A 55,366-nucleotide genomic window follows, 5' to 3' on the forward strand; every position below is an offset into this window, starting at 1 on the left:
TGGGCCGGGCCTTCCCGTCAGTCCCCGTGCGGACGTCGGGACGTGACGGTGTGTTGGCGACGGTGCCGGGCACACCCGCGATCGTCGTCTCCACCCCCGGCGCGGAGCCGGTCGCCGAGGGCGGCGGCTACGCGGCGGCGCTGCTGCTCGACGCCTGGGTCCTGCTGGGCCGTCCCGACCTGCGCGCGGGCGAGGAGGCGCTCCGGCGCTGGCTCGCCGCGAGCGCGCTGGTCCGCGGCGCGGAGCAGGGCGGCACGGTGGTGGTCGTCGCGGAGCCGTCGCTCCGTCCGGTACAGGCGCTGGTCCGCTGGGACCCTGCGGGCCACGCGGCGACGGAGCTCGCGGAGCGAGCGGAACTCGGCTTCCCTCCGGTTTCCCGGATGGCCTCGGTCACCGGCTCACCGGAGGCGGTCGCCGACCTGCTGTCCCTCACCCGCCTCCCGGAAGGCACGGACCTGCTGGGCCCGGTCACCGTCCCCCCACCCCCCGGCGCGGCCCGCGCCGAGCGCGTGGACCGTGTCCTCCTCCGCGTCGCCCCGGGCAAGGGCGCTGCGCTCGCCACGGCGCTCAAGGCTGCCCAGGCAGCGAGGCTCGCCCGGGGGCGCGCGGAACCCGTGCGCGTCCGCGTGGATCCCCCGGACATCGGCTGACGCAGCTCTCAGGTTTTGAGACTGAGGGACGTTGCACTACCCAGGGGCGCGGGGAACTGCGCGAGAAACCACCCGGTGCGGATGGCCCTGCTCGTTCGGCCTGCCAGCTGCGTGGGTGGCTTGTCGCGCAGTTCCCCGCGCCCCTGGGTAGTGCAACTTCCTGTGGGAGCGAAGCCCCGGGCTTGTCGCGCCCGCGCGGCGGAGCCGCATATCAGCAGAGCCCCGCGCCCCTGAGGTGATTGCAACTTCCTGCGGGAGCGAAGCCGCAGGCTTGTCGCGTCCCGAGGCGGTGCAACTCCCCGTCTGCCCAAGGGTCAGGGCGTCAGCCCTGGTAGCGGGGGCCGCCGGATTGGAGCGCGGGGCCGCGCCTCGCGGAGGGGATGGGCGCGCGGGAGAGGCCCTGCGCAGGCAGGGGGATCTCCGCGGCGGCGGGCAGCGCTGACGGTGACTCGGCGACCACCTCGGATGGTTCGTCGTCCATGGGTGATCGTTGCGCGCCCGGCTGCAACGCCGTGCCGTCGGGTGAACCGCGGCGGACGCCGTACCTGCGGTGGACCGCCTGCTTGGTGACCCCGAGCGCGGAGCCCACCGCGTCCCAGGAGAAACCGAGCGAGCGGTCGAACTCGACCGCCGCCGCGACCAGGCCCTCCACGCTGTCGCGCAGCTCCTGCGCCAGGCGGACGGTCGGCGCGGGGGCGCGGCCGTAGACGACGAAGCCCGCGGCGGTGGTGGGGCGGCGCGGCCGGTAGACGTTGCCCAGCTGAGCGGTGAGGGTGCGCAGCGCATCCACCTGGCGGCGTACTCGTTCGATGTCCCGGACGAGCAGATGGAGACTGGCCCTGGCGCGGGCGTCGTGCGTGGCGTGGTCGACCATGACGTGTGTGTGGCCTCTCGGACGGCGGTGGGCGGACCGCGAGGGGGAGGTTCCGGCGGTCAATCTCCTTTGACCAACGGGCGAAGTGTCGAATCGGTCACGATCGGGGGCGCGTTCGAGGGCGCGCGCGGCTTGCGTCCCGGTCGTGCAACTCGGGCGTGAGCCCCCTGACGTCGACCTCTAGACTTGTGCTCCTGTGCACGACCGCGCCCCGACCGCGTCCACGACGCGAAAGGGACGGGGATCGCCCCTGCACGCCTCCACCCAGACGACGGGAGTCCGTACGTGTCCGTCCAGCCGATCCGCATCTTCGGTGATCCGGTCCTGCGCATGAAGGCGCAGCCAGTGACCACTTTCGACAAGGAACTGCGCACCCTCGTCAGTGACCTCACCGAGACGATGAAGGACGCGCCGGGATCCGGCCTGGCCGCCCCTCAGATCGGCGTCTCGCTGCGGGTGTTCACCTACCACGTGGGCGGCGAGCTGGGTCATCTGGTCAACCCCGTGCTGGACCTGACCGAGGAGCGGCAGGACGGCGACGAGGGCTGCCTCTCGCTGCCGGGGCTCACCTTCGACACCCCGCGTGCCTACGGCGTGGTGGCCAAGGGGTTCAACATGCACGGTGACCCGGTGACCATCGAGGGCACCCAGCTGCTGGCGCGCTGCATCCAGCACGAGACGGACCACCTCGACGGCATCATCTTCATCGACCGGCTCGACCGGGAGCAGCGCAAGGCGGCGCTGCGGGCGATCCGCGACGCCGAGTGGTCGGCGGAGAACGCGCCGCAGGTCCGGGTCTCGCCGCACAGCACCTTCGGCCGGGCGTTCTGACGCCGTCCGCCCCCTGCCGCCCAGCCCGCTCCGAGAAAGCGCTCCGAGAAAGGCACCACCCCATGAAGCTCGTCTTCGCAGGCACCCCCGAGGTCGCCGTCCCGTCGCTGGACGCGCTGATCGCCTCCCGGCACGAGGTCGCCGCCGTGGTGACCCGGCCGGACGCCCCCGCGGGGCGTGGGCGCAAGCTGGTGGCCAGCCCGGTCGCGCAGCGCGCCGAGGAGGCGGGGATCGAGGTGCTGCGGCCGGCCAAGCCGCGCGACCCGGAGTTCCTGGAGCGGCTGGCCGAGATCGCCCCGGACTGCTGCCCGGTGGTCGCCTACGGCGCGCTGCTGCCGCAGGTCGCCCTGGACGTTCCGGCGCGGGGCTGGGTCAACCTGCACTTCTCGCTGCTGCCCGCCTGGCGCGGCGCGGCCCCGGTGCAGCACGCGGTGCTGGCGGGCGACGAGGTGACGGGGGCGTCGACGTTCCTGATCGAGCGGGGCCTCGACTCCGGCCCCGTCTACGGGACGGTGACGGAGGAAATCCGTCTGGGTGACACCAGTGGGGATCTGCTGGGCCGGCTGTCAGTGTCGGGTGCCAAGCTGTTGGTCGCGACGATGGACGGAATCGAGGACGGTGCGCTGGAGGCGCGTCCGCAGCCTGCGGACGGCGTCACCCTGGCACCGAAGATCACGGTGGAGGACGCCAGGATCGACTGGCGGGCGCCGGCGCTGCGGGTGGACCGCGTGGTGCGGGGCTGCTCGCCCGCGCCGGGCGCGTGGACGGAGTTCCGGGGCGAGCGGCTGAAGGTCGCCTCGGTGCGGCTGGCGGCGGGGCGCTCCGAGTTGGGCCCGGGCGAGGTGCTGGTGCAGAAGAACACGGTGCGGGTCGGCACGGGCTCGTACGAGATCGAGCTGGGCGAGGTCCAGCCGCAGGGCAAGAAGCGGATGACGGCGGGCGACTGGGCGCGAGGCGCCCGGGTCGAGGCGGGCGAGCGACTGAGCTGACGCCCGGGCGAGAGCGCCTGGGCTGACGCCGCGTCAGGATGGCACGGCGTCAGGGCGACACGGCGTCAGCCGTTGCAGGCACCGTCCAGTCTGGTGCCGCTCAGGTCCTGGCAGGCGATGAAGCCGTGGCCGCGCAGGGCGGCGACCTCGGGGCCGCTGGTGAGGAAGTCGAGGAAGTCGGCGGTCAGCCCGGTGGGCGCGCCGTCGGTGAAGAGGTACTCGGTCGCGACGAACGGATAGCTGCCGTCCTTGACGGACGCGGTGCTGGGGGTGTGGCCGTCCACCCCGATGACCTGGACGGCGGGGAAGAACGGCAGCGCGTCTGCCTCGGCGTAGCCGATCGCGTAAGGGTGCGACTCGACGTATCCGAGCAGGTCCATCGTCGAGTCCTCGGTGCAGTAGCTGCCGGCCCTGCTCGGGTTCTGCACGCCGCAGGGGCGGTCGCCCGCGGGCTCGGGGTCGACGCCGCCGAAGAACGCGTGCGCGAACGCGGTCCGGGTGCCGGACACGTCGCTGCGGCCCACCGCGACGAGGGAGGGATGGCTGGGGTCGCCCGCGCCGCTGAACAGCTGCCGCAGGTCGTCCGCGCTGATGCCGTTCTGGCCGAAGAGATTGGGATAGGTGCTGATCAGCGCGGTGTTGGCGACCAGGGCGTAGGTGACCACCCCGACCGGACGCGCGGTCAGCCCCGCGTAGCTGTGCTGCGAGGCGGGCAGGCCGTCCGACATGGCGACGCTGCTGCCGCTGCCCGACTTCTCCAGGTCGGCCAGCCCCTTGCCGCTGCCGTCGGCGGTGATCAGGACGGTGGCGTTGGGGCAGAGTTGCCGGTAGCTGTTGCGGGCCTGGTTGACCACAGGTGCGAAGGCGGTGGATCCCTGGAACTCGACGGTCTCGCTCGCGCACGCCGCGCTCGGCGTCAGCGCGTCGTTGGCGAGCCGGACCCCGATCACCACGCCGGCCGCCAGCACCGCGAGCGCCACCGGCAGCGCGACGTACCAGAAGCGGGTGGGCCGCCGGTCGTGGCGGACCAGTCCGCCCTCGCGGATGCCGAAGGCGGGCTTGACCTCCATGTCCTTGGCGCGGTCACCGGAGAGCAGCAGGGTCAGCTTGAACCCGGTGCCCGGGTTGAGCGAGAACGGCGGCAGCTGGATCCGGTTCTGGGTGAGCGGGTCCACCGTGCTGTCGGCGCCCTGGGCCTTGACGTCCTCGTGGAGGCGGTCGTGGTCCCGGATCTTGTAGCCCTTGATCTTCCGGTTGGCGAAGGTGAAGGAGAGCGGCGTCTCCCAGTACTCCTTGAGGAACGACTGCCGGCTGGGGTTGCTCACGTCGAGGATCACCAGGCTGCCGTCGCTGATGTCGGTGCCCTGGTAGGTGATCTCCCACTTGTCGGCACCCTTGTTGATCTCCTCGTCGTACAGCACCGACCAGGACAGCTCGCGCGGCGGATGCCAGTTGCGCCAGAGCAGCCCCGCCGCGGTGGTGATCGCCGCGACCAGGAGCGCGCCGAGCACCGCCTTGCTGTCGATGAAGGAGTTCAGCCACCCCATGTCGTTCCCCGCCCCCGCCCGGTGCCGGCACCGCTTTTCTCTTGTGGGCACGAAGATGACAAGGGCGGGCAGCCGGAACGGGGCCGTCCGATGTCGTCAGGGTGAAGCGCGTACGACCGCTGGTGCAGGAGCGGCACAGATCTGACATTCCCTCAGCCATGTCCTGGCTCGGGGCCGAGACCCGTCATGCGGCATGATGGAACGGATTCCTCGCCCTGGTGACGTCAGCCGACGGCGCGGAACCGGATAACGACCGCAGCACTTTCAGCACCGTCACGTAAGGCCGACGCACATGAGCACCTCGCCCCGCCCCGCGAATCCTGCGAAGAAGCGCCCGTACCGCAAGCCCGCGCAGGACCCGGCCCGACGGCTGGCCTTCGACGCCCTGCGCGCCGTCGACGAGCGCGACGCCTACGCCAACCTGGTCCTCCCCGCGCTGCTGCGCAAGGCCGAGCAGGACGTGAACTTCACCCGCCGGGACGCGGCCTTCGCCACCGAGCTCGTCTACGGCACGCTCCGGATGCGCGGCAGCTACGACGCGATCATCGCCGCCTGCGTGGACCGCCCGCTCAGCCGGATCGACCCGCCGGTCCTCGACGTCATCTCGCTCGGCGCGCACCAGCTGCTCGCCACCCGGATCCCGACCCACGCCGCCGTCTCTGCCACCGTGGACCTGGCCCGGACGGTGCTGACGGACGGCCCGGCCAAGTTCGTCAACGCGGTGCTGCGCAAGATCTCCCAGCACGACCTCGACACCTGGCTGGAGCAGGTCGCCCCGCCCTACGAGGACGACGCGGAGGAGCACCTCGGCGTGCTCCACTCGCACCCGCGCTGGGTGGTCTCCGCGCTCTGGGACGCGCTCGGCGTCTGGCAGCCGGACTCCGCCGGACGCACGGCGATGGAGCAGCTGCTCGCCGCCGACAACGACCGCCCCGCCGTCACCCTGGTCGCGCGCCCCGGCCGCTCCACCGTCACCGAGCTGCGCGAGGCGCTCGACGAGGACGCGACCGAGCCCGGACGCTGGTCCCCCTACGCGGTCCGGCTGGCCGAGGGCGGCGACCCGGCCGACCTCAAGGCGGTGCGCGAGAACCGCGCCGGTGTCCAGGACGAGGGCAGCCAGCTGGTCGCGTCGGCGCTCGCGGCCGCGCCGCTGGAGGGCGGCTCGGACCGCGTCTGGCTGGACGGCTGTGCGGGCCCCGGCGGCAAGGCCGCGCTCCTCGCCGCGCTCGCTGCGGAGCGGGGCGCCGCGCTGGTCGCCTCCGAGGCCCAGCCGCACCGCGCGCGCCTGGTCGCGCGGGCGCTGGAGGGCAACCCCGGCCCGTACGCGGTGATCACCGCCGACGGCACCCGCCCGGCGTGGCAGCCCGCCAGCTTCGACCGCGTCCTGGTCGACGTCCCCTGCTCCGGCCTCGGCGCGCTGCGGCGCCGCCCGGAGTCGCGGTGGCGGCGGCGCCCGTCCGACGTCGCGAACTTCAACCCCCTGCAGCGCGCGCTGCTCCGCTCCGCGATCGACGCGACCCGGCCCGGCGGTGTGGTCGGGTACGCGACGTGCTCGCCGCATCTCGCTGAGACGCGGGTCGTGGTCAACGACGTGCTCAAGGGACGTGACGACGTGGAGTGGATCGACGCTCGCCCGCTGATGCCGGGGGTCCCGGACCTGGGGGACGGGCCGGACGTGCAGCTCTGGCCGCACCTTCATGGCACCGATGCCATGTATCTGGCGCTGCTCAGGAAGAAGTAGACGGACAGAAGTTTGCTGCTGCAGGTAGTTGCACTATTCAGGGGCGCGGGGAACTGCGCGAGTAACCACCCTGTGCGGATGGCCCTGCGCGTTCGGTGCTCTACCTCCATGGGTGGCTTGTCGCGCAGTTCCCCGCGCCCCCAGATAGTGCAACCGCCTGCGGGAGCACGCGCTCGGCTGGTCGCGTCCCTGGGGTGGTTGCAACGTCCCCTCGTCCCAGGCCATGCGGCATGATGGCCGGAGGAGATCGTCTACCGGAGAGTGCGTGAGATGCCCCAGATCTGTCCCAGCATCCTGTCCGCCGACTTCGCGCGCCTCGCGGCGGAGGCGGAGGCCGTACGCGGGGCCGACTGGCTGCACGTGGACGTCATGGACAACCACTTCGTGCCGAACCTGACCCTGGGCCTGCCCGTTGTGGAGTCCCTGCGGAAGGCCACGGACATCCCGCTCGACTGCCACCTGATGATCGAGGACCCGGACCGCTGGGCGCCGCAGTACGCGGAGGCGGGCGCGGGGTCGGTCACGTTCCACGTCGAGGCCGCCAGCGCGCCGATCCGGCTCGCGCGCGACCTGCGCGCCCTCGGTTCGCGCGCCTCGATGGCGCTGCGGCCGGCGACGCCGATCGAGCCGTACGAGGACCTGCTGCCCGAGCTGGACATGGTGCTGCTCATGACCGTCGAGCCGGGCTTCGGCGGGCAGTCCTTCCTCGACATCATGCTGCCCAAGATCCGTCGGACCCGGCAGCTGATCGACCGTCACGGGCTGCAGCTCTGGCTCCAGGTGGACGGCGGCGTCTCCGCGTCCACCATCGAGCGCTGCGCCGACGCGGGGGCGGACGTCTTCGTCGCCGGGTCCGCGGTCTACGGCGCGGACGACCCGGCGGCGGCCGTCGCCGCGCTGCGGGCGCAGGCGAAGACCGCAACGGAGAGCGCGCCCTGGGTTCGCGCGCTCTGATCGGCGTAGGCTTGTAGCTAGCTACAACCGCATATGGAGGATCCTCCAAGGCGTGTCCGATATTTCGGTCGCCGCCTTGGAGCGTTCTGCCATGAACCGGAGTTCGCAGATCCGTACGCTGGAGACATGCGGTTCTTGAATCCCGGCACGGGTGCGCTGGACGATCGTCCCTCCGTCCCCTACGACCTCACGTACGACGACGTCTTCATGGTCCCCAGCCGCTCGGCGGTCGGTTCCCGCCAGGCGGTGGACCTGTCCAGCCACGACGGGACGGGGACCACGATCCCGCTGGTCGTGGCCAACATGACCGCGGTGGCCGGTCGCCGCATGGCCGAGACCGTGGCCCGCCGCGGCGGTATCGTCGCCATCCCGCAGGACATCCCGATCGACGTCGTCTCCGACGTCATCGCCTGGGTCAAGCGGCGCCACCTGGTCCACGACACTGCCGTGACGCTCGCGCCCGGCGCGACCGTCGGCGAGGCGATGTCGCTGCTGCACAAGCGTGCCCACGGCGCGCTCGTCGTGGTCGAGGACGGCAAGCCGGTCGGTGTGGTCACCGAGGCCGACTGCAAGGGCGTGGACCGTTTCACCAGCCTCTCCGCCGTGATGACCAAGGAGCTGCTGCTCCTGGAGGAGGGCATCGACCCGCGCGACGCGTTCGAGCGCCTCTCCGGCGCCCACCGCAAGCTGGCTCCGGTCGTCGACTCCCAGGGTGACCTGGTCGGCATCCTCACCCGCAAGGGCGCGCTGCGGGCCACCCTCTACCGCCCCGCCGTCGACGCCGCAGGCAAGCTGCGGATCGCCGCCACCGTCGGCATCAACGGCGACGTGGCCGGCAAGGCCAAGTCGCTGCTGGAGGCCGGGGCCGACGTGCTGGTGGTCGACACCGCGCACGGTCACCAGGAGTCCATGATCAACGCGCTGCAGGCAGTGCGCGGTCTCGACCCGCAGGTGCCGATCGTCGCGGGCAACGTCGTCTCGGCGGCGGGCGTGCGCGACCTGGTCGAGGCGGGCGCGGACATTCTCAAGGTCGGCGTCGGCCCCGGTGCCATGTGCACCACCCGGATGATGACCGGTGTCGGTCGCCCGCAGTTCTCCGCCGTCCTGGAGTGCGCCGACGAGGCGCGCCGTCTCGGCAAGCACGTCTGGGCCGACGGCGGCGTCCGCCACCCGCGTGACGTGGCGATGGCGCTGGCCGCCGGTGCGTCCAACGTGATGATCGGCTCCTGGTTCGCGGGGACCTACGAGTCCCCGGGTGACCTGCAGACCTCGGCCGACGGTCGCCAGTACAAGGAGAGCTTCGGCATGGCCTCCGCGCGCGCCGTGCGGAACCGGACCGCCGAGGAGTCCAACTACGACCGGGCCCGCAAGGCGCTGTTCGAGGAGGGCATCTCCACTTCGCGGATGTTCCTCGACCCGGCGCGTCCGGGCGTCGAGGACCTGATCGACTCGATCATCGCGGGCGTCCGCTCGTCCTGCACCTACGCCGGTGCGGACTCGCTGGAGGACTTCCACCAGAAGGCCATCATCGGCGTCCAGAGCGCCGCCGGTTACGCGGAGGGCAAGCCGCTGCACGCCAGCTGGTGACGCCCGGTCGTTGACGACCGCAGCACCGCAGCACCGCAGCACCGCAGCGCCGCAATGCCGCAGTACCTCGGAGCCGCTGTCTGCTGACCCCCGCCAGGGGTTGAGCAGACAGCGGCTCCCTGCGCATCAGTCGTTCAGCGTGACGACCTCAGTTGCACACGCCCTGCCACTCCATCACGCCGGTGGCCTTGTCATGGATCTGGGGGCAGAGGTACTTGCCCGGGCCGTCGTCGATCCAGCCGGATCCGGCGCCGGTGGACGTCCAGATCGCGTTGTCGTTGGCGTCGTCGATGGAGAACAGGCAGTTGACGCCGGTTCCGGTCGGGAAGAACTCCATCTGGTCGTGGTACCCGCCGTTGACGTAATGCAGCTGGATCTCCTCGGTAGCGGCGCAGCCGCCCCAGTTTCCGTAGTAGGTACCCTCGTTCGCCGCGAAGGCGGGCGTGGACGCGGCGAAGGCGATCGCGGCGCTGGCACCGATGACGGCGGCGGCGGATCGCAGGGACGTACGGCGAGTCATCATCAAACGCATCCTTCGTCCGGACATGTCGGGAGAACCCTGCGTCCCGTCGGGCCGCAGCGCTGACTGCACCGCTTGGGAACGGTCCTGCGCTCCAAGCGGCACGGCCAGCCTGCTGCAGCGGGCCGAGGCAGTCCCGTTTCCCGTACGTATCCGTACAGCCGAGGCCGAGGCGGAGGCCGACGCCGACGCCGAGTGCGCGTCAGCCCAGGGGTGTGAGGAGGCAGCGGCTGGTCATGCCCGTGGTGCGGTCGAGCGCTGCCGCGGCTGCCGAGTAGGCGTCGGGCAGGTCGCGGAGTTCCCACAGCATGCGGGCGGAGGCCCAGGCGGCGTCGCGTGCGGCGTCGATGCTCCACGAGCCGAGCAGATGCAGGAGCGGGTCGGCCACGTCCAACTCGGCTGGGAGCGTGAGCAGTTCCTCCCGGACCTGGTCCTCGACGCAGGCCAGGACGTCGTTGACACGGTGGAAGTCCGCCTCCAGCGCCTGCGGCGGGATGCCGAGGCTGCGGCAGGAGTCGACGACGGACAGCGGCAGGTCGTGCTGGATATGGCTGTTGATTCCGGCCAGCGCGAACTGAACGGGCCGGATGCCGGGGTGGCGTCGCAGCTCCAGGAGCGGACGCCAGCAGGCCGGCGGTGTGTCGGCGGTGAGCGCGCCGAGGAAGCGGTCGGCGAAGAGCGTGGAGAGGCGTGCCACATCGACGGGTGAGCGGAACCAGCCCGCGTCGCCGAGGCGGTCGGTGACCGCGTCGGTCACCTGCAGGTACACCCCGCCGAACACGCCCACCCCGTCCCCGGGCGGAAGGCCGCCGGTGGCCTCGCCGATCCGGGCCGCCACGACGGTGACGGCGTCGGCGGGCGCGGTGCTCAGCGCGACGGCGTCCGTGGTTTCCGTGGTGTCGGTGGAGTCCATGGCGCAACTGTGCCAAGCAGGTGGGGCGCAGGGGATCCGCCAGGCGGGTGGTCCAGGTCATCGGCGACGACGGGCGGCTGACGACGCATCACCGCTGCGTCGCCCGAGCTCGTTCCCTCCGGGCCGGTCCAGCTGAGCCCGATGAGGGAGTGTCACAGTGCTCCGGCGTCGCGGGCGGTCCAGACGGACGGGTAGATCGGACGCCAGCCGAGCTCCTCGCGCAGCGACAGGTTGTCGGCGATCCCGTCCCACGGGTCGGTGACCGGGAGGTCCGCGTTGGCGGGCGGGAAGGTGGTGCCGTTGAGCCGGTGCAGGTCCCAGGCGGTGGTCGGGGCGTCGTCGGCGGCGTTGTAGTTGCGGCCCTCGACGCCCGGGGTGCGCAGCGCGCGGTAGAGGGCCTGGCCCACGTCGGCGTGGTGCACCATCTGCAGGAGCCGGTGGGCGGGCCAGTCCGCGATGAAGCGGCCGACGTTCTCCAGGTGCGGGTCGCCCTCGCCGTAGACGAAGGCGAGGCGGACGGTCACCAGCGGCAGTCCGTCCAGCGCGCGCAGCCCCGCCTCCGCCTCCGCCTTGGAGGTCGGGTAGACGCCCCAGGCCGCGTGGGGCGCGGGGACGTCCTCCGGGTGCGCCGGGCGGCCGTGGCCGGGGCCGTAGACCAGGTTGGTGCTCGTCTGCACGAAGCGCCGCACACCGGCGTCACGGGCCTCGCGGCCGAGGGCGATCGCGGCGTCCCGGTTCACCGCCCAGGCTTCCTCGTCGGGCACGCCGCGGAACGCCGCGGCCACGTTGACCACCTGGTCGGCCCCGGCCAGCGCCTTGGCCCGGTCGGCCTCCTCGCGCAGATCCCCCAGGACCACCTCTGCGCCCATCGCGGCGAACGCCGCGCCGCGCTGCTCGTCCCGCACCAGGACGCGCACGGTCTCCTCAGCACTCGCCCACTGCACCAGCCGTGGCACGAACCGCCGTCCGACCTGCCCCGTCGCGCCAGTCACCAGAATCGTGGTCATCGTCGTCACCTTCCCCTGTTCTTCCCTGCTCGCTTTCCGTTGCGGGTTCCAGCCTGCGACCTGCGGAACGGATGCGGGAGAGACCTGCTGATCGGGGGATCGGCGATCCCTGGTTACGTCGACGCGGAACGGCGACGATGGAGGTATGGACCGTAGAGAACGCACGGACCGGGCCGCGCTCGCCGACTTCCTGCGCCATGCGCGCACCCGGCTGGCGCCGGCCGACGTCGGTCTGCCCGACGGCGCGCGTCGGCGTACGCCCGGCCTGCGGCGCGAGGAGGTCGCCTCGCTGGCGGGGATGTCGGTCGACTACTACACGCGGCTGGAGCAGCAACGCGGTCCGCAGCCGTCCCCGCAGTTGCTCGCCTCGCTGGCCCGCGCGCTGCGGCTCAGCGACGACGAGCGGGACCACCTTTTCCACCTCGTCGGCCACGCGCCGCCGCGCACCACGACGGTCGCCGACCACGTCCGGCCGGGGCTGCTGCTGATCCTGGACCGGCTCTGGGACGTCCCGGCGGCCGTGCACTCGGCGCTCGGCGACGTGCTGGTGCAGAACCCCATGGCCAAGGCCGTCTGGGGCGACATCGACACGAACGATCCGGAGACGCGCAATCTCTTCTGGCGCTGGTTCACCGAGCCCGGCTTCCGGGACCGGAGCCCCGAGGACGAGCACGAGCGGTTGTCGCGTTCCCACGTCGCGCACCTGCGCGCGGTCGCCACCGCCCGCCCGGACGACCCGCGCGCCCAGCGGCTGGTGAGGCGGCTGCTGGCGGCCTCGCCCGAGTTCGCCCGGCTCTGGGCCGACCACGACGTGGCGGTCCGGCGGAGCGACGTCAAGACCGTCCTGCACCCGGTCGTCGGTGCGTTGGAGCTCTGCTGCGAGATCCTGGTGGACGACGGCGGCGACCAGCGCCTCCTCGTCCACACGGCGAAGCCGGGCAGCGTCACGCAAGAGCGCCTTGACCTGCTGCGCGTCATCGGCCTCCAGGACCTCAGCCGCCCGGAGCCGACGTCCGGCGGACGCGGGTAAATGCGTGGCTGCGCCGGTCTGCCGGTGCGAGACTCCCGTGGTGACAGGTGCGGTTGAGACGACGATCGAGGCGCGGATCGCGCGCATGGCGCAGCAACTGACGGAGGTTCACGGAGTCGTCGGGGTGATGCTCGGCGGCAGCCGGGCGCGTGGCGAGGAGCGGCCCGAATCGGACTGGGATCTCGGCGTCTACTACCGCGGCACGCTCGACCTGGACGCGCTGCGCGCGCTCGCGGCGGTGGCCGAGCCACGCGCGGAGGTGCCGGGCGTCGAGGTGGCCGGCCCGGGCGGCTGGGGTCCGTGGGTGAACGGCGGCGCCTGGCTGTCCGTGGACGGCGTCCCGGTGGACTGGATCCTGCGCGACGTGGACCGGGTCCGCCGGGTCTGGGACGAGTGCCGGGCAGGCCGGTACGAGGTGGGCATCCAGCCGGGCCACCCCCTCGGTTTCTGGTCGCCCTGCCACCCGGGCGAGGTCGCGCTGGGACGCGTACTGGCCGACCCCTCCGGCGAGTTGGCCGCGCTGCGGGCCGAGACCCGCGACTACCCGGAGCCCCTGCGGCAGGCCCTGCTCGACGCGGCGTGGGAGCCTGCGTTCCTCTGCGCCAACGCCCGCAAGTCCGCGGCACGTGGCGACGTGCTGCACACCTCCCTCTGCCTGAGCCGTGCGGTCGGCGTGCTGACCCAGTCGCTCTTCGCCCACGCCAGGCGCTGGTACCTCAACGAGAAGGGCGCCCTCGCGGTGGCCGCGACACTGCCCGCCGCGCCGCCGGACTTCGCGGACCGCGTCGCCCGACTGCTCGGTGCGGCGGGCACGACGGGGGAGCACCTGGCGGAGACGGTCGCAGCGGCGGAGGTTCTGGTCGCGGAGGTGCGGGAGCGGCTTGCGGCGGAAGCGGGCTGAGGGACAGAGCGGCTGAGGGACAGAGCCACTGAGGGACAGAGCCACTGAGGGACGGAGCGGCCGTACCCGCGGCAAGATGGTCCTGCTCGTCGACGCGGCCGGCGGGGAGGGTGATCAGGTCGCGAACCGCACCGCGTCGCCGACGCGGACCTGACCCGGCCGGACGACCTGCGCGTACACGCCCGCGCACGGTTCGGGGCCCATCGCGTCGAGGGGGACGACGCGGTTGTGCGCGGCGAGGACGCGCAGTGCGGAGGTGTCGCGGGGCAGGTCGCCGTGGGCGAGGGTGGGGACGGCGCAGCGAGGGGTGCGGGCGATGACGCGCAGGAGCGGGGAGTCCGGACGGTCCCCGATGCGGAGGTCGCGGCCGAGCCAGTCGTTCTCCACGAACCCGCCCGGCGCGCCGTCGGACATGGAGAGCGCCGCGGGGAGCGTCCGGAGGACCAGGTTCGGCCGGTAACGCGCGGCCTCGACCGTGCCGCGCGGGCTCAGCGCGGCGATCCGGTCCAGGGTCGCGGTGGTGATCAGGTGCAGCGGTGCGAAGTCCACGAAGGTGCGGGGCGCGCCCGGCGGCAGGCCCGCGCCGAGACGGCTGAGGTCGACCGCGACGTCGGCGTCGACGCCGCCCGTGAGGACCTCGTCCGGGCGGGCACGGTCCAGGCTCGCGTCAGCCGGGGGAGCGTCGGTCAAGGTGACCGCCCGGCCCAGGACGGTGGAGAGCCGGTCGTTCAACTCCCGTGCGGTGCTGGGCAGGTGTGAGCCGTCGGGGAAGCCGACGAGCACTCCGTCGGCGGCGGTGGACGCGGCGAGTGTCAGCGCCGCGCGCCACAGTCGCGGGTGTTTGGCGCTGACGACCTTGCCGCTCTCCCGGTCGAGCAGCGCCAGTCGGCGGTCGCCCTCCAGGCCGGACGGGGAGAGTCGCGCCTGCCGGACGGTCTCGCCGAGCAGGGACTTGACCGGATGGCGCCGGAGCTGCGCCACCGTGGCGAACACGTCGGCAGGGACGTTGGGCTGATCACGGCTCACGTACGGCAGTCTGGCGGACCAGCGAGGCCGCGACGACCGAATTGCCGTTCCGCAGGCGAAGGGCGGAGCGAGAATGGGCCCGTGGGAAAAATCTATGAGCGTATCGACGGCAGGCTGCGTGACTTCATCGAGGCGCAGCACATCTTCTTCACCGCGACCGCGCCGCTCTCCGGGGACGGCACGATCAACCTGTCGCCCAAGGGGCTGACCGGTTCGTTCACCGTGATCGACGAACGGACGGTCGCCTACCTCGACTTCGCGGGCAGCAACGCCGAGACCGTCGCGCACCTGCGCGAGAACGGCCGGATCACGCTGATGTGGTGCGCCTTCCACGGGCCGCCGAACATCGTCCGCGTCCACGGGCGCGGCGAGCCGGTCTTCCGCGACGACCCGCGCTGGGCGGAGCTGCTGGGCCACTTCCCGTCCATCGACCCGACGCGGCACGGGCTGCGCGCGATCGTCGTCGTCCACGCCGAGCTGGTCCGGGACACCTGCGGCTACGCCGTGCCGTTCATGAGCTACGACGAGGACCGGACGCTGCACGCGTCGCGCTTCGAGCGCGAGACGGACGAGAGCCTGGACGCGTACTTCCACAAGAAGGAGCACATCGAGCAGAGCATCGACGGTCTGCCGGGACTGCCGCTGCCGCTCCCGCCGCTGCCTGCGCTCCCCGGACCGGAGGCGTAGGGCCTGGCGCACGGTCGAACCCTGCGGGATAGGCTCGGCTGCGAAGAGATCCAGGAAGAGATCCAGGAAGAGATCCGGACTGATCCCGCCCGCGAACGACAGGACGAACGCCCGTGTACGCCGTGACCCTCGCCCCCGATGCCGAGCTGCGCCCGCTGGAGCCGTGGCAGGCCGAGGAGTTCCTGGCGCACATGGACCGCGCCCGCGACAACACGGACCCGTGGATCCCCTGGGCGACCCGCTCCACCGACCTGGCGTCGGCCCGCGCCACGCTCCAGAGCTACGCCGATAAGCAGGCCGCCGACAGCGGCCGGATCTACGGGATCTGGCGGGCCGGGGTGCTGGTCGGCGGCGTGATGTTCGTGCGCTTCGACGCCGCGACGGGCGTCTGCGAGATCGGCGTGTGGACCGAGCCCGCCGGACAGGGCGCCGGGCTGATCACGGCGGCGGTGCGGCATCTGCTCGCGTACGCCTTCGAGGAGCGCGGGATGCACCGCATCTGCTGGTACACCTCGCCGGAGAACCTCCGCAGCCAGGCGGTCGCGCAGCGCGTCGGCATGTCCCTGGACGGAACGCTGCGCGAGGAGTTCCTCTACAACGGCGTCCGCCACGACACCCAGGTCTGGTCGTTGCTGGCCCGGGAGTGGAAGACCGTCTGAGCGGGAGCCCGTCCGAGCGAACAGACCGCCGCGCCTTCGTGCTTGACTTCTCCATCCCCGGCCGCCACCGTACCGCCTGACGCTCCATCAGAACCCGTTGCCCGCTGACCGCACGCAGCCGAGCGCGGCCCGTCAGGAGGGGAACCGATGGAAGAGGAAGAGTCGCACGCGCCCGTCTTCAGTCGCCGGATGCTGCTCGGAGCAGGCGCCGCAGCGGCGTTGGCGACGGCGGTGCAGTGGACCCCGTTCAGCCGGATCCCGGCGGCGAGCGCGGCGACCACGATCACCGCGCCGCCGCAGTTCCCGGCCGGGATCCCGCTGTACCAGCAGACGTTCCAGAACTGGTCCGAGGAGATCACGGTCGAGAACCTCTGGACGGCGTCCCCGCGCAGCGCCGCAGACGTGCTGACCCTCGCCAACTGGGCGCACACCAACGGCTGGCGGCTGCGCGCGCGGGGCGGCGGCTACAGCTGGTCGCCGCTGGTCGCCTCACCGGGCACGCCCGCCAACGAGCTGCTCGTCGACACCACGACCTCGTTGACCGGCATCACCGTGAATTCCGGCAGCCCCGCCAGCGTCACCGTGCAGCCGGGCGCGACCATGGACAACGTCCTCGGCACGCTCAAGAACGCGGGCCTGGGCCTCACCGGCTTCCCGGTCCTCGGCGCGTGCACGGTCGGCGGCGTGCTGGCCAGCGGCGGACGCGGCACCGGCGTGCCCGCGGTGGGGGAGACACCGCCGTCCGGGCACACCTACGGGTCGGTCAGCAACCTGATCACCAGCCTGACGGCCGTGGTCTGGGACGCCGGGCAGGGCGCGTACGTGCTGAAGACCTTCCAGCGGACCGACCCGGAGATCCAGGCGCTGTTGGTCAACCTGGGACGGATCTTCGTCACCGAGGCGACGCTGCGCGTCGGGGAGGACCAACGGCTGCGCTGCCAGAGCTGGTTCAATGTCACGGCCGCCGACCTCTTCGCGCCGCCCGCCTCGGCGGGGTCGCAGTCGCTGGCCTCGTACGTCGCGCAGTCGGGGCGGGTGGTGTGCATCTGGTTCCCGTTCACCTCCTCGCCGTGGCTGCGGATCTTCACGCCGACCCCGAGCCAGCCGTGGGTCTCCCGCGCGGTGACCGGTCCGTACGACTTCACCTTCAACGACATCGTGCCGAAGAACGTCTCGGACCTGCTCTCGGAGATCGTCGCGGGCGACGCGTCGGCGACCCCGACCTTCACGGCCGCGCAGATGGACGCGATCAGCGCGGGCCTGGTCGCCACCGACACCTGGGACATCTGGGGCTGGTCCAGCGACGTCCTGCTCTACGTCCGGCCCACCACGCTGCGGATCACCTCGACCTGCTGCAACGTGGTGACCACGCGGGCCAACGTGCAGCAGGTGGTGAGCGACTTCTACGCCGAGTACAGCGCCAAGCTGGCGTCGTACGCGGCACAGGGCCTCTACCCGATGAACGCGCCGCTGGAGATCCGGGTCACCGGCCTCGACCAGGCCGCCGACTGCGGCGTCCCCGGCGCGCTCGGCGCACAGCTCTCGCCGCTGCGGACCCGGCCCGACCACCCCGAGTGGGACACGGCGGTCTGGTTCGACATGACGACGGTGCCGGTCACGCCCGGCTGCCACCAGTTCATGGGCGAGATGGAGCAGTGGTTCCGCGGCCACTTCACCGGCTCGTACGGGGCGGTCCACAACGAGTGGCCCAAGGAGTGGGCCAACACCCCCTCCGGCGCGTGGACCGACACGACCGCGATGAGCGGCGCGATCCCGGCCTCCTTCACCGACGGCCAAGCGGCAGGGGACGGTTGGGCCGCGGCGGCGGCGACCTTCGCCGCGCTGGACCCGAACGGCGTCTTCGGCGGCCCGCTGCTGGACCAGTTGTCGCTCTGAACGGGTGGGTCCAGCGCCGAGGGCGGCGCTCAGCGCTCAGCGCACGGAGACGAGGTGGGCGTCGACGACGATGTCGGAACCGGCAGAGATGCCGGAGGCGGGCGGGGTGACCAGGCGGAGTTCGGGGACGGTCGCGCTGCTGCTGCTGCCGCCGCTGCCGGCGTTCTTGGCGTAGGGCCCGACGGCGTCCACGGAGAAGGCGGCGGTGTGTCCGTCCTGGCGGAGCACCTCGATCCGGTCGCCCGGGTGCAGGGAGCTCAGCTGGGGGATGACCATCAGGGCGTTTCCGGGCTGGCCTGGTGCGACTCCGTCCTGGTACCAGCCGGCCATGCCCGCGTTCTTGGCCGTGCCCGCGTTCTTGGCCACGCCGGTGTACTTGGCGTTCGGCGCGGACAGTTCGCCGGTGCGGTCCAGCCCCAGCGGCGTGACGGGGGCGGCGAGCCCGATCGCCGGGATCGTGATCCGGGTCGGTGGGCTCCAGGCGAGCGGCAGCAGCACGGGCGCCGGCGGACGGATGGGCGCGAGCGAGGTGGACACCGGGGCGTGCCCGGCGCTGGGGGCTGCCTGAGCGGCGACCGGCGTGGGCGGATGCGGGGTGCGGGTGCCGTCCCACATCATCCACGCGCCGAGCAGGAAGGGGAGCAGCAGCGCGACCAACGTCCGGCGGCTGCGTCGGGAGCCCGCACCGGGAGCGGGGTCGGTGGGGTCGGTGGAGTCAGCGGGCTCGGCGGGTTGAAGATCGTCGTGGTCCAGCGGGTCGTCGTAGAACTTCATGGGGTGATCGCTTTCGCTGCGCGCGTGCACGGGCGTGCGGGGGCGTGCGGGGGCGTGCGGGGTTGTACAGGGACGTGCATGTGAAGGATTGTCAGATTTATCCGTCCCGAAAACGGCCGCCCGTGACACCACCCGTTCGGCTGTGCACCTCGTCGCCCCGGCTCGGGTGCCTGTGCCCCCCGCACAGCGACTGGGCCGAGGCGGCGGATGCGGCGATTAAGGTAGTCGGTGCTGCCTGCCGAGCCAGCCGTGACCAGTGGGGGCGCTCCTCGTGGATGATGTGGTGCTGCGCGGACCCAGCCGGTCCGACGCCGAGGAGACACCGCCGCAGCTGGTGAGCGTGGGGCGGGCCGAACTGCTGCTGCCCGCCCGGGCCCGGCGTCCGGAGACGCTGGTCCGGTTCGTGCTGGGCCTGCTGCTCACCGTGTTGACGCTGCTGGTGGCCGACGCGGCGCACGACACCATGGGCGGCCTCGAACTGGACGCGACCCGCGGGGCAGGACAGGCACCGCGCCTGCTGTTGGCGCTGGCCGGATCCTTCGCCAGCACCGCCGTCCTGCTGGTGCCTGCGGCGTTCGCCGTGTCGCAGCTGCTGCGGCACGGGCGTCGGCGCGTCCAGGACGGGCTGATCGCCGCCACGATCGCCTTCGGGCTCAGCATGGCGCTGAACCTCTGGTACCCGGAGCTGTTGCCGCAGGCGATCGTGTCCGTGCTGACCCCGCCCGAGGCGGCCTCGCCGTTCGACGGGCCGCTCCTCGCGCTCTCCGTCCCGGCCATCGCGTTCATGACGGCAGCCGGGGTGGCCCGCCGTCCGCAGTGGCGGATCGGCCTCGCCGTCGTGGTCGCCCTGGACGTGCTGACCGCGCTGGTCAGCGGCTACGCGGACGCGCTGTCGGTGCTGCTGTCGCTGCTGCTCGGCTGGACCACCGCGCACGGGACGGCGTACGCGGTGGGGTCGCCGAACGTCCGTCCGAACGTGGAGCTGCTCTTCCGGGCGCTGCGCCAGGTCGGATTCGCCCCCACCGCGGCGTTCCGCAGGCCGGACCAACCGCCGCAGGAACCGCAGCGCTACCTGGTACGACAGGCGGACGACGGCCCGGTTCCGCGCCAGGCCCTTGACGTGATGGTGCTGGACCGGGGGCAGTCGGCCGTCGGCTTCCTGCACCGGCTCGGACAGCGGCTGCGCCTGCGTTCCGCCCCCGAGCGCCGCAGCCTGCTCTCGCCCAGCGACGCCCTGCGACAGGAAGCGCTGCTCGCGTACGCCGCCGAGGCGGCCGGCGTCCGCACCCGGCGGCTGCTCGCCACCGCCGACCTGGGCCCCGACGCGTCGCTCGCGGTCTACGAGCCGCTTCCCGGGCGCACGCTGGACCAGCTCGACGACGCGGAACTGACCGATCCGCTGCTGCTCCGGATCTGGCAGCAGGTCCACCTCCTGCACACCCGTCGGATCGCCCACCGCGCCCTGACGGCCGACTCGGTGTGGGTGGACGAGGACGGTGACGAGGACGGTGACGCGGGCCTGGTGAACCTCCAGGACGGCGACATCGCGGCCGGTGACCTCGTGCTGCGGACGGACCTCGCACAGCTGCTCACCACGCTCTCCCTGCGGGTGGGGCCCGAGCGGGCGGTCGCCGCCGCGCTCGACGTCCTCGGTCCGGACCGGCTCGGGACGGCGGTGCCGGTGCTCCAGCCGCTCGCCCTGCCGCGCAGCACCCGGGCCCGGGTGAAGGCGCAGGAGAAGGAGCAGGCCAAGGACCAGCAGCAGGACTCGGCCCCCGAGCAGGACACGAGCCAGGGCGCGCCCCTGCTCGCGCGGATCCGTGACGAGATCACCCGCGCCATCCCCGAGGCGCCCGTCGAGGCCGTCCGGCTGGAGCGACTGCGCCCGCGCACCCTGATCGCCGTCCTGGGGCTGGCCATCGCCGGCTACCTGCTCGTCCTCCAGCTCTCCAGCAGGAACACCAACCCCTTCGACGCGCTCACCCAGGCGCGACCCGGCTGGATCGCCGTCGCGGCCGTGCTCTCGGCGGGCGGATTCGTGGCCGCGACCATGAGCTTCGTCGGCTTCGTCCCGGAGCGGCTGAACCTCTGGCGGAGTCTGCTGGCGCAGGTCGCCGGAGGGTTCGTCAACATCGTCGCGCCCAGCGGGCTGGGCGGAATGGCGCTGGGCACCCGGTTCCTGCACAAGCAGGGCCTCCCGACGCGGCAGGCGGTGGCCAGCGTCGGCGTCACCCAGGCCGTCGGACTGGTGCTGCACATCCTGCTGATCTTCATCTTCGGCTTCCTGGCCAGCGGCCAGTACCGGACGCCGTTCACCGACTCGACGGACCTCGTGGTCGCGCTGCTCGCGGCGGGCGCCCTCGCGCTGCTCGTGGCCGCCGTCCCGCCGCTGCGCCGCTGGGTGGTCTCCCGGCTGCGGCCGATGATCAGCGGCATCCTGCCGCGGATGCTCGACCTGTTGCAGCAGCCGGGCAAGGTGGCCGTCGGCGTCCTCGGCCAGCTTCTGGTCTCGCTGTTCTCGGCGGCCTGCCTCTACGCCTGCGCCCTCGCCTTCGGACAGCACCCCGGCTTCGCCGAGGTGACCATCGCCAACCTCATCGGCGGCACCCTCGGCCAGGCGGTCCCCACCCCCGGTGGGGTGGGCGGCGTGGAGGCGGTGCTCGCCTACGCCCTGCAGACGACCACCGGGATGCCCTACGACGTCGCACTGCTGCAGGTCCTGCTCTACCGGATGCTGACGCTCTGGCTGCCCGCCCTGCCGGGATGGGTCGCCTACCTGTGGCTGCAACACATCGACGCCGTCTGACGGTTGACGTCGGCGCGGCGTTCGGCAGGTCCTGCTCAGGCCCTAAGGCCGCTTCGCAGGCAGCGGCTGGAGCGCGGGCCAGCGCCGGAGCATCGACTCGCGGACGGCAGCAGCGAGTTGGCCGAATCCTCTGAGCTCGTTGCCGGTTGCGGCCAGCTCGCTGACCACGCCGAGGCGGTGGGCCAGGCGCTGGCGGGCCGTCGCCGTTCCCCAGGTCCAGTCGCGGCGCGGGAGCCGGGCCAGCTGGTCGACCGTGCCGCGCTGGGCGCGCTGGACGAGGGCGTCGCCGCGGAGCAGCCACCCGGCGCAGGCGTCGGTGAGGTCATCCGGAACCTGGCGGCCCGTCAGATCGCGCCAGGCCGTGCGGTAGGCGGCTTCCGCCGCGTCCAACACGGGCGCGGGTGGCGCGGTCGCGCACCAGCAGGTGGGGAAACCGATACGCAGATAGGCGAGTTCGACCAGGCCACTGCCGAGCGAGGCCTGTTCGAAGTCGATGAACCGCACGCCGTCGACGGTGTGCAGGTCGTTGCCGGGGCAGGGGTCGCCGTGCAGCAGGGCATGGGAGCTCGCGTGGTCCGCCGTGGTGGCGGCCAGCCGGTCCACCAAGCCCTCCAACTCGGTGCGCACACCCGGCGCGACGGGCACGCCCAACGTCCCGGCGAGCCCGAGGAAGGAGTCGATGTCACCCGTTGTCGGATCGGACCAAGACGGCAGCGCGCCGACGTCATCAGGCCCGGTCGCCGCGTGGAGGCGGGCCAGCGCGGCGGCGTAGTCGATTAGCCAGTCCTCGCGCGGCCTGCGGTGCTCCAGCAGCTCCAGGACGACGACCCGGTTCGCGGAGTCGGTGCCCAGCAGCCGTGGCACCACGGGCGGGTCGACCCGGGCGGCGAGCCGCAGCCCAGTCACCTCGCGGTCGTACCGCTCGTCGGCCTCCGGGGCGTCGACAAGGTGCTTGACCACCATCGGCGTGCCGGAGAGCTCGGCCCGCCAGACGCGCGAGCGCGGACTGCTCTCCAAGCGGTGAACCTTGCGCGCGGGGCCGAGTTCAGCCTGGAGCCGCTCCCCGAAGGGCAGTTGGTTCGGCATCCAGTCATCCTGGCACGCGTCCCCGCGCGACCACCTGCCAATATCAGCGCCCGCCCGAGCACCACGCCGCGGCCACGGCCTCGACGTGGGCGGATGCCTGGGCGAAGCCCGCGCGGGCGGCGGAGGCGCGGCGGGAGGGGTCGAGCATGTTGCGGCCGAAGGCGCGGCGTGCGGCGCGGTCCGGGGTGATCAGCGCGACCCGGGAGCCGGACGCGGTGAGGCGTTCGACCTGGGAGCGCGGGCTGGCGATCGGCCCCGCGCCGACGGGCAGGGGCGCGATGACGACGACGCTGCGGTACCCCTGCGCCAGGTCCGCGTTGGCGGAGGAGCGGATGCCGCCGTCGATCCAGGTGCGGCCCGCCGCGCGGGTTGGGGGCCAGACGCCCGGCACCGAGCAGCTCGCGGCGACCGCGTCGACCAGGCCGAGCTCGCCGTCGCGGTCGAGAGCCGCGAACTCGCCCGTCTCCGCGTCCACGGCGGTGACCACCAACCGGCGCTCCGGACCCGGCCACTCGTGGCTGAGCAGCCGTCGCTCGATGCTCGCGCGCTGCGGGGAGGGCACGGTCCCCGAGCCGGCGGACGCGGCCGCGCCCGCCATCGCCAGCGCGCCCATCCGGACGCCGAAGGACCGGGCGTCGCGCGAGCGGGCGACCTCCCAGACGAAGCGCAGCATGGCCGACCTGCCGAACGAGCCGCGCGCCTCCTCGGCCTCCACGGCCGCGATCTGGCGCTCGTACAGCTCGCGCACGTCGAGCAGACCGGAGGTGAGCTGTGCGCCGACGACGGACCCGGCGGAGGTGCCGATGATCACGTCCGTCGTCCCGGCCAGGTCGATGCCCGCCTCCGCGAGGCCGTGCAGGATCCCGCACTCCCAACCGATGCCGGTCAGTCCGCCGCCGCCCAGGACCAGCGCCTTGTCGCGCTTCGCGCGCACCGCGTCGTTCGTGTCCACCGCATCCGCGTCCACCGCGCCCCCTCCGACTGCCTCCCGGCGCACCCGAACACCGGATCGCAGCAGAAGATACCCGCTCTCCCCGCCCGGGTACGCTGCCGAGGTCGGTCGATCCGAAGACGTCAGAAGTCGGGGGAGCCATGGCAGCGTTGCTCGGCGTCGTGATCGAGGCTTCGGACGTGCCCGCGCTGCGCGCGTTCTGGGGCGAGGCGCTTGGGTGGCGGCCCTCGCCGGACGGCAGCGAGTTGTACTCGCCGCGTCCGGGCCGCCCGGTGGTGCGGTTCGTCGCGGCGGCGGGCGGGCCCAAGCGCGGCAAGAACCGGCTGCACCTCGACCTGGCGGGCGGCCCGGACGAGGTCGCGCGGGTGCGGGCCCTCGGGGCGGAGCCGGTCGACATCGGGCAGGGTGCGGTGCCCTGGGCGGTGTTGGCCGATCCCGAGGGGAACGAGTTCTGCGTGCTGCCGCACGCCTCGGCGGACGACGGGCTCGCGGCGATCGCGCTGGACGCCGCCGACCCGGTGGCCCAACTCGCCTTCTGGCAGCGGCGGACCGGGTGGGAGCTGGTCGACCGGGGCGCGTGGGGCGTCCGACTGCGTCATCCGTCCGGCAGCGGGCCGACGTTGGTCATGGGCCCGCCGGCAGCGCCGAAGTCCGCGCCGAACCGGCTGCGGCTCGCGGTGTCCGCGACAGCCGCCGCCCCGAGCCACGGGCCGGGAGCCGAACTCGTCGACCCGGAGGGCAACGAGTTCGAGCTCTGGTGAGCCGAGCTCTGGTGAGCCGAGCTTTGGTGAGTCGGGCTCTGGTGAGCCGTGGCTGACAGCGTGGGCGTCAGGCCGTCGCGAGTGAGACGTCCGTGGACTTGACCAGCGCGACGACCGAACTGCCCTGCGTCAGGCCGAGATCGGTGACGGCGTCCGTGGTGATCGCGGCGGTCAGTTCGCCGCCCTCGACGGCGACCCTGACCGAGGCCATCGCCGCGCCGACGGCGATGGCGGTGACCGTGCCGGGCAGCTGGTTGCGGATGCTGAGGCCGGAGACCGAACCCGTCGCCAGGGAGACCTCGGTCGCCTTGATCACGGCCTGGACGGCGGTGCCCTCGGCCAGCTTCAACTCGTCGGCGGCGTCCGACGTGATCGCGGCGGTGATGACCTGACCGCCGGTGAGGCGTGCCTTCACCGAGGCCATTGCCGGGCCCTTGGTGACGGAGGTGACGGTGCCGGGCAGCTGGTTGCGGATGCTCAGGGTGCTCTGGGCCATGGTGGAAACCTCGCGGGATCGGAGTGAACGGAGGTGACGACGGTTTCACCGTATCCACTCAGGGATGTCCGATTTCCTGTGCCTTTGCAGATGAGAGCCGATTGCCGTTTTTGCTCTGGCATGTCGGCCCGGATTCACACGTCCGGCGCGAATCCGGAGGGCGTGAACGGTGCACGAACGGTGCGCGAGCGCCCCCCGCGTACTACGATCAAGGTCGTCGCCCGGCATGGCATGCACACGCCGGTGCGGCGCGAAGGGGTGGCTGCCGATCGGGCTGGTCGGCTCGTTCAACGGCCCTGTTCGGGCCTCCGTCCACCGGCCGCCGCCCCTTCCTGGTTCGGTTGCTGGTTCAGTTCGTCGCTCAGCGCCTGCCGTCCAACTCCACGGCGAGCAGCGGGAGCATCCGGCCCGGGATCGATCCGGAGGGCGACTCGCCGATCCGTACCGCGCCGCGCGACAGGTAGAACGCCTCGGCGTGCGGATCCGCGTCGATGGTGAGCCGGGAGAAGCCCGCGGCGCGGGCGACCGCGCAGGCCTGGGCGAAGAGCAGCCCGCCGACGCCCTGCCCGATCGCCGACGGGTCGACGTACAGCAGGTCCAGCGCTCCCTCGGGCGGCTCGCCCTCGCCCAATGCGGCGATCCCGACGGCGTGCCCGCCGCGCTCGGCCACCATGACATGACGACGGGTCAGATCATCGGCGCTGAGCGTCAGTTCGTCGCGGCAGGCGTCGATGAAGGCCGCGTCGTAGCCCCAGTGTGCCTTGGAGCGGAGCACCATCTCCGTCAACTCCGCGGCCTCCTCCGGCCGAGGAGCACGGATCGCCAACCCGTCGGCCCCGTGCGGCTGCTTCACCACGGCATCGGCTCGACCCAGCGCAGGTGGCCGTCCACGACGGCCAGCGTGCGCCGCTCGCCGTCCGGGCCACGGAGGTTGAGCGCCGCGCCGAACCGGTCCGAGGAGCGGGGCAGTGCGGGATCCGGCGCGTCCTCCAGGGAGAGCCACCACAGCGGACCGTCCGCGCCGAGCGACTCGATCCCGGCGTCGAAGGCGTCCAGATGGTGCGCCGGGACGTGCATCCGGGTGCCCGAGTGGTAGACCACGCGCGGCTCGCCGGCCGGAAGGGACGCGGCCAGCTCCGGCAGGACCACGGCGGCGTCACCGGCCCGGATCGGCGGCGCGTCGGCGGCGATCAGCTCGGACGCGGCGCTGAACAGACGGCGCTGGTCGTGGTTCTCCGGCCAGATCAGCGCCTCCAGCCAGCGCCGGTCCTCCACGTCGCGGATGTCGATCGGGTTGAGGTCCACGCCGAGGACGCTGGCCACCTTGGGCAGCGTGTCCAGGTCCGGCAGCGGGCCGTCGCCGAGCAGCTCGGCCGCGAGCTGGACCGGCGAGTCCGGGTTGCCGAAGCGCTGGGCGCCCACGGTGTAGCCGTAGCGGTCGTAGCCGAGGTTGAGACCCGCGCTCGCGCCGACCTCGATCAGGTGGACCGGGGTGCCGTCGGTCTCGGGCAGCAGCGTGGCCAGGCCGTAGCGCAGCGCCAGCGAGCGCTGCACCTGGTTGGTCTGCACGAGCCGGGAGCTGATCAGCGAGGTCAGCTCCCACTCGTACGCGGCGCAGAACGACCGCAGCGCGGCGCCGGCCGCCTGGCCCTCGGCGGGCGCCGGGTCGGCGACGCGGGACGGGAAGAAGGCCGCGAGCGGATGGTCGACCCCGGACAGCAGCACGTGGTGCACCGCACCGAAGAAGAGGAACGTCGGGTACTGACCGGCGCGCCCGCGCGCGGCCAGGTCCAACAGGGCGTCGTCCTCGGCGACGACGCGTGCGAGCGAGCGGTAGAGCGGGGAGGTGGTGAACTCCCTGGCGTCCGCGAAGGCGTTACGGATGGACGCCCGCGGGTCGTTCGCGATCTTGTCCGTCATGGGCCGACGGTAGCCCACGGGCGACGCGGGGCGCAGCAGGTTACGGCAACGCTCGGGCCAACGGTCAGGCAAGGCTCAGGAAGAGCTTCTCCAGCTCCTCCTCGCTCATCGGCGAGGCCTCGCCGTTCGTCTCGGCGTCGGCCAGGCACTGGCGCATCCCGCTGGCGATGATCTTGAATCCGGCCCGGTCCAGCGCGCGGGACACGGCGGCCAACTGGGTCACCACGTCCTTGCAGTCGCGACCGGCTTCGATCATCGCGATCACCCCGGCCAGCTGGCCCTGGGCGCGCCGCAGCCGGTTCAGGACCGGGACGGCCGCGGATTCTTCGACCTGCATGGCGTGCTCCTCGGTGTGGCGCGGGGCGGACGGGGCTGACGTGGGGCGGATGTGAGGGGGAATGGTCGGTCGGGGTCCCATGATACCCCCGTGGGTATGGTGACGTCCGCCACCTCGGGGCCTGTCGGCGGCTTCCGCTGTACCCCAGGGGGTATTGTGGGGAGCATGAGCTACGACCGCACCGTCCGCATGGACACCGACTTCCCCGCCGCCGTCGCGGCCGTCCGCGACGCGCTCGCCGCCCAGGGCTTCGGCGTGCTGACCGAGATCGACGTCGCCGCGACCATGAAGGCCAAGCTGGGCGAGGAGATGGAGGACTACCTCATCCTCGGCGCCTGCAACCCGCCGCTGGCGCACCGCGCGCTCGCCGCCGACCGGAACATCGGTCTGCTGCTGCCGTGCAACGTCGTGGTCCGCACCGAGGGCGACCACGTCCTGGTCCAGGCTGTCGACCCCGGCCTGATGGTCACCGTCTCCGGCGTGGACGCGCTGCGCGAGGTCGCCGACGAGGCCACCGCCCGTCTCGACGCGGCGCTCGCCGCGCTGGTCGCCTGACGGGGCGGGGAGCGTCACCATGTGTCAGCGCGTCACCTGCCGCGACTGCGGCAAGTACACCTACTCCGGTTGCGGTCGCCACGTCGAGCAGGTCCTCTCTGGTGTCCCGGCCTCGCGCCGCTGCTCCTGCCCGCCGAAGCCCAAGCGCGGCTGGCGCCTCTTCGGGCGCGGCTGAACCACTGAGTCGAGTGTGCGGCCGCGCAGGCCTCACGCGTCCCGGCGGAGCAGCAGCAGGGCCAGGTCGTCGCGCTGCGTGGCGGCCGTGTCCCGGGGGCGGACCAGGCGGTCCGCCAGGCTCTCCCAGCCGGTCCGCGCGGGCGGGCGTCCGCCCTCCGCGAGGGCGGCCAGGAGCCGGTCGACCGACTCGTCGTAGGACTCCTCGCGGTCCTCGATCAGGCCGTCGGTGTAGAGCAACAGCCCCTCACCGACGCCCAGTCGGTGCTCGGCCAGCGGATACTCGGCCGCCGGGTCGACGCCCAGCGGCGGACCCCCAGGAAGGTCCAACTCCCGTGCCGCGCCGGAGGATTCGAGTCGGACCGGCAGCGGGTGACCGGCACGCGCGGCCGACAGTCGCCCGGTTGCGGGTTCCAAGGTCAGGTAGCAGCAGGTCGCGAAGAGGTCGGTGTCCAGGTCCGAGAGGAGTCGGCTGGTGCGGGCCAGCGTCCCGGCCGGGTCGTGGCCCTCGCGGGCGAACGCGCGCAGGGCGATCCGGAGTTGGCCCATCACGGCCGAGGCGCGGGCGCTGTGGCCCTGCACGTCGCCGATGACCAGCCCGACCCGGTCCCCGTCCAGCTCCAGCACCTCGTACCAGTCGCCGCCGACCTCCATCCCGGCCGTACCGGGCCGGTAGCGCACGGCCACGGTGTGGTGCGGGACGTGCGGGACGCGGCGCGGCAGCATCGCGCGTTGCAGCTCGGTGGCGCGCTGGTGCTCGGCGTCGTAGAGCAGGGCACGGCCGAGCGCGTGCGCGATGATGCCGCTGAGGGCGGTGAACAGGGAGCGCTGCGCCTCGTCGAACCGGCGAGCGCCGGGATAGCCGAAGAGGCAACTGCCGTGCCGCTGGTCGGAGGAGGCGAGCGGCAGCACCGCCCAGGTCCGCACGACGGGCCGGCGGCCGGGTGGCGGGGGAGCCGAGATGCCCTCGACGAAGACGGGTTTCTCCTGCACCAGCGCCCGCCGCATGGCGGCCGCCGCGGCCGGACGCAGCGGATGCAGCTCCTCGGGGAGCGGCTCGTGCAGCGTGACGGTGCCGATCTCGTGCGGGTCGCCGGTCGGCGTCAGCGAGACAAGCAGCGTCTCGGCGCCGAGGGACGGGCGGGCCATGTCGGTGAGCACCTGCATCACGTCGTCGGCCGTGGTCGCCCTCGACAGGGCGCGGGTGATGGTGAGCAGGAAGGCGTCCGAGGAGTCGGCGTACGGTCCGTAGCCGTGGCCGTAGCCCGACGTGGCGTCGAGGGCTGCGGTCGGCACCTCCGGGTAGCCCGGATCGGGGCCGTCGGAACTGCGGTCCAGCAGCAGGCCGAGGACGCGTTCGGGCCGTCCGTCGGCGTCGAGCAGTACCTCGCCGCGCTCCTCGATCCGGCGTATCCGCCCGTCGGGATGGACGATCCGGTAGTGGTTGCGGTAACGGCCGCCGCGCTCAAGCGCCTTGGCGGTGGCCGCCGCCAACCGGGCCGCGTCGGCGGCGTGGAGGGCGTCGAAGAAGGCGTCCGCGCGCCCGTCGAACTCCTCGGGGGCGACGCCGACCAGCGAGCAGACGAAGTCGTCCCAGTGGACCGCGCCGGAGGCGACGTCCCACGCGAACAGCCCTGCGCGGGCAGCGTCGAGGGCCTCGGGGAAGGTCACGGTCGGAGGCTCGGGGAACGTCGTACGAGCGGGCGTGGACGACGTCGTGTCCGCCGCAGCCGTGCTCGGCGATGGTCCCTCGTCCACGTTTTCGTCCCCGCTCCTGCGCCGGTCCGGCCCGGCGATCCACGCCGGGAAACCGGGGAGCCGGGGCACCGTCGATTGTCAGCACGATTATGACGACTGTGCCCCGGCCCGCAATGCGGCGCGCCGTTCGACCGGGCCGCGTGGGCCCGGTCGACATCGGATCAGTATGCGTTCAGCGTCGGTCGGTGCCGGCTCAGACGCGGTCGGCGGCGATCAGCAGATACTGGAAGCTGCCGTCCTTGTAGGCGTTCAGGAAGCTCTTCTCGATCCCGGTCACCAGGTGCGACTTGGCGCGCAGCTCCCAGTAGGGGATGGTTGCCGCGGTCAGGTCGATCACGCTGACCGGGACCAGGCGGTTGGCGGCCATCTCCTTGAAGTACGTGCTGCGCGGGTGGATGTCGCAGATGTAGTGCGCGTTGATCTCACTGACCGCGCGCGAGGGCAGCCCGTAGGTGTCGTTGTAGCAGCCGGTGATCGTGACGTACCGACCGCCGCGCCGGAGTTGCCGTGCGTGCTCGGCGAAGAGCAGGCCCAGCTCGACGTACATGGTGCTCTCGTTGTTCCAACTCGCGTCGAAGGCACCGGACTCGAAGCCGGTGTCCAGCATGTTCCGCAGGTGGAACCGGACCTTGTCGGAGACCCCGCGCAACTGCGCCTGCTCGTTGGCGAAGTCGACCTGGGTACGGGAGATCGACACGCCGTCCACCTGGCAGCCGAACCGGGCGTTGGCCACCATGCTGCCGCCGCCGCGACCGCAACCGGCGTCCAGCAGACGGCTGTCGGCCGTGATCGGCCCGAGCCGGTCGGCGAGCAGCTGCGCCTGCGCGGACTCCAGCCGGTGCAGCTCCTGCACGATCCGTTCTTCTCGGGTCGCCTCCGGGCCTTCCAGCACGGACCAGTCGGGCTCACCGATGCCGTAGTGGTGGTGGTAGAAGCCGTCGACCTCGCCGAGGCGCAGGTTGACCGGGTTGCGCTCGGCGTTCCAGTAGTCGGCGACGGAGTCCTGGTAGGGGCTGGTCCGGTCGGCGTAGGACTGGCCGTGCATGGACTGGCCCGGGATGGCGGACTTCTCGCTGAGGATCACTGATGTACTCCGGTTCTCTGATGTTCTCTGATGCTGTGCGGGTTTTTCGCACGATGAGCAGGGTGAGCACGATGAGCAGGGTGAGACCGCTCGGCCGCGCGCCACGGCCGGGCGTTGAGAGTTCAGCTGGGATCAGTGAAGTGACGAGCCGTCACCGATGGCTCAAGCAGCGGCTTCCGCGTCCTCAGAGGAGGGCGTGCCGTGGTAACGGGCGCTGGTGGCGTGCCACTCGTGGCTGCCGCCCATCCAGGCCCAGACACCGGTGAGGAAGCGCTTGAGCTCCGGCGATCCGGCCGCGCTCAGCACGGCGGACTCCGCCTCGATGGTGTGCATGATCTCGTCGTGGATGGCCGCCGCCCGGTCGACCGCCTCCTGGAGCGAGCAACCCTCCTCGGCGGCGATCAGGTTGGGCAGGTTGGTGTCGGAGGGGTCCTCCTTGGCCATCGAGTACAGGTCGTTGAGCAGGACGTTGGCAACCCCCGCGTAGAGGTACGTCCGGCGCACCCGATGGTCGGCGAACTCGTGGATCGGCAGCTCGTAGCCGCCGACCGGGTCGATCAGCACCATGCACGGGAAGAAGGCGTTCTCGTAGCGGTGCAGCAGGTACTCCCAGACGGCGGGACGCCGCCCGGAGGTACGCCACTCGGCCTCCTGGCCGTAGCCGACGAACATGACCGCCAACTCGTGCCGCAGCCGCGCCACCTGGGTCGGGTTGGCGATCGAGGACAGCCCGGCCAGCGCCGAGCGGAACGCGCGCAGCACCGGCTCCTGCCGCACCACGTCCTCGAACTGCACCCCGTACGCGCCCGGCAGCCGGACCGGGTCGACCACGGCGTGGGCCAACGCAATGCGCGGGCCGATCAGTTCGGGGCGGGCGTCGTCGCCCTCGTCCACCCAGTGGTCGTCCACCGCCCACTCCGACAGCCCGCAGCGGGCCGCGGCGAGCAGCCGGTCGGGGTCGTCGGTGTCGGGGTGGGCGAGCATGAAGAGACGGCCGAAGTTGTGCGACCGCAGCCGCTCCAACCGTCCCTTGAACAGGCCCACCTGCTCGGCCCAGGCGACCAGCCGGTCGTTGACCAGGTCGCCGAGCGCCCGGTCGTCCCGGCTCGCCTTCGGGCAGTAGAGCGGCGGAACGGTGACACTGCCCATCCGGACCGGTTTGCCCTCGCCGGGCGCCACTGCCGGTGCGGGCAGACCGGGCGCGGGAGCCGCGTCCGACGTGTCGGACGTGTCGGAGGCGTCGGACGCTTCGGTCGACGTGGGCGGCGGGCGGAAGAGTCGGATCGCCGTGGTTCCGGGCCCCTCAGGGCCGGAGAGCAGGCGGTTCAGTACGTCGGCGTCGAGGCGCAGCATGGTTCCCTCGCTTCTGGCTTCCCGCGCCTGCTAGGAGCGCGGCGCGGCGACGTCGACGTTCTCCAGGATGCCGATCGCGTCCGGGACCAGCACGGCCACCGAGTAGTAGGCGCTGACCAGGTAGGACAGGATCGCCTTCTCGTCGATGCCCATGAACCGCACGTTGAGGCTCGGGTCGACCTCGTCCGGCAGGCCGGTCTGGTGCAGGCCGATGACGCCCTGGTTGTCCTCGCCGACACGCATGGCCAGGATCGAGCTGCTGTGGCCCTCGACCGGGATCTTGCCGCACGGCAGCAGCGGCACGCCGCGCCAGGCGGGGACCTGGTGGCCGCGTCGGGTCACCGTGTCCGGGTAGATGCCGCGCTTGTTGCACTCGCGGAAGAAGGCGGCGATCGCCTTCGGGTGCGCCAGGAAGAACTCGGTGTTGCGGCGCATGCTCAGCAGCTCGTCCAGGTCGTCCGGGGTGGGCGGACCGGACCAGGTGTTGATCCGCTGGTCGTACGCGGTGTTGTGGAGCAGACCGAAGTCGCGGTTGTTGAGCAGCTCCCACTCCTCGCGCTCGCGGATCTCCTCGATCGTGAGCTTGAGCTGCTGCTCCGTCTGGTTCATCGGGCTGTTGTAGAGGTCGGCGACGCGGCTGTGGATCCGCAGCACCGTCTGAGTGACGCTCAGCTCGTACTCGCGCGGCTCGAGTTCGTAGTCGGCGAAGGTGCCCGGCAGGAGGTGCTCGCCCTCGTGGCCGGCGCTGAGCTCGATCTGCGCCTCGCCGGACCGGTTGGTGGCCCGTTGCGAGTCGGAGACGAACCCGTCGATGTGGGAGGCCAGTTGGGGCGCGCGGTCGAAGAGGTCCTGCACCCCCGACCACGGCAGCACCATGACCGTGCCGGACGTGGCCGCCTGGGCGGTGTGCAGCCAGAGCGGGTCGCTGGTCAGCACCGCCTCGTCGCCGAGGTGGTCGCCGTCGGCGACGGTGCCCAGCACGTTGGTGCTGCCGTACTTGCCGGTGCTCAGCTGGTTGATCCGGCCGTGGGCGACGATGAAGACCTCTTCGATCGGCGTCCCCTCCTCCACCAGGACCTCTCCGGCGCGGAACTCGCGCGGCCGGAACCGGGAGGCGAGCTCGGCCAGCACCGCGTCGTCCGTGAAGTCCCGCAGCGCGGGGATCTCGCGCAGCGTCTCCGGGATGATCCGGACGTCGTCCGCGCCGTTCTGCACGAAGCCGACGCGACCGCGCCCGACCGCCAGGGTCAGTCGGCGGTTCACCCGGTAGGTGCCGCCCTTGACGTCGACCCAGGGCAGCGACCGCAGCAGCCACCGGGAGCTGATGCCCTGCATCTGCGGGGTCGACTTGGTGGTGGTGGCGAGATTGCGCGCGGCCTTGGTACTGAGGCTCTGCTGGTCGGAAGCGCTGCCGTTGACGCCGGCCGAGCTCTCCGGGGCCTCGATGGACATGGTGGATTCCTCCTCTGGGGCGCGTGGGTGCGCACGGATTCCAGTAAGCGGGACCGGGGGGTGGCGTGGGGGGTGGTTCCGGGGCCGGGCATGTTGAAAGTTGGCGGGCGTTGAACGCGGTGCGATTCGAATGCCCTGTGCGGCAGGGGAGTTGAGAGTGCGGCCGAGGTGGTGTCAGAACGCGTGTCCGAGTCTGCGCGTCAGTACGCCAGGGCCGCCCGGGACGAGCGCGACATCAACGGCTCGCTGCGGGCCAGCACGGTCCGTCCGGCGACGCTGGTGCGGAAAGGGCGCAGCCGCCCGCGCAACGATCGCAGTGCACGGTCGACGCGGCCGGAGTGGAGCAGCGGGTAGTCGTCGAGGAAGTCGTGCCAGGAGGCGCACGCCTGTTCCAGGTTGCCCGCCTCCAGCAGCAGCGTGCCCAGTCGGTCGGTGGTCACGGCGCGGGTGCGGCGCTCACCGGGAGGGCGTTGTTGCAGCGACCGGCGCAGCGCGCCGATGGCGGCCCGGACGTCGCCCAACGCGGCGAAGACGTGCGCCTGGTGACTCTCGTGGGCCGCCTCGTGGTAGCCGCTCCCGTCCGCGTCCTCGGCGCTCTCGGCCTGGGAGAGCAGATCGGAGGAGCGGGCCAGGGAGTCCAGCGCGCGCCGCTGGTCACCCCGTCCGGCTGCGGCGACGGCCAGTTGGCCCATCACGGCGGCGGCGCGGGCGGGAGGCAGTCGCGGCGCGTGCACGGCGGCTGCCTCGGCCAGCTCCAACGCCTGCGGCCGATGGCCGAGATGATGCGCCTGCATGCTCAACGCCCGTAACGCGGCGGCCTGTCCGCACGCGTCGTCCGCCTCGGCGGCAAGTCGGGCGGCGGTGCGGTAGTAGGCCTGCGCGGTGCCCTGGTGTTCCACGTCGTAGCACATGAACCCGGCGAGCGAGGCGAGTTGGGAGGCGACGACGAGCAGGTCGCGTCGCACCTTCGGCGCGGCGGGGCTTTCCAGCCACTCCGCCACGCTGCAGCGCAGGTAGCCGGTCAGCGCGCTGCGGGAGTGGCCGCCGCCGAAGGAGGTGTCCACGGCGGCGAAGGAGCGCAGCATCGCCTGCGCCGAGCGGACATGGGCGGCCTCGACCCGACGGGCGGGCGGCGCGTCGGCCGGGTTGTACGGCCGTGTGTGCACCGGGTCCGCCTCGAACTCGCGCTGGTACGGCAGGGCCCGGGACCGGTCGAGCGCGGTGAGCGTCGCCGCCTGGCTGAACGTATCTGCGGGGGCTCGCGCGTGGTCCGGCGTGGTCCCGGGAGCGCCGGGCGTTCCGGGGACGCCGAGGGCTCCGGTCGCTCCGGGCGCTCCGGCCGCGGGGGAGTCCGGCGGCGCGAAGCCGGTGTCGGCGAGGGTGACGCGGCGGCCCAGGCCACGGGCGAGCGCCTCGGCGACGAGGGCGGCGACGACCGTCGGGGGTCTGGTCCCGGCCATCCAGTGCGCGACGGAGGTGCGGTCGTAGCGCAGCTCGACCCCGCTCTCCGCTCCGGCCCGGTTCACCGCCCTGGCCAGCTCGGCGCCGGTCCAGCCGGCCTCCTGGGCGAGTGCTCGCAGACGGACGTTGGCTTCGCGTCGCGCCATGGCCGTGCGGTCCTCCATCGTTCGGTGTCCGGCGTCCGACAATCGGACGCCCGCTTAGGTCATGGACCGCGCAGCGCCCGCCGATGCGCGCCTGCGTCGGCGCACGGTTGCATGGCCCGGCGCACTGGCATATGCGCGTGCTGCACATGACAACAAGATTTGTGGAACATGAGGGTTTATCAGAACGTATCGATGGACCTGGGGTGATGTGCTGTTCCGAGGCAGAAGCGGAATCTGATCAAGATCGCATGATGCGGTCGGAAGGTGATCGAGTGAGGTCGTCTTTCGATCGTCCGGGGTGGCGCGCACACTGTCCGCCCGCATGGCCCATCCGGCGCGCGTAACGGTGCCACGTCGGTGAAGCTGGCCTGGCCGCGCACAGGTTTGCCGCGTACGGCTGCCGCGTACAAGAGGACAAGGGGACCCAGGAGGCCGGGATGGCGTATCAGACGTGGTCGAGCCCGCCGCCGTTGCCGAACGCCGAGGCCGTGCCGGAGCTGGACGTTCCCGAGCCGGGAGCGCAGCGCCGCTGGACCGTGCTGCTGCGCTGGCTGCTGCTGATCCCGCAGTGGATCGTGCTTACGATCCTCGGCATCCTCGGCTTTCTGGCCGTCGTGGTCGGCTGGTTCGCGGCCCTCGTCCTGGGGCGGCTGCCAGGACCGATCCACAGCTATCTGGCTGGGCTGCTCGTCTACCAGACCCGGGTCCAGTCCTACGCGATGCTGCTGGTCGACCGGTATCCGCCGTTCGCCTTCGACGCGCCCGAGCACCCGGTCCAGGTGGAGCTCCGTCCGGCCACCTCGCTCAACCGGCTGGCCGTGTTCTTCCGACTCCTCCTGATGATCCCCGCCGGGATCGTCCAGGGCCTGGTGACCCAGGGCTGGTACGTCGTCGGGTTCTTCCTCTGGCTGATCACCCTGGTCCTCGGCCGGCTGCCGCGTCCGGCCTTCGAGGCGACCGCTGCGACCGTCCGGTTCTCACTGCGGTTCCAGGCCTACGCGTCGATGCTCACCCCGGCCTATCCCAAGCGCCTCTTCGGCGACGACTCGCTGACCCTGACCGAACGCCGCTCGGCGTCCCGGCCACTGCTGCTGTCCGGGGGAGGGAGGGCGCTGGTCGTCCTCTTCCTGCTGCTGGGCCTGCTCGGCAGCGTCTCGACCTCCTACGAGAACAGCAACGGCAACAACACGACCACCGTCGACCAGCCCAGCTCCGCCGCCGGACGCTGACGTCCACCCGTCGACCGGCCGCTCGTCCGTCGGACCGGGTATGGCAAGGTCATGGGCATGAGCCTGCGCCGTTTCACCGACGAACTGTGGTCGGACATCGAGCCGATCTACGCCGAGATCCTGGAGCACCCCTTCCTCCGCGGCCTGACCGACGGGAGCCTGCCGCGGACCGCCTTCCGGCACTTCGTCGAGCAGGACTCCCTCTACCTGCGCGACTACGCGCGGGCCCTGGCCCTCTGCGGCGCCCGCGCCCCGGAGACGGAGTCGGTGCAGGCGTTCCTGAGCGACGCCGCCGGTGCGATCGCCGCCGAGCAGGAGATGCTGGCCGGGTTCGGCGAGGAGCTGGGCGAGGAGCCGCTCAGCCAGGAGGTGCTGCCGACCACGCGCGCCTACACGAGCTACCTGCTGGCCGCCGCCTACGGGGGCAGCTACGCCGAGGCCGTGGCGGCGGTGCTGCCCTGCTACTGGATCTACGCCCGGGTCGGGGAGCAGCTGCTCGCCAAGTCGTCCCCGGACCCGCTCTACGCCCGCTGGATCGCCGTCTACGGCGACGAGTCGTTCCAGGAGATCGTCCGCCGGGTGGTCGCACTCACCGACGAGCTGGCCGAGCAGGTCTCCCCGGCGGAGCGGCAGCGGATGCGGGAACGCTTCACCGTCGCGTCGCGCTACGAGTGGATGTTCTGGAACGCGGCCTGGATCGGGGAGCGTTGGCCGGTCTGACCGAGCAGGACGCAGCGGAGCAGGACGCTCTGGAGCAGGACGCGCCGGAGCAGGACGCACCGGCCCGCGTACCCGCCCGGACTGCTGTGCCGTCCCGGCCGTCCCGGGCGCCCGGGCCGCGCCGGATCGCCGGGCCGCTGGTGCTCGTCGGGGCGCTTGCGGCTGTCGCCGTCGCCGTCGCGGTGCTCGGCGGCGAGCGCCTGCTCTCCGGAGCCGACCCCTTCGCCGGGATGCCCGCACCCGTGGCCGCGGCGGCGTTCGTCGCGCTCTACGCCGCCGCGACGGTCGCGTTCGTGCCCAAGCCGCTGCTCAACCTGGCCGCCGGGGCGTGGTTCGGGCTGGCCGAAGGGCTGGGGTTGGCCGTCGTCGCGACCTCCCTCGGCGCGCTGGCGTCCTTCACGCTCGCCCGCCGGCTCGGCCGCGAGGCGCTGCGCCCCTGGCTACGTGCCCGCGCCTGGCGCGCGCTGGACCGGGAGTTGACCGGTCACGGGTTCCGGTCCGTGCTGACGATGCGTCTGATCCCGGTGCTGCCCTTCGCCGTCGTCAACTGCGCGACGGCGCTGGGCGGAACGCGCATCCGGCCGTTCGCCGCCGCGACCGCCGTCGGCGTGCTGCCGGGAACGGCCGTGCTGGTCCTGGCCGGTGCGACCGCCTCCGCGCCCAGCCCGCTCGGCACCTGGCTCTCGCTGGCGGCCCTGGCCGCCCTCGGCGCCGCGACGCTGGCTCCGCGTCTGAGACGTGGTCGGGAAGGCCGTCGCCTGCGTCAGAACGCGGTTCTGCGCCAGAGCGCGGAACGCGGTTGACGAAAACGCAGTTCCGCTGGTCAACTGTCCGATATGAGGACCGGGCAGCGCTTGGTGATCCGGGGCCACATCGACTTCGGTCGGGTGTGGTCCGCGGCGTGTCGCGCCTGACGCCCGACCTCTGATTCCCGCCCGTCCCCGCCTCCCGCGCGGACCCGGCTGCCGTCCTGCCGCCTCGCCGACGCGCGTGCGCGCAGGCACCCGTGCCCGCCCGACCGCGCCCGCGGATCGCGTCACCCTCTTCGTACCTCCGCTTGGTACCTGCCGAACGACCTGAGGAGTCCCATGTCCACGGCCCAGGACGACTGGAAGCACTGGATCGACCAGCGCGTCATCACCGCCCGCGCGCCGCACGGCCCCCTCGCGCTCACCGGGACGCACTGGCTGCGCGACCTCGGCCCGGGCGTCCCCGGCGTGCCCGGCCGTTGGGAGCTCGACGCCGAGGGCGGCTGCGTCACCCTCACCGCCGCGCGCCACGACGGCCTGGCGGTCGACGACGAACCGCTGGACCGCACCGTGCGGCTCTGCCCGGACACGGCGGCCAAGCCCTCCCGAATCACCTACGGCGGACGGCGGTTGCTGCTGATCCTGCGCGAGGGCGAGTACGCGGTCCGTGTCTACGACCCGGCAGCCCCGGCGCGTGCGGCGTTCGCGGGGATCGCCGCGCACCCCTACGACGCGGCGTGGACGCTCCCGGCGCGGTTCACGGCGTACCCGGACCCGCAGGTCGTCCAGGTCGACAACGCGGACGGCCGCCCGCGCGGCCTGGCCCTGGCGGGTGAGGTCGCCTTCGAGCTGGACGGCAGCCCGCTCCGTCTCGCCGTCGGCCGGGCGGACAGCGGCGCGCTGCACGCGGTCTTCGCCGACGCGGACGAACAGAACTACCGCTTCCGCTTCGTCGACCTCCCCGCCCCGGCGGAGGATGGGAGCACGGTCCTCGACCTCAACCGTGCCTACCTCCCGCCCTGTGCCTTCTCGGACCACTTCCTCTGTCCCTTCCCGCCGTCCGGCAACCGGCTCACGGTCGCCGTCGCTGCGGGGGAGAGCCGGGTGCTCCGGCACTGAGCGACCTTGGGGCTGGCCCCAGGGCTCAGCCCACCTGCTCCAGCGCCGAGGCCAGCGGCTCCAGCACGGACGGCGTGTAGGGCGTCGGCAGGTAGACGATGCCGAGGTCCGCACCCGCCTCCGCGAACGCCGCGGCCTCGGCCGCCGTCGCCGACGGGTCTCCGGCGTACCGGAGTTGGGCCGAGACGCGGATCTCGGCCGGATCGCGGCCGAGGTCAGCGCAGTGCCCGTGCAGGATGTCCCGGGCCTTGCGGAAGTCGGCGAGCGGGCCGGTGTCGAAGTTCCAGTGCTGCGCGAAGCGGGCCGCGGTGCGGAGGGTCCGGGCCGCTCCGCTGCCGCCGATGCAGAGCGGCGGATGGGGCCGCTGCACCGGCTTGGGCTCGCACCGGGCGTCGGCCAGCCGGTAGTGACGGCCCGTGAAGGTCAGCGTCGGCTGCGGCGAGAGCAGGCCGACCAGCACCGCGCAGGCCTCTTCGAGCCGGTCGCTGCGCTCGCGCGGCGTCCCGAGCTCGATGCCGTAGGCGTCCGACTCCTCGGCGTTCCACCCGGCGCCGATGCCGATCTCCAGCCGCCCGCCGGAGATGACGTCCAGCGTGGCGGCCATGTTGGCCAGCACCGCCGGATGCCGGTAGTGGACGCCGGTGACCAGCGTGCCGAAGCGCAGCCGGGCCGTCGCCTGCGCCAGCGCGGCCAGGGTGATCCAGCCCTCGAACCGGGGCACGGCCGGGTCCGCGCTGTGGGTCGGGTGGAAGTGGTCCGAGGTCCAACCGGACTCGTACAGCGGGATCGTGTCGGCCTCCCGCCAGACGGCCAGCAGGTTGTCCCACGAGGTGTTCTGCGGCGAGGTCTTGAAGGCGAAGCGCATGCGGGGACGCTACCGGCCGCCCGGATACCGGTCCATGGTGGGCGAGCCGCTGACCTGGGCGTGACCTGCGCACGACACAAGCTGTGTACGGACTTTGCGTCCGCCATCTTGACGAATTCTCGTAAGGAAAGTTTCCTAACCATTGCACGACCGCAGCTGCGCCCGCTCCCGACGCGCAGTCGATCCCACGCGCGCCCGAACGCCACCACAGCTGCTCTGTACGCCACTTGACGTTCCGTCGGTCCGGCGGTCGACACCCGGCCGGACCCGAGCGAAGGAGTCCGTGTGCGCCATCCTGGGAAGAGATCTCTAGCCGTCGGCGTCAGCGGCGCCCTGATCGGGGCGTCAATGACCGCGCTCACCGCGCTGGCCGCGGTTCCGGCGCATGCGGCGACGGGACCGGCGATGCCGTTCCCGCAGCACCAGACGTACAAGGTCGGGGTGATGCCGTCCGCGTCGCAGTCGGCCCGCGACGCCGCGGTGGAGAAGCAGTACGACTCGTGGAAGGCCACCTACCTGGTCCACGGCTGCGCGTCGAACGAGTACTACGTCTCGACCAAGGGCGACAGCGACGCGACCAACAACGGCCCGGTCTCCGAGGGTCAGGGCTACGGGATGAACATCGTGCCGCTGATGGCGGGTTACGACGCCAACGCCCAGACCGAGTTCAACGGCCTCTGGCAGCTGGTCAAGGACCACGAGGACCAGTGGGGCCTGATGCAGTGGCAGTTGGACGGCAAGACCTGCAAGTACTACAGCTCCGGCACGCCTGACGCGGCCACCGACGGTGACCTGGACATCGGCTACGGGCTGATCCTCGCCGACAAGCAGTGGGGCGGCTACACCAGCGACGCGATGACCTGGCTCACCAGCTTCTGGAACCACGACGTCGCGCCGGACGGTCACCTCAAGTGCGAGGACGACGGACCGAACACGGACACCCGCCCGTCCGACCAGATGCTCGACCACCTGCGGGCGTTCGCGGCGTACGACACCACGCACGACTGGAACAAGGTCATCACCCGGACCCAGCAGCTCGACACCGAGTACACCCAGGCGTACTCGCCCAACGACGGCCTGCTCTCCGACTTCGTGGTGAACGCGAACACCACCTCGCCCTCCCCGGCCCCGGCCAACTACCAGGAGGACCAGCCGGACAACATCGTCGGCTACAACTCCATCCGCGTCCCCTGGCACATGGGCACCGACGCGCTGGAGAACGGCACCACAGTGGCCGCGACGGAATACAGCCTCGCCAAGCTCGAATCCGCCTGTCTGAAGGCCGAGTCGGGCGGCAACCCGCAGAACGTGTACCCGCACACCAACCTCAACTGCACCCCGTACTCGACCAGCGACCAGGCGGAGGAGGCCGGTGACGCGGTCGGACCGGCGGCCATGGCCTCGGGCGACCAGTCCTGGACCGACGCGATCTGGAACCAGCTGGCGACCAACCCGTTCGGGGACGGCTACTACGGCGAGTCCATCAAGATGCTGGTCTACCTGGTGATGGCCGGCGACTACTGGAACCCGGCCACGGTCGGCACCGGCACCTCCAGCGACTTCTCACTCTCCACGTCCCCGGCCTCCGGCTCGGTCGCCGCGGGTTCGGCCGCGACGGTGACCGTCGGGACGGCGGTGGCGTCCGGCTCGGCGGAGTCGGTCTCGTTGGCCGCCTCCGGCCTGCCCTCGGGGGCGACGGCGTCGTTCAGCCCGGCCTCGGTGACCTCGGGCGGATCGAGCACGCTCACCGTCTCGACGTCCGCGACGACGCCCGCCGGAACGTACCCGATCACCGTCACCGGCACCGCCGCCTCCGGCAGCCACACCGCCACCTACAGCCTGACCGTGACCGCGTCCAGCGGCGGTGGCTCGTGCACGGCGGCGCAGTTGCTGGGCAACCCGGGTTTCGAGAACGGTGCCACGACCGCACCGTGGACGGCGTCGTCGACGCTGGGGTTCAACCCGATCACGCAGGCGACGAGTGCTGAGCCCGCGCACTCGGGCAGTTGGATCGCGTGGTTCGACGGCAACGGAACGGCCGACACCGACACCATCGCGCAGACGGTGTCCCTCCCGAGCAACTGCACCACGGCAACCCTGAGTTACTGGCAGCACATCGACACCACCGAGAACACGACCACGGCCACGCCGGACACCTTCTCGGTCCAGGTGCTCAACTCCGCAGGGACGGTGCTGGGGACGCTCGGCTCCTTCTCCAACCTCAACAAGAACACCGGCTACGCTCAGCACTCCTTCAGCCTGACTCCGTACCTCGGCCAGACGGTGACGCTGAAGTTCACCGGCGCCGAGACCGACAAGAACGGCGGCACGACGGACTTCGTGATCGACGACACGGCGATCAACGTCGACTGACAGTCGACGACCTGAACGAGCGGCTCCGTCCGACCCGGCCGAACTGACCGGGGCGGGCGGAGCCGCCGTCGGAAAACCCCTTTGCCGCAAGCGATTCGGCGGCGCGACACTGCCGGGATGGACTCCGAACCCGGGCACCACGCAGCCGGATACTCCGACGCGGACGACGCCGCGCTCTACGACCTGCTCAACCCCTGGGAGCCGGAGGTGCGTCCGAGCGGCGACGCCTTCTACACCGACCTGGTCATGGCGGCGGACTCGGTCCTCGACGTGGGCTGCGGCACGGGTCTGATGCTGCGTCATGCCCGCGCGCACGGCCATGGCGGTCGTCTGGTCGGGCTCGATCCGGACGTCGCCTCGCTCGCGCGGGCGCGTCGTCGCGACGACGTCGAGTGGGTCGAGGGCCGTGCGGCGGAGGCCCGTTGGCAGGGCGAGTTCGCCCTGGCGACCATGGTCAGCCACGCGTTCCAGTGCCTGGTGACCGACGAGGAGCTGCGCAGCTCGCTCACGGCGATCCGCGCGGCCCTGCGCGACGACGGCGTCTTCGCCTTCGAGACGCGTCACCCGCAGGCGCGCGCCTGGGAGAGCTGGACCTCGGAGAGCCCCTCGACCCTCGTCGACGGCACCGGGCGGACGCTGCTCGTCTCGAACGCGGTGGAGTCGGTGACCGACGGCGTCGTCACCGTGACCGAGACGACGTCCGCGCCCGACGGCACCGTGCTCCGGGTCGGCCGGGACAGCCTGCGCTTCCTGGAGGTCGACGCCCTGGACGCCTTCCTCGCCGAGGCGGGCTTCACCGTCACCGCCCGCTACGGCGACTGGTCCGGCGGCCCGTTGGACGAGCGCAGCAGGGAGATCGTCATGGTGGCCCGCCGCGCCTGACGGGAGGTCCAAAACGGCCCCTAGCCGCCGCCCAGGAGCCGCGCCCCCAGCGGGGTGCAGGCGTGGTGCACGAACTTGCCGTCCCTGGAGGTCGTCACCAGCCCGGCCGCCCGCAGCGTCTTCGCATGGCCGGAGGCGCTGGCCGGGCTGATCCCCAGCTGCTGGGCCAGCCCGCCGGTGGTCTGCGGCCGCGCCAGCAGCTGCAGCACCTGCGCCCTGGTCGGACCGAGCAGCGCCGCCAGCGGATCCGTGGACGCGTCCTGCGGCGGGACCAGCGACAGCGCCCGCAACGCGGGGTAGACGAGCAGCAACGAGCCGTCCGGCGCCCAGGTCCACAGTGGCGCGCCGCGCCAGAGCAGCGACGGCATCAGGGTCACGCCCGCCCCGCTGAGCCGGAGCTCCTGGTCGCGGTCGCGGGCGCTGGGCAGCCTCAGCACGCTGCCCGACCAACTCGCCCCCGTGACCAGCCCGGAGAGCAGTGCCCGCAGCCCGTCGGTCGCCAGCACCTGGCTGCGCCAGGTCACGTCCGCGGCGAACCCCGCCTGTACCTGCGGCCACCACGGTCGCAGGAAGTCGCGGTGCGCGGCGGTCAGCGCGGTCTCCAACTCCCGCCAGGCACGCGCCTCTCCGCGCGAAAGCGCCACCGCCCTTGCCGGGACGGCGCGTTGGTCGCCCAGAACGCGGCGCAGCTCGCGTGCGGCCTCCTCACGCGGCGTGGCGGCGACCAGGGCGACCGCCTCGTCGGCGTCCGCCAGCGGCGGATCGAGGAAGAGCGGGCCGAGCCCGGTGTCCGGCCGCAGCAGCTCCAGCAGGGACCGCACCGGCGGAGTGAGCGAGGGCAGCGCACCGCGCCGCCACCGGGCCAGCGCCGGATCGGTACTGCCCGCGCGCAGCAGTGTCAGCGCCAACCCCGCCTCGACCAGCGGCGCGGGCGCGGCGGCGAGGCGCACCCTGAGCAGGTCCTCCGGCGAGAACCGCACGCACAGCATGACCGCCCCCGCCTCCGATCGCGCCCGTCCGGCACGCTCCCCAGCCTGCCACGCTTCGGGCGGGCACGAAATGATCGCACGTCAATTCGGCTGCGGGGCAGGCTTGGTGCGCACCTTCTCCAACCCCCTTGACGGAGGCCCGATGTACCGAGCGCAGAGACACGAGCGCAGACCTGCCCGAAGAACCCGCACCGCCGTCGGACTGCTGCTGAGCGCGGGCGTCGGCCTCGCGTTCGCCCTGCCGGGGACGGCGGCGGCCGACGCGCCCGGTCCGTGGCAGAGCTACCGCAGCGGGCCGTTCAGCGACGCGGCGGGCGAGGTCTGCTCGTTCCCGCTGAGCGGCCACTCGGTGGCGGACCAGGAGAAGATCCGGACCTTGGCCGTGGACAGCTCGGGGGAGCCCACGGAGCAGGAGATCACCGGTCAGCTCGTGTTCCGCTACACCGACGACGCCACCGGGGCCTGGACGGACGAGAACCTGACCGGCACGGCGTGGTTGTACTACCACGCCGACGGCAGCCAGACCTGGGTGGTCTCCGGCCACCTCGGCCTGGGCATCCGGGCCGGCAACCCCTACGCGGCGCAGGGCTACTCGATCCTGAGCGGCAGCCTGACCGTGCAGATCACCGCCGACCACTACCCGTACGTCACCCGGCACGACGGGTCCACCGAGAACCTGTGCCAGGAGCTCGGCGGGTCCTGAGCGCTGGTCCTGAGCGCTGGTCCTGAGCGCGGCGCTGACGCCCGCCCCCGCCTCCGGCCCGCCTCCGGCTCGGAGCGCGCGTCGGACGGGTGCGACCTACCGTGGACTGATGCGACCTGTTCCCTGGTGGGCGCTGGTGTCGTCGGGGACAGCGCCTCTGTTGCTTGTCGGCGGGTGGTTGGTCTCGGCCTCGCTCCAAGGGCCGGGATACGACCCGGTGACCGAGACCATCAGCGCCTTGGCGGGCGGAGGCGCGGCGGACTCCTGGCTGATGGCCGGGGCCATCGGCGGGCTCGGCGCGTGCCATCTGGTCACGGCGATCGGCCTGCGCGTCGCGGGGGCCGCGGGGAGGCTCGCGCTGGCGGCCGGGGGAGTGGCGTCGATCCTGGTCGCCTTCTCCCCGGTGCCGCCCAGCGGCGGGTCGATGCAGCACAGCGCCGCCGCGGTGGTCGGCTACTCGTTCCTCGCCGTCTGGCCGGTGCTGGCGGCGTACCGGCGGCGCGCGCCGGCGTGGGGCCTGCGTCCGATGCTGGGGGCGATGGTCACGCTGGTGTCGCTGATCGGAGCGGGCTGGTTCCTGCTGGAGACGTGGGGACACGGCGAGGCGGGTGTCGCCGAGCGGGTGGTGACCGGCTTGCAGGCGTTGTGGCCCCTGGTCGTGGTGGTCTCCTGCCTGGAGCTCGAACACGTGCGCCACCGGCGGACGGCCGCCGCCGACCGGGCGTGACCGCGCGGGATGCCCGCAGCCGCCGCCTGAGGCACGCTGGAAACATGAGCACCAGCACCCTGGTCACCGTGCACTCCGTCGTCCCCGGCGCGCGTCCGTTCCGCCGGGTCGAGATCCAGGGCTACGACGCGGGCCCGGCCTTCCGGCAGGAGGACGTGCTGCGCCTCTGCCGCGACCGTGGGTTCCACGACGTGAACCTCGACGATCCCAAGACCGTCACCTGGATCGGCGGCGACCGGTCGACCTGGTCCTGAGCCACGTCCGAACCGCCGCCGTAGAAGGTCAGGGCCACATGGACCAGGCAGTGCGTGACTACGTCGACGCGATCCGGGCGGAGCACCGCCCGCTCTTCGACCGGATCCACGGGCTGATCCTCGCCGACCACCCCGACGCCGAGGTCGCCCTCTCCTACGACATGCCGACCTACCGGGTCGGCGGGCGCCGCCTCCACGTCGGCGTGTGGCAGCACGGCGTCTCGCTCTACGGCTGGCGACGCCCCGACGCCACCGGCTTCGTCGCCCGCCACCCGGATCTGCTCCACGGTAAGGCGACCCTGCGACTGCGTCCGGAGGACGCCGCAGGCATGTCCGACGACGAGCTGCGGGCGTTCCTGGCGGCAGCGCTGGCCGACTGATCCGGACCGGCGGGTGCGCGGACGCCCGCGGCCGACTGTGCCGAAGGTCTCATGTGAGCCGGCCCTCGACCTGCCGCTACGCGACCGGACCGTCCGTACGGTGGAGCGCATGTCCGAGCTCCACGCCGATCCCCTGGCCCGGGTCGCCCACGCCTTCGCGCCGCGTTTCGCCGAGTTCGCGTTCGAGCCGGGCTTCGTCGCGGCCGTGGACCAGCACGTCGCCGAGCTGCGGGAACGCCTGTGGGGCCCGGAGCCCGGCCTTACGGCCAAGGCGCCGGACCCCGTGGATCTGGCGGACTACGCGTTGGGCTTCCAGGACGCCCTCGCCGAGATCGGCTGGCGGGAGCCGGTCGGCCACGACTACGCGGTCTGCCGACTCACCGCCGTCAGCTGGCTGGTGCACAAGCACCGCCTGCTGGACCCGGACGCCCGGACCTGAGGCGCCGAACTCTTCAGCTCGTCGTGGGCGGGTTGTCGCCCTGCCCCTCGCTCCGTCCCTCGCCGCGGTCCCGGCGCTCGCCGGTCTGCTCGATGTCCCGGACGGGCTGGTTGGTCATGGCGTCCTCGCGGCCCAGCTGGTAGGCCGTGCCGGACGCGCCGGGGCGCAGCTTCGTGCTCTCCCGCTCGGCGGTGTCCAGCCAACGGTCCCAGCGGGCCCGCATCGGCTGGATCAGGCCGCCGCCGATGCCCACGACGATCACGCCCGCGATCGAGGCGAGAATCGCCCACAGCACCGGACCGGTGACCGAGGTCGCGATCCCCGTCTGTCCGAGCGCGGCGAACACGCCGAGCACCACGATGGCCGCCCAGCAGACGGTCGCCACGACCTTGCCGTACGAGGCGTTGGCGAGCGCGTTCCCGACAATGTCCCTGACCGCGTTGGCGATGGCCATGGCGATGACCACGATGACCACGGCGACGATGCCCTTGGGCAGCCAGGAGACGATCGCGTTGATCATCACGCTGATCGGGTTGGGCCCGAAGACACCGAAGGCCAGCTGCAGCGCCATCAGCATGATCGCGTAGTACACGATCTTGGCGATGATGCCGGTCATGTCGTACGAGGAGCCCTGGAGCGCCCGTCCGATACCGGCCCGCTCGGCGACCCGCTCCGAGCCGACGCGTCGCAGCAGCCGGTCGAGGATCTTGGCGATGAACCGGGCCACGATCCAACCGACGACCAGGATCGCCAGGAAGGCGATGAACTTGGGGACGAAGGCCGCGAACTTGGACCAGGCGTTGGAGATACCGCCACTGATGTCCACGTTGAGGGCCAGATGGACCTGTTGGGCCTGACTGGTGAGTGGGTTGGACACGGTGGACCTTCCGTGCTGTGCCGCCCCGAGGGGCGCGTGCCTGCATCCCTGTTGGTCTCCCAGCCTCTGTGCCCGCACCACTGCTCGCGCGCCGACCGGTCCGAGCGGGTGACACCCGCTCAGCCGGCCGATGCGCGAGGCGTCCCGTGTGTGACCTACTGGGGTGGTCACCCCCGACCGGGGTGAGCAGGGACAGGCAGGCACGAGCAGGAACGAAGGGAACGAACGGTCATGACCAGTACCGACGACGCAGGCCACTTCCTCGACCCCGAGGGTGGCCGCCCGGCCGTCCGCTTCGAACGTGTCTACGCCCGCCCGGTCGCGGCCGTCTGGGCGGCCGTCAGCGATCCCGCCCAGCTCGCGCGGTGGTTCCCCGCGCCGGAGGTCACCCTCGACCTGGTCCCCGGCGCCGAGGTCACCTTCGGCGGTGACCCGAACGCGCCGGACCTCGTCACCACCGGCCGGGTCCTCGCCGCCGAACCCTCCCGTCGACTCCACTTCACCTGGGGCGGCGAGGAGTTGCACCTCGACCTGGCACCGCTCCCCGGCGGCGGCACGCGGTTCGCGCTCACCGACGTCCTCGAATCCCGCGACGCCGCCGCCCGTAACGCCGCAGGCTGGGAACTCTGCCTCGCGGCCCTCGGGGTCCACCTCGACGGCGGTGCGAACGCCGGACCTCACGCCGGGCCGACCGCCGCCTGGGAGGACCGCTACGCCGCCTACCTCGCGGCCGGCTTCCCCTCCGGCGCTCCCGTCCCCGGCCGGGACTGACGGTTCTGTCGTTTCCGTTGCGCGGGTGGGGCGAATCGGGTGACCCTGCGGTGCGGCGGCTTCACGAGGGTCCGGTGGCGCAGGACGCTCGGTGGTGGCCGAGTCCCGCGCTTCCGCCGCGGGGGCCGGGAGGTTGTGATGGAGATCCTGCTCGTTGCGTCCGCCTTCAACAGCCTGACGCAGCGCGTCTTCGCCGCCCTGCGCGACCGGGGCCACACGGTCGGGGTGGAGCTCGCGAGCGGGGCAGCGCTGGTAGCGGCGGTGCGGGAGCGGTCGCCGGAGCTGATCGTCGCACCGATGCTGAAGACGGCGGTGCCCGACGAGGTGTGGACGACCGTCCCCTGCCTGATCGTCCACCCGGGGCCGCTCGGCGACCGCGGCCCCTCCTCGCTGGATCGCGCCGTCCAGGACGGGTGCAGCACCTGGGGAGTGACGGTCCTTCAGGCCGAGGCGGAGATGGACGCGGGCCCGGTCTGGGCCACCGTCGACTGCCCGCTGCCACCGCGCGGGAAGAGCGACCTCTACCGCAACGAGATCGCCGACGCCGCACTGGAGGCGGTCCTCCTCGCCGTCGAACGCTTCGCCTCCAGGGCCCACGAGCCCGCTGCCCGCGAGCCCGGTGCCCACGAGCACGGTGACCGCGGGCCGCTGTCGCAGCATCTCCCCGAGATCCGCCGACGGGTCGTCACCAGGCCTTTCCTGCGCCAGCCCGAGCGGCGCATCGACTGGTCCGCCGACTCCACCGCCGACGTGCTGCGCAAGCTCCGCGCGGCGGACTCGCAGCCGGGCGTGCTCGACGACCTGCTGGACGGGGAGTGGTTCCTGCACGGCGGGCACGAGGAGGACCGGCTGCGCGGCCGTCCGGGGGAGCTACTGGCGACCCGTCACGGCGCTGTCTGCCGCGCCACCGTGGACGGCGCGGTGTGGATCCCGCAGCTGCGCCCGCGCCGTACGCCCGGCGCGCAGAGCACCTTCGCGCTGCCCGCGACCCTCGCGCTCGGGGCACGACTGCCCCAACTGCACGAGGAGCCGGTCGAACTGGAGCTTCCGGCCGACCGCCGGACCTGGACGGACATCCGCTACCGCGAGCACGGCGAGGTCGGCATGCTGTCGTTCTCGTTCGCGGGCGGCGCGATGGGCACGAGCCAGTGCCGTCGGCTCCTCGACGCCTACCGCGAGGCGTGCAGTCGGCCCACCTCGGTGCTGGTGCTGGGCGGGCAGCGGGACTTCTTCGGCAACGGCATCCACCTCAACGTCATCGAGGCCGCGGCCGACCCCGGGCTGGAGTCCTGGGCCAACATCAACGCCATCGACGACCTGGTCGAGGCCGTGCTCACCACCACCGACCGACTCGTGGTCGCCGCGCTCGGCGGCAACGCCGCAGCGGGCGGGGCGATGCTGGCGCTGGCGGCCGACGAGGTCTGGTGCCGGGACGGCGTCGTGCTCAACCCGCACTACCGGCTGATGGGCCTGACCGGCTCGGAGTTCTGGACCCTGACCCTGCCCCGACGCGTCGGCCTGCAGGCCACCCACGCGTTGGTCACCCAGGCACTGCCGGTCAGCGTCGAGCGCGCGGTCGCGCTGGGTCTGGTGGAGCGGGCGATCGTCTGCCCGGCGGACGAGTTCGGCGCGCACGCCGCCCATCTGGCGGAGCACCTGGCCGCCATGCCCGGCACGCCCGCCCGGATCGCCAGGAAGAAGGCCGCGCTGGAGCGTCAGGAGGCGGAGCGTCCGCTGCGCGTCTTCCGCGAGGCGGAGCTGGAGCGCATGCACACCATCTTCTTCGACCCCGAACAGCCCTACCACGCGCTGCGTCGGGCCTTCGTGCACAAGCACGCCGTCCTCGCCACGCCGGAGCACCTGCGGCCACCGCTTCCCCGCACGCCTCAGGGACGGCCTCCGGGCCAGTCGGTCGCCCGGTCGGCTGTGCACACGTCACTCTGACAGCCGCGCTTGGCGGGCCGCTGCGGCGTGGCGCGCGGTATCCAGTAACCAGGACGCCGTTGTCTGGATCCACTGACGTCCGGGTCCGTTGATTCCTTCCCCCAGGAGGCATCCATGTCGGATGCGAAGCCTTCCACCATGACCGCAGGGGCCACCGCTCTGAGCGCCGAGGACGACGAGGCGCCGATCCATATTCTGTGGATCAACGCCGGACTGAGCTGTGACGGTGACTCGGTGGCGCTGACCGCCGCCACCCAGCCGAGCATCGAGGAGATCGCGCTGCGCGCGCTCCCCGGTCTGCCCAAGATCGCCGTCCACTGGCCGTTGATCGACTTCGAATGCGGCCCCGTCCAGGGCGCGGACGCGTTCATCGAATGGTTCTTCAAGGCCGATCGCGGCGAACTCGAGCCGTTCGTGCTGGTGATCGAGGGGTCCATCCCCAACGAGTCGATCAAGCCCGAGGGCTACTGGTGCGGCTTCGGCGACGACCCCGCGACCGGCCAACCCATCACCACCAGCGAGTGGCTGGACCGACTGGCGCCCAAGGCGCTGGCGGTCGTGGCCATCGGCACCTGCGCGACCTACGGCGGCATGCACGCCATGGCCGGCAACCCGACCGGCGCCATGGGCGTGCCGGACTACCTCGGCTGGAACTGGAAGTCCAAGGCCGGGATCCCGATCGTCTGCGTGCCGGGCTGCCCGATCCAGCCGGACAACTTCGCGGAGACGCTGACCTACCTGCTCTACCAGGCGGCAGGTTCCGCGCCGATGATCCCGCTGGACGACAAGCTGCGGCCGACCTGGCTGTTCGGTGCGACCGTCCACGAGGGCTGCGACCGTGCCGGCTACTACGAGCAGGGCGAGTTCGCGACCAGTTACGACTCGCCCAAGTGCCTGGTGAAGCTCGGCTGTTGGGGCCCGGTCGTCAAGTGCAACGTTCCGAAGCGCGGGTGGATCAACGGCATCGGGGGCTGCCCGAACGTGGGCGGCATCTGCATCGCCTGCACCATGCCCGGCTTCCCGGACAAGTTCATGCCGTTCATGGACGAGCCGCCCGGCGGCAAGGTGTCCAGCACGGCCAGCGAGATCTACGGCGCGGCCATCCGCCGCCTGCGCGCGATCACCGCGCACACGGTGGACCAGGAGCCCAAGTGGCGCCACACCGGCCGCGAGCTCACCACGGGCTATCGCAAGCCCTGGTGACGTTCCGTCACATCTCGTCCCAGACCTCAGGAAGAGCAGCGCAAGCAGAAGGGCACGGCACACGACGATGGCAGCGGGAGACGGTACCGGATTGTTGGAGATGTCCTGGGATCCGATCACACGGATCGTGGGCAGCCTCGGCATCCACACGAAGATCGACTTCAAGCAGAAGCGGGTCGCCGAGTGCTACAGCACCTCGTCCGTCTTCCGCGGCTACAGCGTCTTCATGCGCGGCAAGGACCCGCGCGACGCGCACTTCATCACCAGCCGCATCTGCGGCATCTGCGGTGACAACCACGCGACGTGCTCGGTGTACGCGCAGAACATGGCGTACGGCGTCAAGCCGCCGCACCTGGGCGAGTGGCTGATCAACCTCGGCGAGTCCGCCGAGTACATGTTCGACCACAACATCTTCCAGGAGAACCTGGTCGGGGTCGACTACTGCGAGAAGATGGTCAAGGAGACCAACCCGGGCGTGCTCGAACTCGCCGAGCGCACCGAGGCCCCGCACGCCGGCGAGCACGGCTACAAGACCATCGCCGACATCATGCGCTCGCTCAACCCGCTGGAGGGCGAGTTCTACCGGGAGGCACTGCAGGTCAGCCGCTACACCCGGGAGATGTTCTGCCTGATGGAGGGTCGCCACGTGCACCCCTCCACGCTCTACCCGGGCGGCACCGGCACGGTCGCCTCGGTGCAGCTGCTCACCGACTACCTCAGCCGGCTGATGCGCTACGTCGAGTTCATGAAGAAGGTCGTGCCGCTCCACGACGACCTCTTCGACTTCTTCTACGAGGCTCTCCCCGGCTACGAGGAGGTCGGCCGCCGCCGGGTCCTGCTGGGCTGCTGGGGCGCACTCAACGACCCGGAGTTCTGCGACTTCACCTACCGCAACATGACCGACTGGGGCCGGCGGATGTTCGTCACCCCGGGCGTGGTCGTGGACGGCAAGCTGGTCACCAACGACCTGACCCGGATCAACCTGGGCATCCGCATCCTCCTGGGCAGCTCCTACTACCAGGACTGGGAGGGCCAGGAGAAGTTCGTCACCCACGACCCGCTGGGCAACCCGGTCGACGCCCGCCACCCGTGGAACCAGCACACCATCCCGGCCCCGCAGAAGCGCGACTTCGACGACAAGTACAGCTGGGTCATGTCGCCGCGCTGGTTCGACGGCCAGGACTACCTCGCCCTGGACACCGGCGGCGGCCCGATCGCGCGCCTGTGGTCCACCGCGCTGTCCGGGCTGGTCGACATCGGCTACGTCAAGGCCACCGGCCACAGCGTGGTCATCAACCTGCCCAAGTCGCTCACCAAGCCGGAGACCACCTTCGAGTGGAAGATCCCGCAGTGGAGCAACGCGCTGGAGCGCAACCGCGCCCGCACCTACTTCCAGGCCTACGCCGCCGGTGTCGCGCTGCACAGCATCGACATGGCGCTGGCCGAGGTCCGCGCCGGACGCACCCAGACGTGGGAGAAGTTCGAGGTCCCGGACGAGGCGATCAGCTGCGGCTTCACCGAGGCCGTGCGCGGCGTGCTCTCGCACCACATGGTGGTCCGCGACGGCAAGATTGCCAACTACCACCCCTACCCGCCGACGCCGTGGAACGCCAGCGTGCGCGACTCCTACGGCACGCCCGGCCCCTACGAGGACGCGGTGCAGAACACCCCGATCTTCGAGGAGAACCCGCCGGACAACTTCAAGGGCATCGACATCATGCGGGCCGTCCGCAGCTTCGACCCCTGTCTGCCCTGCGGCGTGCACATGTACGTCGGCGGCGGCAAGACCGTCCAGAAGATGCACGTCCCCACCGGCCTGAGCGGAATGGCCGGATGACGGTGGATCAGAAGGGCGCAGCCGAACAGGCGGTCACCCCGCCGACGCCGGACGTCACCGCGGCCCGGATCGAGGAGCTGCTGGACCGCCTCGCGTCCAGCGCCGACCGGACTGCGGCGGCCACCGCCGAGCAGCTGGTCCGCGCGCTGATGGACCTCTACGGCGCGGGCCTGGCCCGGGCCGTGGAGCTGCTGTCCGGACGCAGCGGCAGCCCCCTCGACGCGCTGCTCGACGACGAGGTCACCGCCGGTCTGCTGGTCCTGCACGACCTGCACCCGGACGACGTCCCCGCCCGCGTCCGCCGCGCCCTGCGCGCGGCGGACGCGGGGGAGTGGGAGATCGACTCCCTCGACGCGGAGACAGGCGCGCTGACGCTGCGTCAGAAGGCGTCCGACAGTGCCTCCGGCGGCTCGGGCGGCGGCTGCGGCTGCGGGAGCAGCACGACGGACGGCGTGCGCGTCCGGGTGCGGGCGGCGCTGGCCGGGTTCGCGCCCGAGGTGACGCAGGTCGACCTGCTCGCCGCCGAACCCGCCCGCCGGGAGCCGCCGTTGCTGCAGATCGGCCTGCGGCCCGGTGCCGCCGCGCCGGTGGAGGCACGATGACGGCGCTCCCGTCCACGCCTGCGGCCCGTCTCCGGACGGGCCTGCGGCGCTTCACCGGTCCGCGCCCGCCCGCCGTCGAGCGCTGCGAGCTGTGCGCGGCCGAGGTCGGCGCAGGCCACCGGCACCTCGTCGACACCGAGCGCCGGGCGCTGGCCTGCGCCTGCACCGCGTGCGCGATGCTCTTCGACCGGCCGGGCGGAGCGGGCGCGCAGCCGGGAACGGACGCGGGCCGGTTCCGCACCGTCCCCGACCGCTACCTCTCCGACCCCGACGCCGCGTTGGACGACGGCAGTTGGGCCGGCCTGCAGATCCCCGTCGGCATGGTCTTCTTCCTGCGCGACGGTGCGAGCGGCCAGGTGACGGCGTTCTACCCGAGCCCGGCCGGGGCCACCGAGAGCGAGCTGGAGCCGCAGGCTTGGGAGGCGGTCCGGGCGGCCACCCCGCTCGCCGACGAACTCGCCCCGGACGTCGAGGCGTTGCTGCTCCGTCACCACCAGCACCGCAGCGCCTGCTTCCTGGTCCCGGTCGACGCCGCCTACGAGCTGGTCGGCCGGATGCGACGCCGCTGGCAGGGCTTCGACGGCGGCGCGGAGGCGCACGCCGAACTGGAGCTGTTCTTCGACCACGTCACCCGCCGGGCGCAACGGGCACACCACGCGCACGAGCCGTCGAAGGGACGCGCATGACCGGGCTCGACTTCGCCTGCACCGAGGTCCGGGCCGAGCCGTACGCGGCCGGGCCGACACTGCTGTTCCGGGTCAGGATCACCGCGCAGGGCGAGCCGCAGCGGGTCCACGCGCTGGCGCTGCGCTGCCAGTTCCGGATCGAACCCGCCCGGCGGCACTACTCCGAGCCCGAGGCGCAGCGCCTCGGCGACCTCTTCGGCGAGCGCTCGCGCTGGGGCAGCACGCTGCATCCGCTGCAGTTCGCCCAGGTCGGCGTGGTGGTGCCCGGGTTCACCGGCAGCACCGAGGTGGAGCTGCCGGTCCCGGTCAGCTACGACCTCGACATCGCCGCGACCCGCTACAGCGACGCGCTGGCCGAGGGCGAGGTGCCGCTGCTGCTGCTCTTCTCCGGCACGGCCTTCCGTGGCGCAGGCGGGTTCCAGGTCGAGCCGGTGCCGTGGGACAAGGAGGCGGTCTGCCGGATGCCGGTCGCCGTCTGGCGCGAGGCGATCGACGGTCACTTCCCCGGCTGCGGCTGGATCCGACTGCCGCGCGACACCATGGCCGCCCTCCAGGCCTACCGCTCCCGCCATGCCCTCCCTTCCTGGGAGGCCACCGTGGAGCGGCTGCTGCACGACGCGGAGGAGGAGGCCGAACCTGATCCGGTCGCCGTTGCCGCAGTCCGTGCCGTCAGTGCGTTCCCGACCGTGCCCACCGTCACGGCTACCGCCGCCGTCCGAACCGCCGAGGGGAGCCTGCGATGACCACGAGCCCGGCGCGGACGGAGGCGCCCGCCGACGCGCTCTTCGCGACGGCCCGTCAGGTCGCCGACGCCGTCCTCTACGAGGGCTACGTCCTCTACCCCTACCGCGCCTCCTCCGCCAAGAACCGGATGCGCTGGCAGTTCGGCGTGCTCGCGCCGCCGTCCTGGGGTCACGACAGCGGCGAGCATGCGCACCAGCGGACCGAGTGCCTGCTGGAGCCTCGCGAGGGCGGCCGGATGCACGTGCTGCTGCGCTTCCTGCGCACCCAGCGCCGTACCGTCCACGAGGTCGCGCCCGACGGCAGCCACCGGCCCGTCGCGGCCCTGGAGCTGCCGGACCGGGTGCTG

The 55,366-nt window shown here is 72.2% G+C and carries 55 protein-coding genes (2 of these 55 only partly in view); 34 read left to right on the top strand and 21 right to left on the bottom strand.

Going from position 1 to position 55,366, the window contains the following annotated elements; translation table 11 throughout:
* On the top strand, positions 1 to 650 hold the final stretch of the coding sequence (locus I2501_RS12000; protein ID WP_196193900.1) for a primosomal protein N'. It extends 1,468 nt beyond the left edge of the window; 650 of the gene's 2,118 nt are visible here — the last part of the coding sequence; the start codon falls outside the window, past its left edge; the stop codon is at positions 648 to 650.
* Between the two features lie 322 nt (positions 651 to 972).
* Here the strand turns inward: I2501_RS12000 and I2501_RS12005 are convergent, their stop codons facing one another.
* Positions 973 to 1,524, bottom strand: a complete 552-nt coding sequence (locus I2501_RS12005) for a hypothetical protein (protein ID WP_196193901.1) — start codon at positions 1,522 to 1,524, stop codon at positions 973 to 975.
* A gap of 285 nt (positions 1,525 to 1,809) precedes the next feature.
* Here I2501_RS12005 and def point away from each other — a divergent pair, with 285 nt between their 5' ends.
* Together def and fmt are read left to right on the top strand one after the other, a co-directional pair.
* Positions 1,810 to 2,355: a peptide deformylase gene (gene def / locus I2501_RS12010; RefSeq protein ID WP_196193902.1), complete on the top strand. Its 546-nt coding sequence runs from the start codon at positions 1,810 to 1,812 to the stop codon at positions 2,353 to 2,355.
* Positions 2,356 to 2,417: 62 nt separating this feature from the next.
* A complete protein-coding gene (fmt, locus tag I2501_RS12015) occupies positions 2,418 to 3,344 on the top strand; it encodes a methionyl-tRNA formyltransferase (protein ID WP_196193903.1) in 927 nt (308 codons plus the stop codon).
* Between the two features lie 65 nt (positions 3,345 to 3,409).
* Here fmt and I2501_RS12020 read toward each other — a convergent pair whose 3' ends face one another.
* Positions 3,410 to 4,891: a PstS family phosphate ABC transporter substrate-binding protein gene (locus I2501_RS12020; RefSeq protein WP_196193904.1), complete on the bottom strand. Its 1,482-nt coding sequence runs from the start codon at positions 4,889 to 4,891 to the stop codon at positions 3,410 to 3,412.
* 292 nt (positions 4,892 to 5,183) lie between these two features.
* Between I2501_RS12020 and I2501_RS12025 the strand changes: the two genes are divergently transcribed.
* The 3 genes from I2501_RS12025 (at position 5,184) to I2501_RS12035 (ending at position 9,173) form a co-directional block, all read left to right on the top strand.
* Positions 5,184 to 6,632 carry an RsmB/NOP family class I SAM-dependent RNA methyltransferase gene (locus I2501_RS12025; RefSeq protein WP_196193905.1) on the top strand — a complete coding sequence of 483 codons (1,449 nt, stop codon included), beginning with the start codon at positions 5,184 to 5,186 and terminating at the stop codon, positions 6,630 to 6,632.
* Between the two features lie 270 nt (positions 6,633 to 6,902).
* Positions 6,903 to 7,586, top strand: a complete 684-nt coding sequence (gene rpe, locus I2501_RS12030) for a ribulose-phosphate 3-epimerase (RefSeq protein WP_196193906.1) — start codon at positions 6,903 to 6,905, stop codon at positions 7,584 to 7,586.
* A 126-nt stretch (positions 7,587 to 7,712) separates the two neighbouring features.
* On the top strand, positions 7,713 to 9,173 hold the full coding sequence (locus tag I2501_RS12035) for a GuaB1 family IMP dehydrogenase-related protein (protein WP_196193907.1): 1,461 nt from the start codon (positions 7,713 to 7,715) through the stop codon (positions 9,171 to 9,173).
* Positions 9,174 to 9,321: 148 nt separating this feature from the next.
* Here the strand turns inward: I2501_RS12035 and I2501_RS12040 are convergent, their stop codons facing one another.
* From I2501_RS12040 to I2501_RS12050, 3 genes are all read right to left on the bottom strand, one after another.
* The gene (locus tag I2501_RS12040) at positions 9,322 to 9,696 is read right to left on the bottom strand and encodes a hypothetical protein (RefSeq protein ID WP_196193908.1); all 375 of its coding nucleotides are present in this window, start codon (positions 9,694 to 9,696) and stop codon (positions 9,322 to 9,324) included.
* 199 nt (positions 9,697 to 9,895) lie between these two features.
* Positions 9,896 to 10,606, bottom strand: coding sequence for a DUF5995 family protein (locus tag I2501_RS12045; protein ID WP_215909520.1), 711 nt, complete (start codon positions 10,604 to 10,606; stop codon positions 9,896 to 9,898).
* Positions 10,607 to 10,758: 152 nt separating this feature from the next.
* On the bottom strand, positions 10,759 to 11,613 hold the full coding sequence (locus I2501_RS12050) for an NAD-dependent epimerase/dehydratase family protein (RefSeq protein WP_196193909.1): 855 nt from the start codon (positions 11,611 to 11,613) through the stop codon (positions 10,759 to 10,761).
* A 145-nt stretch (positions 11,614 to 11,758) separates the two neighbouring features.
* Between I2501_RS12050 and I2501_RS12055 the strand changes: the two genes are divergently transcribed.
* Entirely contained in the window at positions 11,759 to 12,643 is an 885-nt protein-coding gene (locus I2501_RS12055; RefSeq protein WP_196193910.1) for a helix-turn-helix transcriptional regulator, read from the top strand.
* A gap of 85 nt (positions 12,644 to 12,728) precedes the next feature.
* Entirely contained in the window at positions 12,729 to 13,544 is an 816-nt protein-coding gene (locus tag I2501_RS12060; protein WP_196194141.1) for a DUF4037 domain-containing protein, read from the top strand.
* 114 nt (positions 13,545 to 13,658) lie between these two features.
* On the opposite strand, the gene I2501_RS12065 is transcribed toward I2501_RS12060, so the two are convergent.
* Positions 13,659 to 14,570, bottom strand: coding sequence for an MOSC domain-containing protein (locus I2501_RS12065; RefSeq protein ID WP_328806326.1), 912 nt, complete (start codon positions 14,568 to 14,570; stop codon positions 13,659 to 13,661).
* An 81-nt stretch (positions 14,571 to 14,651) separates the two neighbouring features.
* Between I2501_RS12065 and I2501_RS12070 the strand changes: the two genes are divergently transcribed.
* The 3 genes from I2501_RS12070 (at position 14,652) to I2501_RS12080 (ending at position 17,812) form a co-directional block, all read left to right on the top strand.
* Positions 14,652 to 15,257 (top strand): pyridoxamine 5'-phosphate oxidase family protein, encoded by a 606-nt coding sequence (locus I2501_RS12070; RefSeq protein ID WP_196193911.1) that lies wholly within the window; start codon positions 14,652 to 14,654, stop codon positions 15,255 to 15,257.
* A 113-nt stretch (positions 15,258 to 15,370) separates the two neighbouring features.
* Complete coding sequence (locus I2501_RS12075; protein WP_196193912.1) at positions 15,371 to 15,916, top strand: GNAT family N-acetyltransferase; 546 nt, start codon at positions 15,371 to 15,373, stop codon at positions 15,914 to 15,916.
* Between the two features lie 147 nt (positions 15,917 to 16,063).
* Positions 16,064 to 17,812 carry a cholesterol oxidase substrate-binding domain-containing protein gene (locus tag I2501_RS12080; protein WP_196193913.1) on the top strand — a complete coding sequence of 583 codons (1,749 nt, stop codon included), beginning with the start codon at positions 16,064 to 16,066 and terminating at the stop codon, positions 17,810 to 17,812.
* A 36-nt stretch (positions 17,813 to 17,848) separates the two neighbouring features.
* Here I2501_RS12080 and I2501_RS12085 read toward each other — a convergent pair whose 3' ends face one another.
* A complete protein-coding gene (locus tag I2501_RS12085) occupies positions 17,849 to 18,586 on the bottom strand; it encodes a class F sortase (RefSeq protein ID WP_196193914.1) in 738 nt (245 codons plus the stop codon).
* A gap of 271 nt (positions 18,587 to 18,857) precedes the next feature.
* On the opposite strand from I2501_RS12085, the gene I2501_RS12090 reads away from it, so the two are divergent.
* Positions 18,858 to 21,392 (top strand): flippase-like domain-containing protein, encoded by a 2,535-nt coding sequence (locus tag I2501_RS12090; RefSeq protein WP_196193915.1) that lies wholly within the window; start codon positions 18,858 to 18,860, stop codon positions 21,390 to 21,392.
* 42 nt (positions 21,393 to 21,434) lie between these two features.
* Here I2501_RS12090 and I2501_RS12095 read toward each other — a convergent pair whose 3' ends face one another.
* Together I2501_RS12095 and I2501_RS12100 are read right to left on the bottom strand one after the other, a co-directional pair.
* The gene (locus tag I2501_RS12095; protein WP_196193916.1) at positions 21,435 to 22,478 is read right to left on the bottom strand and encodes a phosphotransferase; all 1,044 of its coding nucleotides are present in this window, start codon (positions 22,476 to 22,478) and stop codon (positions 21,435 to 21,437) included.
* Between the two features lie 43 nt (positions 22,479 to 22,521).
* Positions 22,522 to 23,430 carry a patatin-like phospholipase family protein gene (locus tag I2501_RS12100; RefSeq protein WP_328806327.1) on the bottom strand — a complete coding sequence of 303 codons (909 nt, stop codon included), beginning with the start codon at positions 23,428 to 23,430 and terminating at the stop codon, positions 22,522 to 22,524.
* Between the two features lie 140 nt (positions 23,431 to 23,570).
* Between I2501_RS12100 and I2501_RS12105 the strand changes: the two genes are divergently transcribed.
* The gene (locus I2501_RS12105) at positions 23,571 to 24,191 is read left to right on the top strand and encodes a VOC family protein (protein WP_196193917.1); all 621 of its coding nucleotides are present in this window, start codon (positions 23,571 to 23,573) and stop codon (positions 24,189 to 24,191) included.
* Positions 24,192 to 24,258: 67 nt separating this feature from the next.
* On the opposite strand, the gene I2501_RS12110 is transcribed toward I2501_RS12105, so the two are convergent.
* The 4 genes from I2501_RS12110 to I2501_RS12125 form a co-directional block, all read right to left on the bottom strand.
* Complete coding sequence (locus I2501_RS12110; protein WP_196193918.1) at positions 24,259 to 24,687, bottom strand: TOBE domain-containing protein; 429 nt, start codon at positions 24,685 to 24,687, stop codon at positions 24,259 to 24,261.
* Positions 24,688 to 25,048: 361 nt separating this feature from the next.
* A complete protein-coding gene (locus tag I2501_RS12115) occupies positions 25,049 to 25,465 on the bottom strand; it encodes a GNAT family N-acetyltransferase (RefSeq protein ID WP_196194144.1) in 417 nt (138 codons plus the stop codon).
* A 71-nt stretch (positions 25,466 to 25,536) separates the two neighbouring features.
* Positions 25,537 to 26,607 carry a DUF2332 domain-containing protein gene (locus I2501_RS12120; RefSeq protein ID WP_196193919.1) on the bottom strand — a complete coding sequence of 357 codons (1,071 nt, stop codon included), beginning with the start codon at positions 26,605 to 26,607 and terminating at the stop codon, positions 25,537 to 25,539.
* A gap of 64 nt (positions 26,608 to 26,671) precedes the next feature.
* Positions 26,672 to 26,944, bottom strand: a complete 273-nt coding sequence (locus tag I2501_RS12125) for a metal-sensitive transcriptional regulator (RefSeq protein WP_196193920.1) — start codon at positions 26,942 to 26,944, stop codon at positions 26,672 to 26,674.
* Positions 26,945 to 27,109: 165 nt separating this feature from the next.
* Between I2501_RS12125 and I2501_RS12130 the strand changes: the two genes are divergently transcribed.
* Complete coding sequence (locus tag I2501_RS12130; protein WP_196193921.1) at positions 27,110 to 27,499, top strand: DUF302 domain-containing protein; 390 nt, start codon at positions 27,110 to 27,112, stop codon at positions 27,497 to 27,499.
* Between the two features lie 19 nt (positions 27,500 to 27,518).
* Complete coding sequence (locus I2501_RS12135; RefSeq protein ID WP_196193922.1) at positions 27,519 to 27,674, top strand: hypothetical protein; 156 nt, start codon at positions 27,519 to 27,521, stop codon at positions 27,672 to 27,674.
* 32 nt (positions 27,675 to 27,706) lie between these two features.
* Here the strand turns inward: I2501_RS12135 and I2501_RS40570 are convergent, their stop codons facing one another.
* The 5 genes from I2501_RS40570 to I2501_RS12160 all read right to left on the bottom strand — a co-directional run bounded on the left by I2501_RS40570 (position 27,707) and on the right by I2501_RS12160 (position 34,927).
* Positions 27,707 to 29,431, bottom strand: coding sequence for a SpoIIE family protein phosphatase (locus tag I2501_RS40570; RefSeq protein ID WP_196193923.1), 1,725 nt, complete (start codon positions 29,429 to 29,431; stop codon positions 27,707 to 27,709).
* A 193-nt stretch (positions 29,432 to 29,624) separates the two neighbouring features.
* On the bottom strand, positions 29,625 to 30,476 hold the full coding sequence (locus I2501_RS12145) for a geranyl diphosphate 2-C-methyltransferase (protein ID WP_196194145.1): 852 nt from the start codon (positions 30,474 to 30,476) through the stop codon (positions 29,625 to 29,627).
* A 201-nt stretch (positions 30,477 to 30,677) separates the two neighbouring features.
* Complete coding sequence (locus I2501_RS12150) at positions 30,678 to 31,868, bottom strand: family 2 encapsulin nanocompartment cargo protein terpene cyclase (protein WP_196193924.1); 1,191 nt, start codon at positions 31,866 to 31,868, stop codon at positions 30,678 to 30,680.
* 30 nt (positions 31,869 to 31,898) lie between these two features.
* Positions 31,899 to 33,320 (bottom strand): family 2B encapsulin nanocompartment shell protein, encoded by a 1,422-nt coding sequence (locus tag I2501_RS12155; RefSeq protein WP_196193925.1) that lies wholly within the window; start codon positions 33,318 to 33,320, stop codon positions 31,899 to 31,901.
* A gap of 200 nt (positions 33,321 to 33,520) precedes the next feature.
* The gene (locus I2501_RS12160; RefSeq protein ID WP_196193926.1) at positions 33,521 to 34,927 is read right to left on the bottom strand and encodes a hypothetical protein; all 1,407 of its coding nucleotides are present in this window, start codon (positions 34,925 to 34,927) and stop codon (positions 33,521 to 33,523) included.
* A gap of 437 nt (positions 34,928 to 35,364) precedes the next feature.
* Between I2501_RS12160 and I2501_RS12165 the strand changes: the two genes are divergently transcribed.
* From I2501_RS12165 to I2501_RS12180, 4 genes are all read left to right on the top strand, one after another.
* Positions 35,365 to 36,156 carry a DUF4389 domain-containing protein gene (locus tag I2501_RS12165; protein ID WP_196193927.1) on the top strand — a complete coding sequence of 264 codons (792 nt, stop codon included), beginning with the start codon at positions 35,365 to 35,367 and terminating at the stop codon, positions 36,154 to 36,156.
* Positions 36,157 to 36,213: 57 nt separating this feature from the next.
* Positions 36,214 to 36,876 carry a thiaminase II gene (gene tenA / locus I2501_RS12170; protein WP_196193928.1) on the top strand — a complete coding sequence of 221 codons (663 nt, stop codon included), beginning with the start codon at positions 36,214 to 36,216 and terminating at the stop codon, positions 36,874 to 36,876.
* A complete protein-coding gene (locus I2501_RS12175; protein WP_196193929.1) occupies positions 36,864 to 37,679 on the top strand; it encodes a TVP38/TMEM64 family protein in 816 nt (271 codons plus the stop codon). Before tenA ends, I2501_RS12175 begins: the two co-directional genes overlap by 13 nt.
* 285 nt (positions 37,680 to 37,964) lie before the next feature.
* Complete coding sequence (locus I2501_RS12180; protein WP_196193930.1) at positions 37,965 to 38,744, top strand: DUF1684 domain-containing protein; 780 nt, start codon at positions 37,965 to 37,967, stop codon at positions 38,742 to 38,744.
* A 25-nt stretch (positions 38,745 to 38,769) separates the two neighbouring features.
* On the opposite strand, the gene I2501_RS12185 is transcribed toward I2501_RS12180, so the two are convergent.
* Positions 38,770 to 39,609 (bottom strand): TIGR03560 family F420-dependent LLM class oxidoreductase, encoded by an 840-nt coding sequence (locus tag I2501_RS12185; protein WP_196193931.1) that lies wholly within the window; start codon positions 39,607 to 39,609, stop codon positions 38,770 to 38,772.
* A gap of 285 nt (positions 39,610 to 39,894) precedes the next feature.
* Here I2501_RS12185 and I2501_RS12190 point away from each other — a divergent pair, with 285 nt between their 5' ends.
* Complete coding sequence (locus I2501_RS12190) at positions 39,895 to 41,982, top strand: glycosyl hydrolase family 8 (RefSeq protein WP_328806328.1); 2,088 nt, start codon at positions 39,895 to 39,897, stop codon at positions 41,980 to 41,982.
* Between the two features lie 117 nt (positions 41,983 to 42,099).
* Entirely contained in the window at positions 42,100 to 42,864 is a 765-nt protein-coding gene (locus I2501_RS12195; RefSeq protein ID WP_196193932.1) for a class I SAM-dependent methyltransferase, read from the top strand.
* A 20-nt stretch (positions 42,865 to 42,884) separates the two neighbouring features.
* Here the strand turns inward: I2501_RS12195 and I2501_RS40575 are convergent, their stop codons facing one another.
* Positions 42,885 to 43,844 carry an ArsR/SmtB family transcription factor gene (locus I2501_RS40575; protein ID WP_196193933.1) on the bottom strand — a complete coding sequence of 320 codons (960 nt, stop codon included), beginning with the start codon at positions 43,842 to 43,844 and terminating at the stop codon, positions 42,885 to 42,887.
* A 151-nt stretch (positions 43,845 to 43,995) separates the two neighbouring features.
* Here I2501_RS40575 and I2501_RS12205 point away from each other — a divergent pair, with 151 nt between their 5' ends.
* From I2501_RS12205 to I2501_RS12225, 5 genes are all read left to right on the top strand, one after another.
* Positions 43,996 to 44,556 (top strand): hypothetical protein, encoded by a 561-nt coding sequence (locus I2501_RS12205; protein WP_196193934.1) that lies wholly within the window; start codon positions 43,996 to 43,998, stop codon positions 44,554 to 44,556.
* A gap of 109 nt (positions 44,557 to 44,665) precedes the next feature.
* Positions 44,666 to 45,283: a DUF998 domain-containing protein gene (locus tag I2501_RS12210; RefSeq protein ID WP_196193935.1), complete on the top strand. Its 618-nt coding sequence runs from the start codon at positions 44,666 to 44,668 to the stop codon at positions 45,281 to 45,283.
* 44 nt (positions 45,284 to 45,327) lie between these two features.
* Positions 45,328 to 45,537: a hypothetical protein gene (locus tag I2501_RS12215; protein ID WP_196193936.1), complete on the top strand. Its 210-nt coding sequence runs from the start codon at positions 45,328 to 45,330 to the stop codon at positions 45,535 to 45,537.
* 38 nt (positions 45,538 to 45,575) lie between these two features.
* On the top strand, positions 45,576 to 45,917 hold the full coding sequence (locus tag I2501_RS12220; protein ID WP_196193937.1) for a DUF1801 domain-containing protein: 342 nt from the start codon (positions 45,576 to 45,578) through the stop codon (positions 45,915 to 45,917).
* Positions 45,918 to 46,026: 109 nt separating this feature from the next.
* A complete protein-coding gene (locus I2501_RS12225; protein ID WP_196193938.1) occupies positions 46,027 to 46,356 on the top strand; it encodes a DUF6401 family natural product biosynthesis protein in 330 nt (109 codons plus the stop codon).
* A 13-nt stretch (positions 46,357 to 46,369) separates the two neighbouring features.
* Here I2501_RS12225 and I2501_RS12230 read toward each other — a convergent pair whose 3' ends face one another.
* Positions 46,370 to 47,233: a mechanosensitive ion channel family protein gene (locus I2501_RS12230; RefSeq protein WP_196193939.1), complete on the bottom strand. Its 864-nt coding sequence runs from the start codon at positions 47,231 to 47,233 to the stop codon at positions 46,370 to 46,372.
* Positions 47,234 to 47,464: 231 nt separating this feature from the next.
* Between I2501_RS12230 and I2501_RS12235 the strand changes: the two genes are divergently transcribed.
* The 8 genes from I2501_RS12235 to I2501_RS12270 form a co-directional block, all read left to right on the top strand.
* Positions 47,465 to 48,004: an SRPBCC family protein gene (locus I2501_RS12235; RefSeq protein WP_196193940.1), complete on the top strand. Its 540-nt coding sequence runs from the start codon at positions 47,465 to 47,467 to the stop codon at positions 48,002 to 48,004.
* Positions 48,005 to 48,142: 138 nt separating this feature from the next.
* The gene (locus tag I2501_RS12240; protein ID WP_196193941.1) at positions 48,143 to 49,948 is read left to right on the top strand and encodes an enoyl-CoA hydratase-related protein; all 1,806 of its coding nucleotides are present in this window, start codon (positions 48,143 to 48,145) and stop codon (positions 49,946 to 49,948) included.
* 114 nt (positions 49,949 to 50,062) lie between these two features.
* Positions 50,063 to 51,151: an NADH-quinone oxidoreductase subunit B family protein gene (locus I2501_RS12245; RefSeq protein WP_196193942.1), complete on the top strand. Its 1,089-nt coding sequence runs from the start codon at positions 50,063 to 50,065 to the stop codon at positions 51,149 to 51,151.
* A gap of 100 nt (positions 51,152 to 51,251) precedes the next feature.
* A complete protein-coding gene (locus tag I2501_RS12250; protein WP_408022724.1) occupies positions 51,252 to 52,988 on the top strand; it encodes a nickel-dependent hydrogenase large subunit in 1,737 nt (578 codons plus the stop codon).
* Entirely contained in the window at positions 52,985 to 53,590 is a 606-nt protein-coding gene (locus I2501_RS12255; RefSeq protein WP_236046154.1) for a hypothetical protein, read from the top strand. Before I2501_RS12250 ends, I2501_RS12255 begins: the two co-directional genes overlap by 4 nt.
* A complete protein-coding gene (locus I2501_RS12260; RefSeq protein ID WP_196193944.1) occupies positions 53,587 to 54,276 on the top strand; it encodes a DUF5947 family protein in 690 nt (229 codons plus the stop codon). Before I2501_RS12255 ends, I2501_RS12260 begins: the two co-directional genes overlap by 4 nt.
* On the top strand, positions 54,273 to 55,019 hold the full coding sequence (locus I2501_RS12265) for a DUF6084 family protein (RefSeq protein WP_236046156.1): 747 nt from the start codon (positions 54,273 to 54,275) through the stop codon (positions 55,017 to 55,019). The genes I2501_RS12260 and I2501_RS12265 overlap by 4 nt, the downstream gene beginning before the upstream one ends.
* Positions 55,016 to 55,366, top strand: partial view of a hypothetical protein gene (locus tag I2501_RS12270; protein WP_196193945.1) — the beginning only. It continues 1,125 nt past the right edge of the window; only the first 351 of its 1,476 coding nucleotides appear in the window; it begins with the start codon at positions 55,016 to 55,018; the stop codon falls past the right edge of the window. The genes I2501_RS12265 and I2501_RS12270 overlap by 4 nt, the downstream gene beginning before the upstream one ends.

Source organism: Streptacidiphilus fuscans, assembly GCF_015690355.1.
In the GTDB taxonomy this organism is placed as follows: domain Bacteria; phylum Actinomycetota; class Actinomycetes; order Streptomycetales; family Streptomycetaceae; genus Streptacidiphilus; species Streptacidiphilus fuscans.

Bases quoted from the DNA above. Each gene is read 5' to 3' on its own strand.
- I2501_RS12005 (WP_196193901.1), bottom strand. From the start codon at position 1,524: ATGGTCGACCACGCCACGCACGACGCCCGCGCCAGGGCCAGTCTCCAT.
- fmt (WP_196193903.1), top strand. From the start codon at position 2,418: ATGAAGCTCGTCTTCGCAGGCACCCCCGAGGTCGCCGTCCCGTCGCTG.
- I2501_RS12020 (WP_196193904.1), bottom strand. From the start codon at position 4,891: ATGGGGTGGCTGAACTCCTTCATCGACAGCAAGGCGGTGCTCGGCGCG.
- I2501_RS12025 (WP_196193905.1), top strand. From the start codon at position 5,184: ATGAGCACCTCGCCCCGCCCCGCGAATCCTGCGAAGAAGCGCCCGTAC.
- rpe (WP_196193906.1), top strand. From the start codon at position 6,903: ATGCCCCAGATCTGTCCCAGCATCCTGTCCGCCGACTTCGCGCGCCTC.
- I2501_RS12035 (WP_196193907.1), top strand. From the start codon at position 7,713: ATGCGGTTCTTGAATCCCGGCACGGGTGCGCTGGACGATCGTCCCTCC.
- I2501_RS12040 (WP_196193908.1), bottom strand. From the start codon at position 9,696: ATGATGACTCGCCGTACGTCCCTGCGATCCGCCGCCGCCGTCATCGGT.
- I2501_RS12045 (WP_215909520.1), bottom strand. From the start codon at position 10,606: ATGGACTCCACCGACACCACGGAAACCACGGACGCCGTCGCGCTGAGC.
- I2501_RS12050 (WP_196193909.1), bottom strand. From the start codon at position 11,613: ATGACCACGATTCTGGTGACTGGCGCGACGGGGCAGGTCGGACGGCGG.
- I2501_RS12055 (WP_196193910.1), top strand. From the start codon at position 11,759: ATGGACCGTAGAGAACGCACGGACCGGGCCGCGCTCGCCGACTTCCTG.
- I2501_RS12060 (WP_196194141.1), top strand. From the start codon at position 12,729: ATGGCGCAGCAACTGACGGAGGTTCACGGAGTCGTCGGGGTGATGCTC.
- I2501_RS12080 (WP_196193913.1), top strand. From the start codon at position 16,064: ATGGAAGAGGAAGAGTCGCACGCGCCCGTCTTCAGTCGCCGGATGCTG.
- I2501_RS12085 (WP_196193914.1), bottom strand. From the start codon at position 18,586: ATGAAGTTCTACGACGACCCGCTGGACCACGACGATCTTCAACCCGCC.
- I2501_RS12095 (WP_196193916.1), bottom strand. From the start codon at position 22,478: ATGCCGAACCAACTGCCCTTCGGGGAGCGGCTCCAGGCTGAACTCGGC.
- I2501_RS12105 (WP_196193917.1), top strand. From the start codon at position 23,571: ATGGCAGCGTTGCTCGGCGTCGTGATCGAGGCTTCGGACGTGCCCGCG.
- I2501_RS12110 (WP_196193918.1), bottom strand. From the start codon at position 24,687: ATGGCCCAGAGCACCCTGAGCATCCGCAACCAGCTGCCCGGCACCGTC.
- I2501_RS12115 (WP_196194144.1), bottom strand. From the start codon at position 25,465: ATGGTGCTCCGCTCCAAGGCACACTGGGGCTACGACGCGGCCTTCATC.
- I2501_RS12120 (WP_196193919.1), bottom strand. From the start codon at position 26,607: ATGACGGACAAGATCGCGAACGACCCGCGGGCGTCCATCCGTAACGCC.
- I2501_RS12125 (WP_196193920.1), bottom strand. From the start codon at position 26,944: ATGCAGGTCGAAGAATCCGCGGCCGTCCCGGTCCTGAACCGGCTGCGG.
- I2501_RS12130 (WP_196193921.1), top strand. From the start codon at position 27,110: ATGAGCTACGACCGCACCGTCCGCATGGACACCGACTTCCCCGCCGCC.
- I2501_RS12135 (WP_196193922.1), top strand. From the start codon at position 27,519: ATGTGTCAGCGCGTCACCTGCCGCGACTGCGGCAAGTACACCTACTCC.
- I2501_RS12145 (WP_196194145.1), bottom strand. From the start codon at position 30,476: ATGCACGGCCAGTCCTACGCCGACCGGACCAGCCCCTACCAGGACTCC.
- I2501_RS12150 (WP_196193924.1), bottom strand. From the start codon at position 31,868: ATGCTGCGCCTCGACGCCGACGTACTGAACCGCCTGCTCTCCGGCCCT.
- I2501_RS12155 (WP_196193925.1), bottom strand. From the start codon at position 33,320: ATGTCCATCGAGGCCCCGGAGAGCTCGGCCGGCGTCAACGGCAGCGCT.
- I2501_RS12160 (WP_196193926.1), bottom strand. From the start codon at position 34,927: ATGGCGCGACGCGAAGCCAACGTCCGTCTGCGAGCACTCGCCCAGGAG.
- I2501_RS12165 (WP_196193927.1), top strand. From the start codon at position 35,365: ATGGCGTATCAGACGTGGTCGAGCCCGCCGCCGTTGCCGAACGCCGAG.
- tenA (WP_196193928.1), top strand. From the start codon at position 36,214: ATGAGCCTGCGCCGTTTCACCGACGAACTGTGGTCGGACATCGAGCCG.
- I2501_RS12180 (WP_196193930.1), top strand. From the start codon at position 37,965: ATGTCCACGGCCCAGGACGACTGGAAGCACTGGATCGACCAGCGCGTC.
- I2501_RS12185 (WP_196193931.1), bottom strand. From the start codon at position 39,609: ATGCGCTTCGCCTTCAAGACCTCGCCGCAGAACACCTCGTGGGACAAC.
- I2501_RS12195 (WP_196193932.1), top strand. From the start codon at position 42,100: ATGGACTCCGAACCCGGGCACCACGCAGCCGGATACTCCGACGCGGAC.
- I2501_RS12205 (WP_196193934.1), top strand. From the start codon at position 43,996: ATGTACCGAGCGCAGAGACACGAGCGCAGACCTGCCCGAAGAACCCGC.
- I2501_RS12210 (WP_196193935.1), top strand. From the start codon at position 44,666: ATGCGACCTGTTCCCTGGTGGGCGCTGGTGTCGTCGGGGACAGCGCCT.
- I2501_RS12215 (WP_196193936.1), top strand. From the start codon at position 45,328: ATGAGCACCAGCACCCTGGTCACCGTGCACTCCGTCGTCCCCGGCGCG.
- I2501_RS12220 (WP_196193937.1), top strand. From the start codon at position 45,576: ATGGACCAGGCAGTGCGTGACTACGTCGACGCGATCCGGGCGGAGCAC.
- I2501_RS12225 (WP_196193938.1), top strand. From the start codon at position 46,027: ATGTCCGAGCTCCACGCCGATCCCCTGGCCCGGGTCGCCCACGCCTTC.
- I2501_RS12235 (WP_196193940.1), top strand. From the start codon at position 47,465: ATGACCAGTACCGACGACGCAGGCCACTTCCTCGACCCCGAGGGTGGC.
- I2501_RS12240 (WP_196193941.1), top strand. From the start codon at position 48,143: ATGGAGATCCTGCTCGTTGCGTCCGCCTTCAACAGCCTGACGCAGCGC.
- I2501_RS12245 (WP_196193942.1), top strand. From the start codon at position 50,063: ATGTCGGATGCGAAGCCTTCCACCATGACCGCAGGGGCCACCGCTCTG.
- I2501_RS12250 (WP_408022724.1), top strand. From the start codon at position 51,252: ATGTCCTGGGATCCGATCACACGGATCGTGGGCAGCCTCGGCATCCAC.
- I2501_RS12255 (WP_236046154.1), top strand. From the start codon at position 52,985: ATGACGGTGGATCAGAAGGGCGCAGCCGAACAGGCGGTCACCCCGCCG.
- I2501_RS12260 (WP_196193944.1), top strand. From the start codon at position 53,587: ATGACGGCGCTCCCGTCCACGCCTGCGGCCCGTCTCCGGACGGGCCTG.
- I2501_RS12265 (WP_236046156.1), top strand. From the start codon at position 54,273: ATGACCGGGCTCGACTTCGCCTGCACCGAGGTCCGGGCCGAGCCGTAC.